At 64.0% G+C, this 46590-nt stretch carries 45 protein-coding genes; 11 read left to right on the forward strand and 34 right to left on the reverse strand.

Features of this window, described 5'->3' with window-relative positions; genetic code table 11:
* Window positions 1-336 precede the first annotated feature (336 nt).
* Window positions 337-606: a type II toxin-antitoxin system RelB/DinJ family antitoxin gene (locus DIC66_RS20585; protein ID WP_117180064.1), complete on the forward strand. Its 270-nt coding sequence runs from the start codon at window positions 337-339 to the stop codon at window positions 604-606.
* Window positions 607-707: 101 nt separating this feature from the next.
* Here DIC66_RS20585 and DIC66_RS20595 read toward each other — a convergent pair whose 3' ends face one another.
* From DIC66_RS20595 to DIC66_RS20610, 4 genes are read right to left on the reverse strand one after another with little or no spacing between them, the layout of a single operon-like run.
* Window positions 708-1064: a nuclear transport factor 2 family protein gene (locus DIC66_RS20595; protein WP_199534812.1), complete on the reverse strand. Its 357-nt coding sequence runs from the start codon at window positions 1062-1064 to the stop codon at window positions 708-710.
* Between the two features lie 26 nt (window positions 1065-1090).
* Window positions 1091-1864: an SDR family oxidoreductase gene (locus DIC66_RS20600; RefSeq protein WP_117180066.1), complete on the reverse strand. Its 774-nt coding sequence runs from the start codon at window positions 1862-1864 to the stop codon at window positions 1091-1093.
* A 47-nt stretch (window positions 1865-1911) separates the two neighbouring features.
* Window positions 1912-2844 carry an electron transfer flavoprotein subunit alpha/FixB family protein gene (locus DIC66_RS20605; protein ID WP_117180067.1) on the reverse strand — a complete coding sequence of 311 codons (933 nt, stop codon included), beginning with the start codon at window positions 2842-2844 and terminating at the stop codon, window positions 1912-1914.
* A gap of 2 nt (window positions 2845-2846) precedes the next feature.
* Window positions 2847-3596: an electron transfer flavoprotein subunit beta/FixA family protein gene (locus tag DIC66_RS20610; RefSeq protein ID WP_117180106.1), complete on the reverse strand. Its 750-nt coding sequence runs from the start codon at window positions 3594-3596 to the stop codon at window positions 2847-2849.
* 157 nt (window positions 3597-3753) lie between these two features.
* On the opposite strand from DIC66_RS20610, the gene DIC66_RS20615 reads away from it, so the two are divergent.
* On the forward strand, window positions 3754-5877 hold the full coding sequence (locus DIC66_RS20615; RefSeq protein WP_117180068.1) for an oxidoreductase: 2124 nt from the start codon (window positions 3754-3756) through the stop codon (window positions 5875-5877).
* 33 nt (window positions 5878-5910) lie between these two features.
* On the opposite strand, the gene DIC66_RS20620 is transcribed toward DIC66_RS20615, so the two are convergent.
* Window positions 5911-6609 (reverse strand): TetR/AcrR family transcriptional regulator, encoded by a 699-nt coding sequence (locus tag DIC66_RS20620; protein WP_117180069.1) that lies wholly within the window; start codon window positions 6607-6609, stop codon window positions 5911-5913.
* A gap of 221 nt (window positions 6610-6830) precedes the next feature.
* Between DIC66_RS20620 and DIC66_RS20625 the strand changes: the two genes are divergently transcribed.
* From DIC66_RS20625 to DIC66_RS20635, 3 genes are read left to right on the forward strand one after another with little or no spacing between them, the layout of a single operon-like run.
* Complete coding sequence (locus DIC66_RS20625) at window positions 6831-7670, forward strand: TauD/TfdA dioxygenase family protein (RefSeq protein WP_117180070.1); 840 nt, start codon at window positions 6831-6833, stop codon at window positions 7668-7670.
* Between the two features lie 42 nt (window positions 7671-7712).
* On the forward strand, window positions 7713-8483 hold the full coding sequence (locus tag DIC66_RS20630; RefSeq protein WP_117180071.1) for a class II aldolase/adducin family protein: 771 nt from the start codon (window positions 7713-7715) through the stop codon (window positions 8481-8483).
* A 4-nt stretch (window positions 8484-8487) separates the two neighbouring features.
* Window positions 8488-9423, forward strand: a complete 936-nt coding sequence (locus DIC66_RS20635; RefSeq protein WP_338052521.1) for a 2-hydroxyacid dehydrogenase — start codon at window positions 8488-8490, stop codon at window positions 9421-9423.
* A 13-nt stretch (window positions 9424-9436) separates the two neighbouring features.
* On the opposite strand, the gene DIC66_RS20640 is transcribed toward DIC66_RS20635, so the two are convergent.
* Together DIC66_RS20640 and DIC66_RS20645 are read right to left on the reverse strand one after the other, a co-directional pair.
* On the reverse strand, window positions 9437-10204 hold the full coding sequence (locus DIC66_RS20640; protein ID WP_117180073.1) for an SDR family NAD(P)-dependent oxidoreductase: 768 nt from the start codon (window positions 10202-10204) through the stop codon (window positions 9437-9439).
* Between the two features lie 62 nt (window positions 10205-10266).
* Window positions 10267-11703, reverse strand: coding sequence for an aldehyde dehydrogenase family protein (locus tag DIC66_RS20645; protein ID WP_117180074.1), 1437 nt, complete (start codon window positions 11701-11703; stop codon window positions 10267-10269).
* Between the two features lie 131 nt (window positions 11704-11834).
* On the opposite strand from DIC66_RS20645, the gene DIC66_RS20650 reads away from it, so the two are divergent.
* Complete coding sequence (locus DIC66_RS20650; protein ID WP_117180075.1) at window positions 11835-12671, forward strand: SDR family NAD(P)-dependent oxidoreductase; 837 nt, start codon at window positions 11835-11837, stop codon at window positions 12669-12671.
* Window positions 12672-13061: 390 nt separating this feature from the next.
* Window positions 13062-14177, forward strand: coding sequence for a 3-ketosteroid-9-alpha-monooxygenase, oxygenase component (locus DIC66_RS20655; RefSeq protein ID WP_117180076.1), 1116 nt, complete (start codon window positions 13062-13064; stop codon window positions 14175-14177).
* A gap of 120 nt (window positions 14178-14297) precedes the next feature.
* On the opposite strand, the gene DIC66_RS20660 is transcribed toward DIC66_RS20655, so the two are convergent.
* From DIC66_RS20660 to DIC66_RS20675, 4 genes are read right to left on the reverse strand one after another with little or no spacing between them, the layout of a single operon-like run.
* Entirely contained in the window at window positions 14298-14672 is a 375-nt protein-coding gene (locus DIC66_RS20660) for an HVO_A0114 family putative DNA-binding protein (RefSeq protein ID WP_117180077.1), read from the reverse strand.
* Window positions 14669-15067, reverse strand: a complete 399-nt coding sequence (locus tag DIC66_RS20665; protein ID WP_233506036.1) for a DUF6516 family protein — start codon at window positions 15065-15067, stop codon at window positions 14669-14671. Before DIC66_RS20665 ends, DIC66_RS20660 begins: the two co-directional genes overlap by 4 nt.
* Window positions 15068-15084: 17 nt before the next feature.
* Window positions 15085-15873, reverse strand: coding sequence for an EthD domain-containing protein (locus DIC66_RS20670; RefSeq protein WP_117180078.1), 789 nt, complete (start codon window positions 15871-15873; stop codon window positions 15085-15087).
* Window positions 15858-17189 (reverse strand): spinster family MFS transporter, encoded by a 1332-nt coding sequence (locus tag DIC66_RS20675; protein ID WP_117180079.1) that lies wholly within the window; start codon window positions 17187-17189, stop codon window positions 15858-15860. The genes DIC66_RS20670 and DIC66_RS20675 overlap by 16 nt, the downstream gene beginning before the upstream one ends.
* Window positions 17190-17333: 144 nt before the next feature.
* Here DIC66_RS20675 and DIC66_RS20680 point away from each other — a divergent pair, with 144 nt between their 5' ends.
* Entirely contained in the window at window positions 17334-18659 is a 1326-nt protein-coding gene (locus DIC66_RS20680; RefSeq protein WP_147321371.1) for a serine hydrolase domain-containing protein, read from the forward strand.
* Between the two features lie 30 nt (window positions 18660-18689).
* Here the strand turns inward: DIC66_RS20680 and DIC66_RS20685 are convergent, their stop codons facing one another.
* From DIC66_RS20685 to DIC66_RS20775, 20 genes are all read right to left on the reverse strand, one after another.
* On the reverse strand, window positions 18690-20027 hold the full coding sequence (locus DIC66_RS20685; protein ID WP_117180081.1) for a spinster family MFS transporter: 1338 nt from the start codon (window positions 20025-20027) through the stop codon (window positions 18690-18692).
* 6 nt (window positions 20028-20033) lie between these two features.
* Window positions 20034-20777, reverse strand: coding sequence for an SDR family NAD(P)-dependent oxidoreductase (locus DIC66_RS20690; protein WP_117180082.1), 744 nt, complete (start codon window positions 20775-20777; stop codon window positions 20034-20036).
* 158 nt (window positions 20778-20935) lie between these two features.
* Window positions 20936-22126, reverse strand: coding sequence for a helix-turn-helix transcriptional regulator (locus DIC66_RS20695; RefSeq protein ID WP_117180083.1), 1191 nt, complete (start codon window positions 22124-22126; stop codon window positions 20936-20938).
* A gap of 61 nt (window positions 22127-22187) precedes the next feature.
* Entirely contained in the window at window positions 22188-23396 is a 1209-nt protein-coding gene (locus DIC66_RS20700; protein ID WP_117180084.1) for an acetyl-CoA C-acyltransferase, read from the reverse strand.
* A 12-nt stretch (window positions 23397-23408) separates the two neighbouring features.
* A complete protein-coding gene (locus DIC66_RS20705; protein WP_117180085.1) occupies window positions 23409-23879 on the reverse strand; it encodes a MaoC family dehydratase in 471 nt (156 codons plus the stop codon).
* A 2-nt stretch (window positions 23880-23881) separates the two neighbouring features.
* Complete coding sequence (locus DIC66_RS20710; RefSeq protein WP_117180086.1) at window positions 23882-24667, reverse strand: SDR family oxidoreductase; 786 nt, start codon at window positions 24665-24667, stop codon at window positions 23882-23884.
* On the reverse strand, window positions 24651-24791 hold the full coding sequence (locus DIC66_RS23180) for a hypothetical protein (protein WP_158558968.1): 141 nt from the start codon (window positions 24789-24791) through the stop codon (window positions 24651-24653). The genes DIC66_RS20710 and DIC66_RS23180 overlap by 17 nt, the downstream gene beginning before the upstream one ends.
* A gap of 38 nt (window positions 24792-24829) precedes the next feature.
* Entirely contained in the window at window positions 24830-25993 is a 1164-nt protein-coding gene (locus DIC66_RS20715) for an acyl-CoA dehydrogenase family protein (protein WP_117180087.1), read from the reverse strand.
* Window positions 25990-27198: an acyl-CoA dehydrogenase family protein gene (locus DIC66_RS20720; RefSeq protein ID WP_117180088.1), complete on the reverse strand. Its 1209-nt coding sequence runs from the start codon at window positions 27196-27198 to the stop codon at window positions 25990-25992. The genes DIC66_RS20715 and DIC66_RS20720 overlap by 4 nt, the downstream gene beginning before the upstream one ends.
* Window positions 27199-27208: 10 nt before the next feature.
* The gene (locus tag DIC66_RS20725; RefSeq protein WP_117180089.1) at window positions 27209-28084 is read right to left on the reverse strand and encodes an SDR family oxidoreductase; all 876 of its coding nucleotides are present in this window, start codon (window positions 28082-28084) and stop codon (window positions 27209-27211) included.
* A gap of 2 nt (window positions 28085-28086) precedes the next feature.
* On the reverse strand, window positions 28087-29253 hold the full coding sequence (locus DIC66_RS20730; RefSeq protein ID WP_117180090.1) for an acetyl-CoA C-acetyltransferase: 1167 nt from the start codon (window positions 29251-29253) through the stop codon (window positions 28087-28089).
* 51 nt (window positions 29254-29304) lie between these two features.
* Window positions 29305-30390: an acyl-CoA dehydrogenase family protein gene (locus DIC66_RS20735; RefSeq protein ID WP_117180091.1), complete on the reverse strand. Its 1086-nt coding sequence runs from the start codon at window positions 30388-30390 to the stop codon at window positions 29305-29307.
* A gap of 12 nt (window positions 30391-30402) precedes the next feature.
* On the reverse strand, window positions 30403-31557 hold the full coding sequence (locus tag DIC66_RS20740) for an acyl-CoA dehydrogenase family protein (protein WP_117180092.1): 1155 nt from the start codon (window positions 31555-31557) through the stop codon (window positions 30403-30405).
* A gap of 14 nt (window positions 31558-31571) precedes the next feature.
* Window positions 31572-32333, reverse strand: a complete 762-nt coding sequence (locus tag DIC66_RS20745; protein WP_117180093.1) for an enoyl-CoA hydratase family protein — start codon at window positions 32331-32333, stop codon at window positions 31572-31574.
* Between the two features lie 11 nt (window positions 32334-32344).
* Window positions 32345-33427: an NAD(P)H-dependent flavin oxidoreductase gene (locus tag DIC66_RS20750; protein WP_117180094.1), complete on the reverse strand. Its 1083-nt coding sequence runs from the start codon at window positions 33425-33427 to the stop codon at window positions 32345-32347.
* Window positions 33428-33451: 24 nt separating this feature from the next.
* A complete protein-coding gene (locus tag DIC66_RS20755; RefSeq protein ID WP_117180095.1) occupies window positions 33452-34369 on the reverse strand; it encodes an enoyl-CoA hydratase in 918 nt (305 codons plus the stop codon).
* A gap of 6 nt (window positions 34370-34375) precedes the next feature.
* Window positions 34376-35140, reverse strand: coding sequence for a CoA-transferase subunit beta (locus tag DIC66_RS20760; protein ID WP_117180096.1), 765 nt, complete (start codon window positions 35138-35140; stop codon window positions 34376-34378).
* A gap of 11 nt (window positions 35141-35151) precedes the next feature.
* Window positions 35152-36030, reverse strand: coding sequence for a CoA transferase subunit A (locus tag DIC66_RS20765; protein WP_117180097.1), 879 nt, complete (start codon window positions 36028-36030; stop codon window positions 35152-35154).
* 5 nt (window positions 36031-36035) lie between these two features.
* Window positions 36036-36950, reverse strand: coding sequence for a VOC family protein (locus tag DIC66_RS20770; protein ID WP_117180098.1), 915 nt, complete (start codon window positions 36948-36950; stop codon window positions 36036-36038).
* Between the two features lie 179 nt (window positions 36951-37129).
* A complete protein-coding gene (locus DIC66_RS20775) occupies window positions 37130-38188 on the reverse strand; it encodes an alkene reductase (protein WP_117180099.1) in 1059 nt (352 codons plus the stop codon).
* A gap of 427 nt (window positions 38189-38615) precedes the next feature.
* Between DIC66_RS20775 and DIC66_RS20780 the strand changes: the two genes are divergently transcribed.
* Window positions 38616-38828, forward strand: a complete 213-nt coding sequence (locus DIC66_RS20780; protein WP_117180100.1) for a hypothetical protein — start codon at window positions 38616-38618, stop codon at window positions 38826-38828.
* 207 nt (window positions 38829-39035) lie between these two features.
* On the opposite strand, the gene DIC66_RS20785 is transcribed toward DIC66_RS20780, so the two are convergent.
* From DIC66_RS20785 to DIC66_RS20795, 3 genes are read right to left on the reverse strand one after another with little or no spacing between them, the layout of a single operon-like run.
* Window positions 39036-39671: a hypothetical protein gene (locus DIC66_RS20785; protein ID WP_117180101.1), complete on the reverse strand. Its 636-nt coding sequence runs from the start codon at window positions 39669-39671 to the stop codon at window positions 39036-39038.
* 3 nt (window positions 39672-39674) lie between these two features.
* On the reverse strand, window positions 39675-40937 hold the full coding sequence (locus DIC66_RS20790; RefSeq protein WP_117180102.1) for an MFS transporter: 1263 nt from the start codon (window positions 40935-40937) through the stop codon (window positions 39675-39677).
* 28 nt (window positions 40938-40965) lie between these two features.
* On the reverse strand, window positions 40966-41244 hold the full coding sequence (locus DIC66_RS20795) for a hypothetical protein (protein ID WP_147321372.1): 279 nt from the start codon (window positions 41242-41244) through the stop codon (window positions 40966-40968).
* 1093 nt (window positions 41245-42337) lie between these two features.
* On the opposite strand from DIC66_RS20795, the gene DIC66_RS20800 reads away from it, so the two are divergent.
* On the forward strand, window positions 42338-44386 hold the full coding sequence (locus tag DIC66_RS20800) for a hypothetical protein (RefSeq protein ID WP_117180104.1): 2049 nt from the start codon (window positions 42338-42340) through the stop codon (window positions 44384-44386).
* Window positions 44383-46224 carry a tyrosine-type recombinase/integrase gene (locus DIC66_RS20805; protein ID WP_117180105.1) on the forward strand — a complete coding sequence of 614 codons (1842 nt, stop codon included), beginning with the start codon at window positions 44383-44385 and terminating at the stop codon, window positions 46222-46224. Before DIC66_RS20800 ends, DIC66_RS20805 begins: the two co-directional genes overlap by 4 nt.
* The last annotated feature ends 366 nt before the right edge of the window (window positions 46225-46590 follow it).

Raw genomic sequence — 46590 nt, forward strand, 5'->3', positions numbered from 1 at the left:
TGGCAACAAAGTGACCTGGTGCCGGTCTTGACCCTCAACGAATCTGGACATACTCAATCCTCCACAAGGCTTGCTATGTCATAGCAAATTGCGCGCCAAATTCAAGGTGTTTCCACACAGCCTCGGCCCATTCCGCTCGTTAACCCGCACATTGCAGGCCACGCACGCAGCGAAGGCTTGGTGCTGGTGACGAAATACCTATCGGAATTCGTGCGCGTGCCTACGCTCGAAGTAGAGAACTGGGTCCAACCGGGCCTGTAAATAACGGGGCGTCGCCGTCATTTTGACAAAATCTCAAATGAGATGGTAATGGGCTGAAACTGAGGAGTGATCGCAATGGCAACACATACTTCCATGCTCCACATTCGGGTGGACAATGACATGAAGGAACAAGCGACAGAGGCGTTGACTGCGATCGGCCTGTCTGTGTCAGATGCGGTGCGCCTGTTTTTGCGCCGTGTCATTGTTGACCAGGCTTTTCCACTGGAACTCAAAGTGCCAAACGCCGAAACCCTTGCGGCCATGGAAGAGTCGCGTGCCATGATGTCAAAACGCCGCGCCGCTTGTGCGGCTCAAAGAGGCCATGATGCTGTTGATTGCCAATGATGCGCCTCTCGGCCCTGCATGGCTGGATCACCCATTGAAAGGGGAATGGGCCGTTTGGTTTGATTCTCCGGGACGATCTTGCCCATGCCAGGCGCGTAGCGCTACCCCGTACTGACGTTGTCCGCCCCAAAAAAGGCGCGCATTTGCACCACACGTCCGTCCGCATTGAACCGGAATACATCAATAGGGCGCACCGCCATGCGCTGGCCGTTCATGGGAAAGCTGACGCGAAAGGCAAAGGCCGCCTCGTCGGCCACCGCGCGCACCGGGCCTTCGAGTTCCACCTCCAGCTGCATGGCCACCGAGGCCGCGTAGAAGGCGCGGATCTCGGCCAGGCCCTTCTTGGGCGGGCTGCCCACCGGGTCTTCCACCACGGCATCGTCGGCAAACAGTGCGACGATGGCATCCAGATCGGCCGCATTGAGAGCGCGCACATAGCTGTGCACGACAGCGTGCATATGTTCTTGCGTTGGCATGCCTGGCCTTAAAACTGGGTGGGGCGCGTCATGGCGTCGATGCCGCCGTCGGCATAGAGCTGGATGCCGTGCACAAAGCTGGCGGCCGGGCTCATGAGAAAGGCCACGGTGGCTGCTATCTCGGACGGCTCGGCACGCCGCGCAATCGGCGCCACAAAGTTCTTGATGGCCTCGCTGAAGCGGGGGTCCTGCAGGCCGGCTTGCAGCAGCGGTGTCTCCGTGGCACCGGGCGCAACCGTGTTCAGGCGCACACCGGCGGCACCCCAGGGCTTGACGCGCTTGCGCACGGCCACGGTCAGGGCGTTCTTGGAGCCGGCATAGGCCAGGTTGCCACCTTGGGCCGCAGCAGCCGTGACGATGGCGTTGACCTGCGCCTCGTCACCGGCCTCGCAGGCCTGGGCCAGCGGGTTCTTGTCCCAGGGCAGGTGCACCGAGGCCACCGAAGAAATCACCACAGTGGCCGGATGCTGGCCTTTGCTGAGTGCGGGCAGCAGGGCATCGAGCAACTCCACCGCGCCAAAGTAGTTGACCGAGGCAATCAGCGAGGTGGGCACGGTTTGCCCGCCCAGCCCGGCACACAGCACCAGGCCGTCCAGGGTGCCGTTGCAGCGCTCCAGCGCCTGCGCGATAACGGCCTGGCGGCCCGCGGCGTTGGACAGGTCGCCCAGAATGTCGGCATTGCGCAGGTCCACGCCAATGACGGTGTGGCCTGCGGCTTGCAGGGCGGCAAGGGTGGCGGCACCAATACCGGAGGCGGAGCCGGTGACAAGGGTTACGGGCATGGGGAGAGTCCTTTGGGGTGAGGGGTTGTGCAGGGGATAAACGGGTTTCAGAGGGCCGCCGCGAGTTCGGGCACAGCAGCAAACAGGTCAGCCTCCAGGCCGTAGTCCGCCACGGAGAAGATGGGCGCTTCGGCATCCTTGTTGATGGCCACGATGACCTTGCTGTCCTTCATGCCGGCCAGGTGCTGAATGGCACCGCTGATGCCGCAAGCCACATACAACTGGGGGGCGACGATCTTGCCGGTCTGGCCCACTTGCCAGTCATTGGGCGCATAGCCCGCATCTACCGCGGCACGCGATGCACCCATGGCCGCACCGAGCTTGTCGGCCAGGGGGGTGATGATCTCGGTGAACTTCTCGGCACTGCCCAGAGCGCGGCCACCCGACACGATGACCTTGGCGCTGGTGAGTTCGGGGCGGTCGTTCTTGGCGATTTCAGAGCCCAGAAAGTTCACGCTGCTGGCGGCTGCCACAGCGGCAATGCTTTCCACGGCGGCGCTGCCACCAGTGGCTGCAGCCGGATCGAAGCCGGTGGTGCGCACGGTGAGCACCTTGGTGGCATCCAGCGCCTGCACGGTGGCCATGGCGTTGCCCGCGTAAATGGGGCGCTCAAAGGTGTCGGGGCCAATCACCTTGGTGATGTCCGATACCTGGCCCACATCGAGCTTGGCGGCCACGCGCGGGGCGATGTTCTTGCCCGAGGCGGTGGCAGCAAACACGATGTGGCTGTAGGCGGAGGCAATGGAGAGCACCTGCGCCGTGACGTTCTCGGCCAGACCGTGGGCCAGACCGGCTTCATCGGCATGAATCACTTTGGTCACACCGGCGATCTGTGCTGCAGCCGCAGCCGCAGCAGCGGCGTTGGAGCCAGCCACCAGCACATGCACATCGCCACCACACTGCAAGGCAGCCGTGATGGTGTTCAGGGTAGCGGGCTTGATGGAGGTGTTGTCGTGTTCGGCAATTACGAGAGAAGTCATGATCAGATTACCTTTGCTTCGTTCTTCAGTTTATCGACGAGTGCCGCCACATCCGCCACCTTGATCCCGGCACTGCGCACCGGCGGCTCCACCACCTTCAGGGTCTTGATGCGGGGCGATACATCCACACCCAGGTCTTCGGGCTTCACGGTTTCCAGCGGCTTCTTCTTGGCCTTCATGATGTTGGGCAGCGTCACATAGCGCGGCTCGTTCAGGCGCAAATCCGTGGTGATGATGGCGGGCAGGCTCATGGATAAGTTCTCCGAGCCGCCGTCCACTTCGCGGGTGGCCAGCAGCTTGCCGTCTTCCACAGATACCTTGCTGGCAAACGTGGCCTGTGGCCAGTCGCCCAGGGCTGCCAGCATCTGGCCGGTCTGGTTGCAGTCGTCATCAATGGCCTGCTTGCCCAGGATGACCAGGCTGGGTTGCTCCTTGTCCACCAGCGCCTTCAACAGCTTGGCAACCGCCAGGGGCTGCAGCTCGGCCGTGGTCTCCACCAGAACCGCACGGTCGGCGCCAATGGCCAGGGCGGTGCGCAGGGTCTCGACGCACTGGGCCGGGCCACAGGAGACGGCGATGACTTCACTGGCCAGGCCTTTTTCCTTCAGGCGCATGGCCTCTTCCACGGCGATTTCGTCAAACGGGTTCATGCTCATCTTGACGTTGGCGAGTTCGATGCCGGACTGGTCAGACTTGACACGCACCTTGACGTTGTAGTCGACCACGCGCTTGACCGCGACGAGTATTTTCATGGGGTTCTTCTCAAACAAATGGACTTGCTGCCACTATCGGGCAAGAGAAGGGTGCTGGCAGCGTCCAAACGGACGATGACTGCCAGCGCAGGAGCCACACAATGCAGGCAGTACACCCTGTCGCCAGAACCGCCCCTGAACGCTCCTTGACCGCTCCATGAACACTCCCTTCTCTCCCCTCTTCCAGAGCGGCCGCATCGGCACGCTGGCGCTTCGCAACCGCATTGTCATGGCGCCCATGGGCTCGAATTTTGCCGAGACCGATGGGCATTGTGGCGAGCGCATCCAGGCCTATTACGAGGCGCGTGCCCAGGGCGGCGCGGGGCTCTTGACCATGGGTGTGTGCGCAGTGGCCTACCCCCACGGCACCGGCGAGCCGTTTCAGGTGGGTGTGTCGCGGGACGACTTCATCCCCGGCCTGGCCGCGCTGGCCGCGCGGGTGCACCGCCACGGCGCCAAGATTGCCATGCAGCTGCAGCACAGCGGCAAGAACTCTGCGCAGGACCTGGCCCAGGGCCGCGAGGTGTGGCTGCCCTCGCAGCCCAAGGCGCCGCCGGTAAGCGACATGATGGCGGCCATCACCCGCCAAGAGCTGTCCACCTTTGTCGGCATTGGTCCGCACGAGCCGCGCATGCGGGTGATGGACCAGGCCGACATTGACCAGATGGTCGAGTGGTTTGCAGCCGCCGCCCTGCGCGCGCAGCAAGCCGGGTTTGACGCCGTGGAGTTGCACGGCGCGCACAACTACATCCTGGCGGGTTTTCTGTCGCCCTACTACAACCAGCGCGAGGACGCCTATGGCGGGCCGCTGGAGAACCGTGCGCGCATGCTGCTGCAGACGCTGGCGGCGGTGAAGGCGCGCGTGGGCGCGGACTTTCCGGTGTGGGTGCGCCTGGACGCCGAAGAGCTGCGCACACCCGGCGGCATCACGCTGGCCGATGCCATTGCCACGGCCAAGCTGTGCGAGGCCGCGGGGGCCGATGCCATCAGCGTCTCGGCCTATGCCATGCTGACCAGCGGCGTGGCGTTTACCGAGGCCCCGATCCCGCAGCAGCCCGGTGCCTTTTTGTCCAACGCGGCGGCGGTCAAGCAGGCGCTGACGATTCCGGTGATTGCCTCGGGCCGCATCGAGCCCGAGGTGGCCGCCCAGGCCATCACTGCGGGCCAGCTCGATTTTGTGGCCATGGGCCGCAAGCTGCTGGCAGACCCGGAGATCCCGATCAAGCTCGAGCGCAACGCGCCCGAGTCGGTGCGCCCCTGCATTTATTGCTATGCCTGTGTGAGCGAGATTTTTGTCAACCGCCGCGTCAAGTGCGCGGTCAACGCCCTCACCGGCCACGAGTTCGAAGCCGCTATTACGCCCGCGCCAACGCCCAAGCATGTGCTGGTGGTGGGTGGCGGCCCCTCCGGCATGGAGGCCGCGCGCGTGGCCGCCCTGCGCGGCCACCGCGTGACCCTGGCCGAGCGCTCGGACCGGCTGGGCGGCACGCTGTTTTTTGCCGCCCTGGCCTATCCGGAAAACGGCCGCCTGCTGGACTACCTGCAGCAGCAGGTGCGCGCCCTGCCGGTGGAGGTGCAGCTCAACACCGCGGTGGACGCCGCCTATGTGCAGCGCCTCAAGCCCGACGCCATACTGATTGGCAGCGGCGCACGCCGCGCAGCACCGGCCATTGCCGGGGCCGACCAAAGCCATGTGTGGAGCGGTGATGAACTGCGCCGCCTGATGACCGGCGACCGCGCCGACGAAATCGCCAAAGCCAAGCTCAACCTGGCCGAGCGTGCGATGTTCAAGGCTGGCGGCATGCTGCGCGTGACCGACAGCACGCAGGCCCTGCAAGCCCTCTCCAAACTCTGGATGCCGCTGGGCAAGCGCGTGGTGATTGTGGGCGGCGGCTTGGTGGGGCTGGAGCTGGCCGAGTTTTTGCTGGATCGGGGCCGCCAAGTCACGGTGCTGGAGCCGGGCGAGCGCGCCGGTGTGGAGCTGTCCATCGTGCGGCGCTGGCGCGTGCTCGACGCGGTCAAGTCGCACGGCACGCTGCAACTGCGCGCACAGGTGAGCGCCATCACCCGCAACGAAGTGCTGTGGACTGACAAGACCGGTGCTGAGCAACGCACCCCGGCCGACTCGGTGGTGCTGGCGATTGGCGCCGAGGCCGACGACGCCGTGGCCGTGGCGCTGGCCGACTGTGGTGTGCCCCTGCAGCGCATGGGTGACTGTGCCGGTGTGAACTACATCGAAGGCGCCATGCACGAGGGCCACCGCGCCGGGCGCGAGGTGTAGGGCAACGCCAAGGCCTGCCGTTGCCGCAGGCTTTCATGCCGCTTCTGGCTTACCAAGTGTTTGCTCCGGGCGCAGGCACCCGATGGCCATGGCCACCAGGCTGTCCAGAAAGGCGGGGGATTCCAGCTGCTCCGGCAGGTCCTGCAAGGCCGAGCGGATCACGCTGCGCAAGCCCTGCCCCAGCAAATAGGCCGCCAGTGCCGGGTGCGGCGTGCGGATCTCGTGTGCATACATTTGCAACAGCGGCAACCAGGTCGCATCCGTGAACTCCAGCGCGGTGCGGTAGGGGCCGCGCCACATGCCCAGATGCAGCGCTGCATGGTGGCGCAAATGGAAGTCCGCATTCAATTGGTACAGCCGCAACTCCACACGAACAATGTTGGCCAGGATTTCGCGCAGTGCCGTGGCCAGCGGCACACCTACCAGCCCTTCGCGCATCTGCAGCAGGTGCTCGGTCTCCTGGTCCAGCACACGCTCGTACAGCATGGCCACAATGGCGTCCTTGTTGGGAAAGTACTGGTAGATGGAGCCCACGCCGGCACCCGATACTTCCGCAATGCGGGCCACCGTCAGCGCCGCATCCCCCTCCTCGTCCAGGATGCGCAGGCAGGCCTCGGCCACCGCCTCGACCAGCGCACGCGAGCGCTGCTGGTGGGGGTGTTTGCGCGGCGTGGGAAGCTGCGCCGGAGCGGGCGCGCTCCCGGCCGGGGAAGGGGTGCGTTTCTTGTGCATGGAAATGCGAGTGTTCTTGCTGCGGGCTGGCGATGACCAAAAAAAATGCAATGCGATCAAGGACTTGCGATGCGTATGCGCCGCCGCAAAAAGCGACTTTCGCAGAGCAGGCAGGCTGCCTAAACTTTGTTGTGTCGACCGAAAAAAATCCGCTTACGCAGCCGTTGCCAGAGCAAGGATACCGGATACCGGCCGCCCAATTTCCCTACAGGAGACAAACCATGACATCCCTCTTTACTGTGCGCCCGCTCGGCCCCGCCATTGGTGCTGAAGTGCTTGCACTCGATCTCAGCGAAGCCCATCTGCAGGAAACCCTGGCGTCCATGGAGGCCGCACTGGTCCAGCATGAAACCCTGGTGCTGCATGTGCCGGAACTCACACCGGCGCAGCACCTGGCGATTGCGGAACACTTCGGCGAGCCCGAAGTGCACACCTTCTTCCCCAACCTCGGGCCGGGCTTCGAGCAGATCACCATCATCGACTCCAAGCTCGGTGACCGCGCCGACATGTGGCACCACGACGAGAGCTTTCTGCCCAGCCCGCCGATTGTCACCATGACGCAGGCCAAGATCCTGCCGCCCTGCGGTGGCGACACCTGCTGGATCAGCATGACCACCGCCTACGACGCGCTGTCCGGGCGCATGAAGCAGTACCTGGACGGCCTGCAGGCCTGGCACGACATGAACCGGCCCATCACCGCGGCCCTGCGCCAGAACGTGGTGAACCACGCGCGCTACCTGGAGATCGTGCAGATGAACCGGCGCCACCTGCACCCCATGGTCATCACCCATCCGGTCACAGGCCGCAAAGCGCTCTATGTCAGCCCGACCTACACCACCCACATCGAGGGCCTGTCCAATGCGGAGAGCGACGCCATCCTGGCCCAGTTGCATGCGCACTGCCAGCAGATCCAGTTTGGATTCCGCCACCGCTGGACCCTGGGCGACATGGTGCTGTGGGACAACCGCAGCGTGCTGCACAACGCCATCCTGGACTACCAGCCGCACCAGCGCCGCATGCAGCGCGCCTCGGTCTTTGCGCGTGGACCCTGGCATGCGTGAGGCGCAGCGCGCCCTATTTTTTTGAACACGAAGGAGACCGACATGGCAATCGATGGAGTGAACACCGAACTGCTGGCCCGTTACGCCCCCCGCCCGGGACGGCATGCGCTGCTGCCCGATCTGACGCCGCAACAGCAAGTGGCACTGCAGTGCCGCATGCTGCACCGCGAGGGCTACAACGACCACATCGCCGGCCACATCACGGTGCGCCAGGACGACGGAACCTACCTGGCCAACCCCTGGGAGCTGACCTGGGGCGAATTGACCGCCTCCGATATCCTGCGGCTGGACGCGCAGGGCCGCGTCATCGAAGGCGACTGGAACATCACGCCGGCCATCAACCTGCACATGGATGTGCATGCAGCGCGCCACGATGTCAGCGTGGTGATCCACAACCATCCCGAATGGGGTTCGGTGTGGTCGGCCGTGGGGCGTGTTCCGCCCATCTATGACCAGACCTCGGCCCTGGTTGATACCGACCCGGTGCGCTACGACGAGTACCGCGGCACGGTGGAGGACGGCACCCTGGGCCGTGCCGCAGCCGACGCCCTGGGCCCCCACAAGTGGGCGCTGCTGGCCAACCACGGCGTGCTCTTGGTGGCCAATGGCCTGCGCCAGGCGCACCTGCGGGCCATCACGCTGGAGTGGCGTTGCCGCATGGCTTGGCGCGTGGAGCTGCTGGGCGGCGGCACACCCCTGCCCGCAGCCGTGGCCACCGAGACCGGGCAGCGCACCGACGCCAATGGCTTTCCCTTCCTGTGGGAAGCCATGGCCCGCGAGGAAATCCGCCGCGACCCCAGCGTCCTGGAATAAAGGAGTGCGCAAGCCCGCTGTGTTGCTGATGGCCCGCCTGCCCGAGGCCTTGGGCGCGCGCCTGCGCGCACGCTTCGACTGCCATGTGGCGGCCGAGCTGGAGGGCGCCGCCCTGCAGGCACTGGCCCCCACGCTGCGTGGCATGGTGGCCACGGGCGAATCGGTGGTGAGCCGCGAACTGTTGGCCCGTCTGCCGGCGCTGGAGATCATTTCGGTGCTGGGGGTCGGCTACGACGGCATCGACATGCAGACTGCGCGAGCGCGCGGCATCTGTGTGGCCCACACACCGGGGATCTCAACCGACGACATTGCCGATTTCGCCATGGCCTTGCTGCTGGGTGCGGCACGCCAGGTGGTCAGCGCCGACCGCTTCGTACGGCGCGGGGACTGGACCACCGGACGCTTCCCGATGACGCAGCGCGTCTCAGGCAAGCGCCTGGGCATTGTGGGCCTGGGCCGCATCGGCAGCGCGGTGGCGGTGCGTGCACGCGCCTTTGGCATGGACATCGCCTACACCGGGCGTGCGCCCAAGGCCGATGTGGCCTACCGGTGGTGCAGCGATGCGCAGGGTCTGGCGGCCAGTGTCGACTACCTGGTGGTGTGCGCCAGCGGAGGCGAGGCCACGCGGGGAATGATTGACGCGGGCGTGCTGGCTGCGCTGGGCCCCAACGGGGTACTGGTCAACGTGGCGCGTGGCTCCCTCGTCGATGAAAACGCTCTGGTGCAGGCGCTGTGCGAACGCAAAATTCTGGCGGCCGGCCTGGACGTCTTTTGCCACGAGCCGCAGGTGCCTGAGGCCCTGCTGGCGCTGGACAACGTGGTGCTGACACCGCATATGGCCAGCACCACCGACGCCACGGTGCAGGCCATGCTGGAGCTGGTGTTTGCCAACCTGGCAGCGCATTTTGATGGGCTGCCCGTGCTGGCCCCGGTGGGGTAAGCCTTGCAGCAGACTAGAAGTTCGGCGCCTCCAGGCCGCCGTCCACACCCAGCACCTTGCCGGTGATCCAGCCCGCAGCGGGTGAGGCCAGGAACAGCACGGTCGCGGCAATGTCCTCGGGCTGGCCCAGGCGGCCCAGGGGCGTGGTTTTTTCCATGCGCTCGCGCCGCTCGGTGGTGAGGAAGGGCGCCAGCGCGTCGGTCAGGATGGTGCCGGGCTCAATGGCGTTGATGCGCACCAGCGGGCCAAAGTCCTGTGCCAGGTTGCGCGTGAGCTGGTTGAGCGCGGCCTTGGCCGCACCATAGGCGCTGAAGTTTTTTTGCGCATAGCGCGCCGCCACCGAGCTGATGTTGACCACCGCACCGCCACCGGCCTCGCGCATGGCTGGCACGGTCTTCTGGATCAGGGTGTAGGCCGGCACCACGTTCCAGGCCAGCACCTCGGCGAGTGCCGCGCCATCCATCTTCAGCGGGTTGTTGGGCCCGGCGCCACCGGCGTTGTTGACCAGAATGGTGATGCGCCCCAGCTCAGCCAGGGTGCGCGCCACCACCGCGTCTTGCGCGGCGGCTTCGCTGATGTCACCGGCCACCGTGATGGCACGCCGGCCCAGGGCACGAATCTCCTGGGCCACGCGGTCCAGGTCGGCCTGGGTGCGTGCGCACAGCGCCACATCGGCACCGGCCTGGGCCAGCATCAGCGCGCAGGCGCGGCCTATGCCCTTGCCGGCACCGGTGACGATGGCCACCTGGCCTTGGAGAGAAAAAAGGGGGCTTGTGTTCATGGGATCGGTGCTTGGTGGCAATGGGATTTAGGCGGCGCGGTCAGGGCATGAGGGCGTCAGGCTCAGGGCGTGACGGCGCCACGGATCATCTGCACAAAGTTGTCGTTATAGGGCGGCAACATGCCCCACTCGCGGCGCGGGTCGTGGCCACCGGCGCTGTAGACGGCGCGTGCGTGGCTGAACTCCAGAAAGCCCTCGTGTCCGTGGTAGTGGCCCATGCCGGAGGCGCCCACACCGCCAAAGGGCGCGTCGTGCAGGGCCGGGTGCATGGTCACGTCGTTGATGGAGACACCGCCCGAGAGCGTGTGGTCCAGCACCCACTGCTGCTCGGTGGCATCGTTGCCAAAGTAGTAGAGGGCCAGCGGGCGCTCGCCGGCGTTGAGCTCGGTCACCGCGTCAGCCAGGGCGCCATAGCTGCGCACCACCAGAGCCGGGCCAAAGATTTCGTGGCTGGCGATCTGGCTGTCCGCTGGGGGGTTCACCACCAGGCGCAGGGACATGCGGCGCTGCGCTGCGCCCTCTGCGGTGGGCCAGTCACCGGCCATCAGCACGCGGGCACCGCGCGCCCCGGCATCGGCCACATAGGATTCCACGCGCGCGAAATGCTGCGCGTTCACCACCGGTGTGACGTCGGCGTTGCCGGCAATGGCGGGGTACTGGTCGGCGTAAAAAGCCTGCAGCCCGGCCAGCAACGCTTCGAGTTGCGTGGCATGCACCCACACCACATCCGGCGACACGCACAGCTGCCCCGAGTTGAGCGCCTTGCCCACGGCAATGCGCTCGGCCACGCTGCGGATGTCGGCGCTCTGCCCCACCAGCACCGGCGATTTGCCGCCCAGCTCCAGGGTGACCGGCACCAGGTTGTGGGCGGCAGCCTGCATCACCCGTTTGCCCACGGCGGTGGAGCCGGTAAACACCAGATGGTTCCAGGCCTGCTGCGAGAAATCGGCCGCCACCTCGGGGCCGCCGGTGACCACAGCCAGCTCTTCGGGAGCGAAGGATTCGGCCACGGCCGCGGCCAGCACGGCAGCGGTCAGCGGCGCAATCTCCGAGGGTTTGAGCACCGCCCGGTTGCCTGCCGCCAGCACACTGGCCAGCGGTGAGAGCAGGGTGAACAGCGGCGCATTCCAGGTGCCTATGATGCCGACCACACCCTTGGGCTGGTACTTGACCCAGGCCGTGGCGCCAAAGTTGTCAAAGGGGGAGACGCTGGGGCGGGCTTGGTCGGGCATCCAGGCTTCGAGCTTGTCGCGCGCGTGCTTAAGCGAGGCCAGCGAGCCCACCACATCGTTCATCATGGAGAACACCACCGGGCGGCCACCGAAGTCGGCACCCATGGCTTCGCACAGCGCATCGTTGTGCTTGACCAGCAAATCAATCACGCGCTGCAGGCGGTCCTTGCGCACCGCCGCGCTGACCGGGCCCTCGCTGCGAAAGGCGGCTTGCTGGGCCGCGAGCAGCGTGCTTGCGGAAGAAGAGGTGGCGGCAGGGGTGGACATGAAGGCTCCTGAATAACGGGTGGGTATGCGGGACGACATCGTACCCACGCCACCACGGTAGCAGAGGAGCCAAGGGCGCACTTCGTCCAAAGGGACGATGGCAGCGCCCAGGCACGCCTGCACCATGGCGCATGAACCCTGCACACCCTGTTGTATTGATTACCGGCGCCAGCCGTGGAATAGGCGCCGCTGCCGCCGTGGCCTTTGGCCGGGCACGCTGGCGTGTGGCCATCACCGCGCGCAGCGTGCGTGATGGCGCAGAGCATGCCCACCAGTTGCGCCGCCCCGATGGCAGCCTGCTCGCGGGCAGCCTGGAGCGCACCGTGCGGGCCGTGCAGGCCACCGGCAGCCCGGTGTTTGCGCATGCCATGGACCTGATGGACACGGCCTCCCTGGACCGCGCGCTGGACGCCACCCTGGCGCACTATGGCCGCATCGACCTGCTGATCAACAACGCGGTCTACCAGGACCGCGAGATGAACGCGCTGCTGCTGGACCTGGACGATGGCGCCCTGCAGCGCACCTTGCAGGGCAACGTGCTGGCACCGATGCACCTGACGCGCCGCCTGCTGCCCACCCTCATCGCGCAAGGCGGCGGCCACATCATCAATGTCTGCTCAGGTGCCGGCAAGAATGATCCCCCGGTGCCGGCCGACCAGGGCGGCTGGGGCTTTGCCTACGGCGCCTCCAAAGCGGCCCTGGCCCGCATGGCCGGTTGCATCAACCGCGAGCTGGGCGCCCAGGGCGTGCGCGCCTGCAGCGTCAACCCCGGACTGGTGAGCACCGAGGCCGTCAAGACCACGCTGGGCGACGACGGCGTGCTGGCCCAACGCTATGGCGCCATGCCACCCGAGGCCATTGCGCAAGCACTGCTGTGGCTGGCCAGCGATGCGCGCGCGCCAGACCTGGCCCGGGGCCCGGGTATGGTGGATTTGCAGGCGCTGGTGAAGCAGTACGCGCTGGCTTAGGGTAGAAACCGCTGAACCCGGAACCGGAGTGCTGCAGCTGCCGGCATTGTGGCAAGTCTGCGCTGAAAGCGTGTGTTTAGAACGCTGGCCTTTGGGTGGGTGCGCAGGAGGGGTATGCAGGGCGCCGATTTGCGGTACCCCGCCATGAGGTGCCCGGCATACCCCCTCCCCGCGCAGCGAGTGGAAAAGCCTTATGACTGCAAACGCGGCACAAGAGTCCGGCATACGCTGCCGTCCTGCCGACTTCTTCAAAGCCGCCTGTTAGGGCAACCTGACCGCGAGCCCACACCGCGCCCGCGCCGGCCGCCTGCCCTAGTCCAAACAGGGGATGTTTGAAGTGCCGCGCTGCAGGAATATCCCTGCACAAATCACTTTCAAACAGGAGCACACATGGCCACTACCAAAGAATACCGCCTCGGTGAATTCACCTATCCCCGCGGCTGGTTCATGATCGCCGAATCGACCGAACTCGATACCCACAAGCCGCTGGCCGTGCGGTTTTTCGGCAAGGACTTTGCGCTGTACCGCGGCCGCGCCACCGGCAAGGTGGTGCTGCTCGACGCCTACTGCCCGCACATGAAAACCCACTTGGCAGCACCCAACACCACCAGCTATGTGATCCTGGACGGCATGGGCACCAATGTCGAAGGCGACGGCATCCGCTGCCCCTACCACGCCTGGCGCTTTGGCGCGGACGGCAAGTGCGACGACATCCCCTACCACCAGGGCGAAATTCCGGCTGCAGCCTGCGTCAAGAGCTGGACCGTGCTGGAGAGCCTGGGCGCGGTGTGGGTGTGGCATGACCCCGAAGGTGGCGAGCCCGAGTGGGAGCACCCCAGCATTGCGCAGTGGGACAACCCGCAATGGGTGCAACCCAAGTGGGACCACCTGGGCATCGTCAACCAGCATCCGCAGGAACTGGTGGACAACATCTGCGACTACGGCCACCTGAGCCCCATCCACGGCTCCACCGTGGCGCGTTTCGAGAACGAGTTTGCGGGCCACAAGGCCACCCAGCGCCAGTGCGGCGGACACCGCACGCTGGTCAGCCCCGACGGCGTGAGCGTGGACCTGCACACCATCACCACCTACAACGGCCCCGGCGTTCTGATCTCGGACCTGACCGGCATGTACGAAGCCATCATGGTCATCACCCACACGCCGGTGGACGACGGCAATGCCAAGGTGTGGCACAGCCTGCTGGTGCGCGCCACCACCGACAAGCCCGTGGCCAGCAAGACCGACGCCATCGGCGCAGCGCAATTCCAGGCCATGGCACTGACCGCGTTCCTGCAGGACATCGAGGTGTGGAACTTCAAGGCGCCTTGCCTCAACGGCCTGTTCATCCCCAGTGACGGCGCCTTCATGAAGGCACGCATCTGGTACAAGCAGTTTTACAACCCGCGCGCCAAGAAGCAGGAGTACCTGGACCAGTGCGAGGGTATCTATGTGCCACGCGGTATTCCGGCCTACACGCAAGAGGCACAGGAAGCTGCCACGGCCTGATCACCACAGGCCCATGAAAAAGACCGGCACTGCCGGTCTTTTTTTTGCCCCCAAGGAAGTGACTGCGCTGATTGAATGGGACTGCGAGCGCGATACTTCAAGAGGAACGTCTGGCGCTCTTCACATCACGATCGCTTCGAGGCGGAAAATGCCTGCAGATGCCCGAATCTCTTTCATGTGACCATGGCCTGGAAGCGTCTTGGTCTCTATCGTCACCAGACCGACTTTTGCCAACTGGTCAACATCCCGTTTGACGGCGCTGCGATCGCGATGCAGCCGCCCGGCGATGACTGTGATCGAACCTGGTTCACCCTTGACACTGCGAAACACGTCAAGCCGGCTGGCAGTCAGCAGGCGCAGAAGATCGGCAGGGTCCTCAAAGCTGACCGTGCGCTCCTCTGACACAGTTTGGCCAGCGTCAGCCAATCGTGCCAAGGCCTTCCCCCGGCGAAAGAACTCCTGTTCGTTGCCTGCTTTAAGGGTGATATTTTTCATGGTGTGCTCCTGAGTGCAGTCCAGTCGGCCTGGAACTGATCTTCAATGTCCTCAAAACCAGTGAACTCAACCGCAGCCACAACGCCGAAATAGTGCCGGTGGTGATAGCCATGTTGGTTGTCATAACCAACCACGCGTCCGTTGTCGCCAGCGTGCAAGGCGTAGTTGACATATGCAAGGTTGTAACGCGTCACCTGACCTTGCGCATCAACCCAAATTTCACGTCGAAGCTGACCATTCCCCCGCTTGTGCGTGATGTGGTGCGTATCGTCAACAATTTTTCGATCAGCCATGATGAATATTATCACGGCTGACACCATGGCATGGTTGGATTTGTCGGACTGGTTGGTCGGCTGCAGGGCCCATGACACGGGACCCAAAATCAGCTCCGTCACGTGACTATGGGCGCCGCTCAGGGGCGGCGGTGGCTGACCCCGGTGGCCATGAAGACGGTGTCCTGCATCGCGCACACGGCATGCAAGTACGCCGCTGCTCCGGTCTGCAGAGGTGCTGCCGCGCCTGCCTGCAGGTCTGCTGCAGCGCCAGCCCGCAGGGGCTGGGTTTGCAGGGCCAAGCGCAGCGCGTCGGCGCTGGCAAACCACCATTCCACAATGGCGTCGAAGTCGTAGCCCGGCGGCCGCGCGGCTTCCACGGTGTTGAGCACCACGCACCTTGCATCGGCCCAGGCGGACGCTGATTGCGCCAGCGCCTGCTGGAAATCGGCCGGACTTACGGCGGCTTGGCGGCGCACAAACGCTACCAGCACAGCATCGCCTCGCGGCCCTTCATGTAGCCCCCCATGAAGCCCTGCATGTGCCCCTGCATTTGGCCCTTCATGTGGCCCCTTCAGTGGCGCCGCACGTAGCACCTGCTCGCTGGCCACCAGCGTGAAGTCGCGCACATAGCGGTCAAACACGCGGGGCTCGTCGGGGCGCATGATGGCCAGGGTTTCGGCGTCACTCCAGATGTCGTTGGCAGCCTGGCGGTCGCGCAGGCCCAGCAGGTTCACGCCATCAAAGTCGGTGCTGCAACCCGCTGGCACCGCGTCCAGCAGGCGGGCACACTGCGTCACCGACAGCACCTTGTCCTGCACATTGCGGCACTGACGGCCCAGGGCCGAGTGCTCGCGCCAGGCTTGGGCAAAGTCTTCGGGGGCCAGGGCCGGGTTGCGGCGCGCCAGGTAAATCATTTTCCAGTGCATGGGGTGGTCTCAGGGGTTGGAGGCGGGGTGGGCATGCGGTTGGCATCCAGTGCGGGCAGGTAGGCGCGGCGCGCCCGGGCAAAGGCCAGCAGGGCGGGCAGCAGCATGGCCAGCATCAGGGACAGGGCCCAGGCCAGCGAGGCCGTGCCGGCCACGGGCGCCAGCCGGTCGCTGAGCCAGCCGGTGAGGATGGCGCCCAGTCCGTTGCCGATGATGGAGCCCGCCAACAGCAGCATGGCACTGGCCGTGGCACGCCGCTCGGGCGCCACCACCAGACTCAGTGCTGCGTAGGTGGGTGCCACCCACCAGGTCAGAAAGAAGGCATAGAGCACCACCAGCAGCGTGGCTGCCTGCACACTGCCTGCGGGCAGCATCAGATAGGCCAGCCCGGTCGGCAGGGCCGCCGCCACCCCCAGCATGGGCACGCCTATCTGCCAGCGCGGATCGCGCCGCGTCAGCACGTCGGCAAGGGCGCCGGAGACCAGTCCGCCCACCATCGAAGAAAGGGCTGCTGCCCCCGAAATCCAACCCGCAGCGCGCAGGCTCAGGCCGTGGTGGCGCACCAGCAAGGCGGTGTTCCAGCTGCCAAAGGAATAGCCCGCCAGCAGCACACAGGCCGCCGCCACAATCAGCCAGCGCGTGACCGGGGCGCTCCAGATTTCGCGCACCGCGCCAAGCGAAGACTGACGCGCATCCAGCGGGTTGCCGCTGGCACTGCGCCGGGGTTCCTGCACCGTCAACCAAAACAGGCATGTCAACAGCAAGGACACACAACCCACAGACGCCAATGCCACACGCCAGCCGTAGGCCTGCGCCACCCAGGAGCCGCCCACCAGTGCCATCAGCGCACCCAGACTGCCACCACTGGCAAACACGCTCATGGCCCGCGCGCGCTGCTCTGGCGGATACAGATCGGCCACCATGGACAGAGAGGCCGGGTTGCCGCCCGCATCGCTGACGGCGCCGCCGCTGCGGGATAACAGCAGCATCCAGAAGCCCGAAGCCGTAGCACCCAGGGCCGCCAGCGCACCACCCGCGCCGCGGCACACCATGATCAGGCGCCGGCGTTCATGCTGGTCAGCCCAGCGTCCCAGGGGCACGCCCAGCAGGCCGAAGGTCAGGGCAAAACCCAGGCCGGTGATCAAGCCGATCTGCAGATCCGTCAGCCCAAACTCAAGTTTGACCGGCTGGGTCAACACCGCCAGGATTTGGCGGTCCATAAAACTGAAGGCGGACAACACGGTGAGCAAGGCCAGGGTGTAGCGCGGTCTGTGCAGGCCGGTCTCGTACGCGTCGGCCGGCGGGGAAACATGCATGGTGGTCCAGTCAGGTAAGCAGAGGTTCTATTTTTGGCGCAAGCCGATGCGGCTACATCGTCCGCGCAGACGATGCCAAGACCGAGGCAGCGCGTAGAGTCGCGCGCAGGCCCCAGCACATACAAACCCCATGGAGAGCAACGGATGCACTATCACAATTCAAAGCAAAGCACATGGCAGCGCCCAACGCCTTTGCGTCTGATCGCGGCCCTGACTCTGGCCCTGGCCGGCGCCACCCACGCCCAGACCAGCCCGGCCCAGCCCAGCCCGGCACTCGACCCGGCCCTGCTGATGCAGGGCTTTCCACCGCCACCGGCCTACCAGATCCACATCGGCAACTGGCAGCACTACCCACAGAAGATCTGGTCGTTCCAGCACATGCGCGAGCTGTTTCCTACCCGCCCCTTGCAGGCCGTGGGCCCGGTGCGTGCGCTGCCCGTGGCGCTGCAGGCGCTGGACACTTTGCAGGTGGGCACCGCCGAGGCGCCCCAGACCTGGCCGCAGATGCTGGCCGCCACCCATGTGGATGCGGCGCTGGTGCTGCACCACGGGCGCATTGTGGAGGAGCGCTACTTCAACGGCATGAAGCCGTCCACACCCCACCTGCTGTTCTCGGCCACCAAGTCGATGGCCGGCCTGATGGCCGCAGTGGCTGTGGCCGAAGGCCGGCTGGATGCCAACGCGCGCGTGGACAGCGTGCTGCCCGAACTGGCCGACAGCGCCTGGGCTGCGGCCACGGTGCGCCAGGTGCTGGACATGACCGATGGCGTGCAGTTCAGCGAGGTGTACACCGACCCGCGCTCCGACATCTTCAGCTACATCGGCGCCATGGGCTGGGCCCCGGACCTGCAGGACCCAAAAAAACCGCGCGGCATCCAGGCCATGCTGGGCACGCTCAAGAACGTGCACCCGGAGCCACGCGGCAGCGCCTTTCGCTACCACTCGCCGGCCACCGATGTGACAGCCTGGCTGGCTGCGCGCGCCACCGGCATGTCACTCACCGCATGGATGCAGCAGCGGCTGTGGAGCCAGCTGGGCATGGAGCACGATGGCAATGTGCTGCTGGACCCGGCGGGCACCGAGGTGTCGTTTGCGGGCCTGAGTGCCAGCACCCGTGACTTTGCGCGCATCGGTCAGATGCTGCTGCAAAAAGGCCGCGTCGGCACTGCACAGGTCATTCCGGCCGCGGTGGTGGACGAGCTCACCCAGGGCGGCGACCCCAAGGCCTTTGAGACTGCGGGCATGCCGCTGCGCAAGGGCTGGTCGTACCGCAGCCAGTGGTGGGTCAACCCCAATGCGCCGCGCTCCTTTGCCGCCATGGGCGCCTTTGGCCAGCGACTGTTTGTGCTGCCCGATGACGACATGGTGGTGGTGCTGGTGGGCAGCCACCCGCAGCCGGTGGCCTCGCTGGTGGATGCTCCGCAGTTTCGCGCCATCCAGATGCTGACGGCCCACCTCAAAGGCAAATAAGCCGCTTGCCGGGCTGCCTTGCAGCCCGGTTCAGGCGCCAGGTGCCACCCGCTCCCGGGCATAGGCCTGCATGGCCAGGAAGAAAAACAGCACCCCCAGCGCATAGCAGCTGCCAGTGGTGAAGGCCAGCGCATAACGCAGCGACTCGGCTCCGAAGTACGGCACCAGGCTGTCACTCAAGAACCCCACCAGCAAGGGCCCCAGGCCGCCGCCCACCATGGTCATGCCCAGGTTGAAGAAGGCCACCGTGGTGGCGCGGCGGTGCGGCGCCACCAGGTCGGCCAGCACGGTATAAACCGGCGCGGTCCACCAGACAGCCGTCAGGCCAAACAGCACATACCAGCCCACCGCGTGCGGCACCACCATGCTGCCGACGTGCCAGACCTCGCCGGCCGGCATCAGATAAAACGCCAACCCGGTGGGCACCGACAGCACGCAGCCCAGGAGCGGCACGCCCACGCGCCAGCGGGCGTCTCGCCGGGCCAGCCGGTCGCACAGCCAGCCACTGGCCAAGGCACCCACGGCCGCAGCCACACCGCCCAGCAAGCCCATCACGGCACCCGCGCCCTGCAGTGTCATGCCGTGGGAGCGCACCAGGAAGGCCGGCGTCCAGATGCCGATGCCGTAACCGGCAAAGCCCATCATCAGGCCGGCCAGCGTGATGCGCACAAAGGCCCGGGAGGCGCGCAGGTGGCGCACCAGGGTGCCCAGGGATTCCACAGACGCTGCCGCGTCCGCACCGGCCTCCCAGCGGCCACGCGCGGGCTCCACGCCGCTAAAGCGCAGCAACACAGCGGCCACCACACCGGGAATGGCCATCCAGACAAAGGCGGCGCGCCAACCGTGGTGCTGCGCAATCCAGCCGCCCAGCGTCAGCCCGAACAGAATGCCCAGCTGCGGCCCCAGCCAGTACACGCCCATGGCGCGCCCGCGCTGTTGGGGCGGGTAGTGGTCGGCCACCATGGAGAGAGAAGGCGCCGTGCCACCGGCCTCGCCGATAGCCACACCGACGCGCGCCAGGGCCAGCGTCCAGTAGCCCGTCACCATGCCGCACAGCGCCGTCATGCCGCTCCAGGCAGCGCAGCAATAGGCCACAAAGTTGCGCCGGTTGGCGCGGTCGGCGTAGCGGCCAAAGGGAATGGCCAGCACGCTGTAGAACAGCGCAAAGGTCAGGCCACCGAGCACGCCCATGGCGGTGTCCGAGACCTGGAACTCCTGCTTGATCGGCTGCATCAGGATGCCCATGATCTGCCGGTCAATAAAGCTCATGGTGTAGACAAACAGCAGCAGCACCAGGGTGTAGTGGCTGCGCCAACCGTAGGCGGCCCGGGCTGTGGCAGGGGCGTTGGAAGGTGTTGTGGTTTTCATGGGAGCCTATGCGGTGCAGGAGCCACCGTTGAGGGGCAGCACCTGCCCGCTCATCCAGCTCGCTTCGTTGGACACCAGGTAAGCCACGGCAGCGCCCACGTCTTCAGGTGTTCCGGCCCGGCCCACGGCGGTGGTGCGCTTGGCGATCTCGTCGTAGCCAAAGTTGTTCATCGCGCCCAGCGACACCGCATTGGCGTTCACGCCCGAGCGGCCCACCTCGTGCGCCAGGTGGCGCATAAAGCCCAGGGCGGCCGACTTGGCCGCCGCATAGTTGGACAGGCCCATGGGCATGCCCAAACGCCAGGACTCGGAAGTGATGATGACGATGCGGCCAAAGCCGCGCTCGCACATGCCGCCCACCACATGCCGGGTCAGGCCCAGAATGGCGCGCAGGTTGAGGTCGAGCTGGCGCTCAAAGTCTTCATCGCCCAGGTCCTTGAACGGACGCAACGAATTGGGCATGCCCGGGGGCACACCGGCGTTGTTGACCAGGATGTCGATCTCGCCAAACGCACTGCGGGCCGTGGCCACCAGTTGCTCGCGCACCGCGGCCAGCGTGATGTCGCCGGGTGCGGCGCAGACCGTGAAGCCGTCGGCCTGCAAGGCGGCCACCGCTGCTTCGGCGCGCTCCGGGTAGTAGTCGTTGATGACCACACGGGCCCCCTGCTGGCACAGTGCGCGCACCACACCCAGGCCCATGCCCTGGCCGGAACCGGTGACCAAGGCCACGCGGCCGTCTAGTTGAAACATGCTGTCTCCTGTATTGCTTGAATACAGGCAAGCATGCCGCTTGACCCCTGCGCGCGAATACTGCAAACGGACGAGTTCGCAGCAACAAAGCCACCGATAGGTGCGGGGAAAAATCAGCGCCGCGCAGGGCGGCTTGGCAGCAAAAAAATGCGCGCGGGCTAGTCGCGTGTGCCCAGCCAGGCCACGCTGTTGAGGAAGATGCGCACCAGCTCGGTCTGGCGGCGCACACCGGTCTTGGAGAAGATGGAGCGCAGATGGGCCCGCGCCGTGTTGCGCTTGATGCCCAGCAGGTCGGAGGCCTCGTCCAGCGACAGGCCGTTGGCCAGTTCAATGGCCAGCGTGGTCTCGGCCGGGGTCAGTTGAAACAGCTGCTGCGTCAGGCGTACCGGCGGGTGGGCCTGGCCCTCGGCATCGCGCACAAACACCGCCACACTGGGGCGCTGCTTGCCCTCGGTCCATTGGTCAGAGGCAATGCTTTGCACCACCACGCCCCAGCTGTGTCCGCCCGAGGGGCGGCTGATGGCCAGCGCATCGGTGAGCGACATCTTGGCGGCCTTGGGGTGAATCAACGCATCGCGGATCAGGCGCTGCAGCACCCGGTTCTCATTGGGGTAGCTGGCATCGAGCTGACCGCCGGCAATGCGCAGGCCATCGGCCATGTCCAGAATGGCGGTGGCCGCCGGGTTGCACTCAATGACATTGCGGTCCTGGTCCAGCACGATCACCCCCACCATCAGCTGCGCCATGGCATGGCTGTACAGCGAGATGACCTTGCGGTCCTGGTGGATGGACAGGTGCAGGTTGAGCGCGCGCTTGATGTGCGGCAGCAGGCGCCTGCCCAGCGCCAGGTCCTGCGGCGAGAACGGCGGCGCGCTTTCGGGCCGGGTGATGCGAAAACCGTACACCGCACCGCTGCTGACCTCGATATCGGCCGCCATCACGTGGTAAACGCCCAGCGACTTGCACCAGTCCTGGTAGTAGGCCGAGGCCTTCCACTCCGCCTCGGGCAGCACGTCCGCAATGGTGACCAGCCGGTCCGTGGGCATGCCCGTGAACGGGCTCATCATGATGTAGGGGTTGCCCAGGGCGATGCTGCGGTTTTCCTGGGAGTTGGAGACGATCAGGCCAATGTCATCGGCCGAGCCCGGACGCACAATCAGGGACGCAAAATTGCCCTGCAGTTCGTTGCGTATCAGGTCCAGGCAGTTGGTCCAGCCGTTGGGGTCCAGGGCGGCCTCGTACACTGCATCGAGCATGCGGCCAAACTGGTCCAGCGACACCGATGCATCCGCAGGTGCAATGGCTTGCGACCGTGGTGGCCCCTTGGCGTCGGTGGGCGGATTTTTCATGACGGAAGCACGGGCAAGATGGGGAGGTCAGGCAGGATAGCAGACTTGCGGCACGCCGCCATCAATTCAATTCGAACAACCCTGCCGCCCCCATGCCACCACCAATGCACATGCTCACCACCGCATAGCGCACACCCCGGCGGCGCCCCTCCAGCAGGGCGTGGCCCACTAAGCGCGCACCCGACATGCCAAAGGGATGGCCAATGGAGATGGCACCGCCATTCACATTCAAACGTTCATCCGGGATGCCCAGCGTGTCGCGGCAATGGAGGACCTGGCAGGCAAAGGCCTCGTTGATTTCCCACAGGCCAATGTCCTGCACCGTGAGGCCATGGCGCTGCAACAGCTTGGGGATCGCATGGACCGGGCCTATGCCCATCTCATCGGCCGCACATCCGGCCACGGCCACACCGCGGTAGGTGCCCAGCACCGGCAGGCCGCGCCGCTGGGCTTCAGCGGCCGACATCAGCACCGAGGCCGACGCACCGTCCGACAACTGCGAGGCATTGCCTGCGGTGATGAAGGCACCCTCGGCCACCCATTGCCCGTTCTTCCACACCGGTTTGAGTTTGGCCAGGCTCTCGGCCGAGGTGTCGGCGCGGTTGCCTTCGTCCTGCATCAGGGTGACGGTCTCGTTGCCGGTGACGTTGCCCTCTTTGTCAAACAGCTGCTTGCTGGTGGCCAGCGGCACGATCTCCTCGGCAAACCGGCCTGCAGCCTGCGCGGCGGCCACACGCTGCTGGCTCTGCAAGGCGTAGGCGTCTTGCGCCGCCCGCGTGATGCCGTAGCGCTGGCTGACGATTTCGGCCGTCTCAATCATCTGGATGTAGGCCGTGGGGCAGGCCTGCAGCACCGAGGCGGACTGGGCGCGGTAGCTGTTCTTGTGCTTGTTTTGCACCAGCGAGATCGACTCCAGGCCACCGGCCACGGCGATGGTCAGCTCGCCCGCCATGATGCCCTTGGCCGCCGTGGCAATGGCCATGAGGCCGGAGGCGCACATGCGGTCAATCACCATGCCGCCCACGCTCTCGGGCAGGCCCGCGGTGTAGGTGCACAAGCGCCCCAGGTTGTAGCCCTGGTTGCCCTGCTGCGCGGCAATTCCCAGGACGACGTCATCCACCTCGTGTCCGGCAACACCGGCTTTGGCCAACGCGGCGCGGATCACATGGCCACCGAGCACGGGGGCTTCGGTGTCGTTAAAGGCACCGCGATAGGCCTTGCCAATGGGCGTGCGGGCGGTGGAGACAATGACGGCGTCTTGCGGGTTCATGGGGTTTTCATTTCATTCAAAGTAAAGGCGGCTGATGGTGTCCACCACACAGCCGGGTTTGTCGCTGCCTTCGATCTGCACGGTGATGCGCACCACCAGCTGCACACCGCCGTTGGGCAGTGCCTCGGCCGCAGTGATCTGGCCCTGCCCGCGTATGCGCGCATTCACCACAACCGGCGCCGGAAAGCGCACTTTTTCGCAGCCATAGTTCAGGCCCATCTTCAGGCGCTGGAACTGCACCAGCTGCGGCAGGAACAGATTGGCCAGCGACAGCGTCAGGTAGCCATGCGCCACGCACGCACCAAAGGGTCCGCTGGCCGCGCGCTCGGGGTCCACATGGATCCACTGGTGGTCGCCGGTGGCATCGGCAAAAGTGTTGATGCGCGCCTGGCTGACGGTGAGCCAATCGGTCACACCCAGGTCGCGGCCCACGGCACCCAGCAGGGCCGCAGCGGAGTCAAAAGCCTGTGCTGTGCCAGCCATGCTCAGGCCCTTTGCGAGCTGACCGAGACCACCTCACCGGTCATGTAGGAGGAATAGTCGCTGGCCAGAAAGACCATGACGTTGGCAATCTCCCAGGGCTCGGCGCCGCGGCCAAAGGCTTCCTTCTCCGACAACTGCTGCAGCAGTTCCTCAGAAGCAGATTTTTTGAGGAAGGCATGGATGGCAATGGAGGGCGCCACCGCGTTGATGCGCACGCCAAACTCGGCCGCCTCCAGCGCCGCGCAGCGCGTGAGCGCCATCACGCCGGCCTTGGCTGCGGCGTAGTGCGCCTGCTGCTCCTGCGCGCGCCAGCCCAGCACCGAGGCGTTGTTGACAATAACGCCGTGCCCGCGCGGCTGCATCACCTGGAGCGCAGCGCGCGTCATGCGGAAGGTGCCGGTCAGCGTGACATCCAGCACCTTGTGCCACTCGTCGTCTTGCATATCGACAATGCGTTTGCTGGTGCCCAGGCCGGCGTTGTTGACCAGCACATCGATGCCGCCCAGGCGCTCTTCGGCGGCCTGCACCAGCGCATCCACCTGGTCCTGGCGGCTGACATCGCAGAGCTGGCCGTACACCGCCTGCAAGCCGGTGTCCTTCTGGATGGCCGCTACGGCTTCCTGCAGGCGGCGCTCATGCACATCGGACACAAACAGCGCGCGGCAGCCTTCTTCGGCGGCGCGCTTGGCCACGGCAAAGCCGATGCCGGCACCGGCAGCAGCGGTTACCAAAACCGATTTGCCGCGCAGCAGGCCGTGGGCGGGAACGTAGTCAGGGGCGGGTTTCATCGGCGTCGTCTTCAGTCGTTGTAGAGCCACGATGATGGCGCTCGTGCTGCGGCGCCACATCGTCTGCATGGACGATGGGCGCGCGCCGCACACCGTGCGCACGCACTGCGAGGCGGGTCGACAAAGTGCGCGATGAATTGCGCGCGCCGCCTGGCACGCCGCTTAGCGCGGCATGCCCAGTGCGCGCTCGGCCATCAGGTTGAGCTGGATCTCGTTGGTGCCGGCATAAATGGTGTCGGCCCGGCTGGACAGCCAGAGCTGCTGCAGCGACTCGCACACCGCATCGTCCGGCCCCGCCTCGCAGGCACCACCCAGCACGTCCATGGCCAGCTCGCCCAGGTTGCGCCGCCAGTTGGACCAGGCATATTTGGCAATGCTGGCAGCGCGCGCATCGCCCGGTGCGCCGCTCACGCGCAGCGCATGGTCGCGCAGCGTCTGCAGGCCCAGCGCGGCCTGGGCCAGGCGCTGGCGCAGCAGCGGGTCACGCGCCGCGCCATTCGCGCGGGCCACATCCAGCACATCGTCGAGCTCGGCGCGAAAGTGCGCCTGCTGGCCCAGGGTGGAGGCACCGCGTTCGCAGCCCAGCAGGTACATGGCCACGGCCCAGCCCTGGCCGGGCGCGCCCAGGTGCAAGCTGCCCTCGGTGCGGGCGCCGTCAAAAAACACTTCGTTGAATTCGCTGCCGCCGGTGATCTGTTTGATCGGGCGCAGGCTCACGCCGCATTGGCGCAGCGGCACCAGCAGCAGCACCAGGCCCTTGTGGCGCACCGAGTCGGGCTCGCAGCGCGCCAGCACAAAAATCCAGTCCGACTCATGGGCCCAGGAGGTCCAGACCTTCTGGCCATCAATCACCCAGTCGCCACTGTCAGGGTCCAGGCGCGCGCGGGTGCGCACGGCGGCCAGGTCGGAGCCGGCGCCCGGCTCGGAATAGCCCTGCGCCCAGTAACTGGTGCCCGCCAGAATGCCGGGCAAAAAACGCTGCTGCTGCGCAGGCGTGCCGTGGGCAATCAGGGTGGGCGCCAGCAGGGTTTCACCAATATGGCCCAACCGCCCGGGGCCGCCGCAGCGCACATACTCTTCATGGAAAACGATTTGCTGGCCCAGCGGCAGGTCGCGCCCGCCATGGGCTTGCGGCCAGCCCAGGCCGGTCCAGCGGCCCACTGCCAGCTGCTGCTCCCAGCGCTTGGCCAGCGCGGCATCGTAGCCCGGCGCGCCCAGACCGGCGGCACCCCGCAGCGCTGCAAATTCTCCGCACAGGTGCTCTGCCATCCAGGCCTGCACCTCGGCGCGAAAGCCCTGTTCGGCAGCCGTCTCTTGCACGTTCATGGGTGGGCCTCCGCCAGGGGTTTTTCATCCAGCAATTGCACTGCGACCTGCTCGCACCACCAGCTCACGGGCCCCAGGCGCTGGCTGGCCAGCTGCGCGCGGCGCAGGAACAAATGGGGATCAAATTCCCAGGTGAAGCCCATGCCGCCATGTAGCTGTATGGCCTCACGCGAGCAGTACAGGGCGGCCTGTGTGGCCTCCATGCGGGCCTGGGCCGCATGCAGCAGCAGCACTGCAGCGGCGGGCTCGGTGTCGGCCACGGCCGCAGCACCATAGACGGCGGAGCGGGCCTGCTCCAGGGCCACCAGCATCTGCGCACAGCGGTGCTTGACGGCCTGGAAGCCGGCAATGGATTTGCCAAACTGCACGCGCTGCGCGGTGTAGGCCAAGGTGAGGTCCAGGCAAGCCTGCGCCACGCCCACTTGCTCGGCGGCCAGTGCAATCGCGCCCAGGCAACGGGCGCGCTGCCAGGCCTGGTCCAGCGCGGGGCCACGGGCCAGGCAAGCGGTGGCGGGAAGTTGCACATCGGTGGCGCGCACGTTGGCACTGCGGCGCGTGGCGTCCACTGCCTGCAGCGGCTGCAGGCTCAAGCCTTGTGCATCGGCCGGCATGGCGAACAACAGACACTCCCCCAGCGCGGTGTGTGCGGGCAGCAGCAGGACATCGGCCAGATGCGCCGAGCCCACGGCGGGCCAGTAGCCGCTGAGTAGCCAGCCTGCGCCATTGGCGATGGCGCGTGCACTCGCACTCGCACTCGCACTCGGAATGGCGTTGGCGTTGGCGTTAGCACTTGCACACGCCGCCCACTGGAGGTCGGCATCCGGTTGCGCCATGGCCACTGCCAACATCTGCTCGCCACTGGCCAGGCTGCCCAGCAGTGCCGCGGTCTGCGCGCTGCCGGGCAGGCTGCGCAGCAGGCTGGCAGCCAGGGCTACGCTGTCAAAGAAAGGGATGCAGGCCAGGTGGCGGCCCAGTTGCTCTTGCAGCAGGGCCAGCTCTACCAGGCCCAGCCCCAGGCCGCCAGCGTCTTCGGGCAGGTGCACACCGCACCAGCCCATGGCGGCCACTTCCTGCCACAGGGCGCGGTCACAACCGTCACCCGTTTCACTGGCTACGCGCACCTTCGCCAACGTGCTGGAGCTTGCCAGAAAAGCCACTGCGCTATCGACGATGAGTTGCTGCTCGTCGCTCAGTGCCAGGTCCATGGTCCGTCCTTCAGGTTCCGTATACTTTTTGCGCTGGTACGCCCTGCTGCACCAAATGGTCCACCACCGCAGTCAGCTCAGACGGGTTCCAGCGTGCGCCCTTGTCGCGGATGCTGCCGGTGCGCCAGCCATCGGCCAGGGACAGCTCGCCTCCCTTGGCTTCAAAACAGCGCCCGCTCACATGGCCGGACAGTGTGCTGCCCAACCAGACCACAATGGAGGCCACATTCATCGGGTCCCACACGTCAAAGCCATCCAGGGGCTTTTTCACCATGTCGGGCATACCGGCTTCGGTCATGGCGGTGCGCGCGGCCGGTGCCAGGCAATTCACGGTGATGCCGTAGCGCCCCAGCTCGGCCGCCTGCACCAGGGTCAGGCCGGCAATGCCGGCTTTGGCAGCGGCATAGTTGCTTTGGCCGATGGAGCCCTGCAGGCCCGCGCCGGAGCTGGTGTTGATGATGCGGGCGTCCACCGGGTTGCCGGCCTTGGCCAGGTCGCGCCAGCGCCGCCCCAGCACGTTGGCCAGGCAGAAGTGGCCCTTGAGGTGCACGCGTATCACAGCGTCCCAGTCGCCTTCGGTTAGCGACAGGAACATGCGGTCGCGCAGGATGCCGGCGTTGTTGACCAGCACATGCACTTCGCCAAACGCGGCCAGTGCCGCATTGACGATGTCCTGCGCCCCGGCCACGCTGGTGATGTCACCGCCATTGGCCAGTGCCCGGCCACCCAGTGCTGTAACTTCATCGGCCACGGCCTGCGCGGCCTCCAGGCGAACATCGTTGACGACGATGTTGGCGCCCTCGGCCGCAAAGGCCAGCGCATAGGCGCGCCCCAGGCCGCCGCCGGCACCGGTGATGAGAACGGTGCGTTGTGTGCAAATACCCATGTTTACAGTCTTTCAATAATGGTGACGTTGGCCTGGCCGCCGCCTTCGCACATGGTCTGCAGGCCGTAGCGCCCGCCAGTGCGTTCGAGTTCATGCAGCAGCGTGGTCATCAGCTTGGCGCCCGAGGCGCCCAGCGGGTGGCCCAGCGCGATGGCGCCGCCATTGACGTTGGTGCGCGCGGGGTCGCAGCCGGTTTCTTGGAGCCAGGCCATGACCACTGAGGCAAAGGCTTCGTTGATTTCCACCCTGTCTATATCGCCGATCTGCATGCCGACTTTTTTGAGCGCACGGGCGGTGGCGGCAATGGGGGCGGTGAGGTGCCAGATGGGGTCGTCCCCCAGCACGCTGAGGTGGTGTATGCGGGCGCGCGGTGTGAGGCCGTAGCGCTTGAGCGCGGCTTCGGACACCACCAGCACGGCGGCTGAGGCGTCACAGGTGGAGCTGGACACGGCCGCGGTGATGCCGGGGTAGGCGGCATCGACAGGCGCCAGCGTGGCCATTTTTTCCAGCGTGCTGGCGCGTGCGGTTTCGTCCATGGTGAACAGGGTTCCATCGGGCAGCGTGTAGGGCACCACCTCGCGGTCGAAGCGGCCTTCTGCGATGGCATGCAGGGCGCGGTCGTGGCTTTGCTTGGCAAACACTTCCATGTCGGCGCGCGACAGTTTCCAGTGGTCGGCAATGCGTTGCGCGGCATAAAACTGGTTGACCGGCGCGTTGCCAAAGCGGGCCTGCCAGCCCAGGCTTTCGGCAAAGGGGGTGCTAAAGCCCAGCGGCTGCCCGGCCAGCATGGCCGAAGAAATGGGGATGGCGCTCATGGTCTGCACGCCACCGGCCAGCACCACGTCCTGGGTGCCGCTCATCACCGCCTGCGCTGCAAAGTGCACCGCCTGCTGCGAGGAGCCGCACTGCCGGTCAATGGTGGTGCCCGGCACGGTCAGCGGCATGCCTGCGGCCAGCCAGGAGGTGCGGGCAATGTCGCCGGCCAGCGCGCCAATGGTGTCCACGCAGCCAAAGATCACGTCGTCGTATTCATCGGCGGGGATGGTGTTGCGCCCGACGATGGCGCGTATCACATGGGCGCCGAGGTCGGCGCCGTGCACGGCTGCCAGGGAGCCCTTGCGCTTGCCGGTGGGCGAGCGCAGGGCGTCGACGATAAAAGCTTCTGCCATAAGAGGTGGGGTCCGGGTTGGTTCTGACGGGGGCCAGTTAAAGAGGGGCCGCTATTGGGGGGCCAGGGGCGTGGACTGAAAAGTGGCGCCAGGCCCCAGCAGGTGCGGAGACAGCAGCAGAGCGGCCAGGCGTGTCTGGTGGAAGGCGCGGTCGCCCCAGGCGGCATCGAGCGCCCAGGCGCGCTTCATGAACATCTGCAAATCAACCTCCCAGGTGTAGCCCATGGCGCCGTGCACCTGGATGCCCTTGCGCGCGGCGATCCAGGCCGCGTCACTGCAGGCCAGCTTGGCGTGCGCTACGCGCACTTCCAGGTCTTTGCTGGCCGCGTCCAGCGCGGCCACGGCGCGGTACAGCACCGGCTTGGCAAATTCAATTTTGGTGACCACATCGGCCAGGTGGTGCTTGACCGCCTGGAAGGAGCCAATAGGCTTGCCGAACTGCTTGCGCTGCGCGGCATAGTCCACCGACAAATCCAGCATGCGCTGGGCCAGGCCCACCATCTGCCCGGCCACGCACAGGGCGCCGCGCGCCAGTGCCAAGTCCCACAGGGCTTGTCCGCTGGCGCCATCGGCGGCGAGCGTGTCCGCCGAGGGCTGACACTGCACGGTGGCCAGGCGGCGTGAGGCATCAATGCTGCGCAGCGGCGTGATCTGCACCGCACTGCCGGGCACGGCGTGCAGCTCCAGACCCTGCGCGCTGGCATGGGGCAGCAGCAGCAGGTCGGCCAGGTGGGCATCGGCCACCCAGGGGTTGACCGGGTGGCCCACGGCGATGCGGCAGCTGCCCTCCACAATGCGCGGCAGCCAGGTGCTGCGCAGTGCGTGGCCAAGCGGCAGGCCGGTGAGCATGCCCGCGGCAATACAGGCGGTGTCGGCCAACGAGTCGGGGATGGCGTAGTAACCCAGTTCCTGCGTCATCAGGGCCCAATCCATATCGCCCAGGCCCAGGCCGCCTTCAGCCTCGGGCACCGACAGGCCGGTGAGGCCCTGCTCGGCAATCTGGCGGCGCAACTCGGGCGAACGCCCGGCATCGGTCTCCCAGACCTCGCGCAGGGTTTCCGGCGCGGCCTCGGTCATCAGGAGGCGGCTGACCGAATCGCGCAGTGCGATCTGCTCATCGCTGAGGGTGAAGTCCATGGTGTGCTCCGCTTAGGATTTGGGCAGGCCAAGCACGCGCTCGGCAATGATGTTGCGCTGGATCTCGTTGCTGCCGGCATAGATGGGGCCGGCCTGCGCGAACAAAAATCCTTCCAGCCAGTCGTGCACCTCGGGGTCGTCCACCAGCTCGGCGCGCGGGCCCAGGATGCGCATGGCGGTTTCGTGCAGCTGCAGGTCCAGCTCGGACCAGAAGATCTTGTTGGTGCTGGACTCGGCGCCAATGGTGGCACCCCGGTTGAGCCGGCCCACCGTGTGGTAGCTCGACAAGGTGTAGGCCTCGGCCCCCATCCAGGCGCGCAGCACGGCGTCGCGGATGGAGGGGTCGCGGTCGGCGCTGGCCTGGTGCTTGCGGTAGAGCTGCACCAGTTTTTGCGCGCTGCGCTGAAAGCGCGCGGGTGAGCGCAGCAGCAGGCCGCGCTCAAAACCGGCGGTGGCCATGGCCACGTTCCAGCCCTGGCCTTCCTCGCCCAGCAAATGGTCCAGCGGCACTTTGACGTCGTCAAAAAACACCTCGGCAAAGGCCTGCTTGCCGTTGAGGGCGCGTATGGGGCGCACCGTGATGCCGGGCGCATCCAGCGGCACCAGCATGTAGGACAGGCCGTGGTGGCGGCTGGACGCCGGGTCGCTGCGGAACAGGCCAAACAGCCAGTTGGCAAACAGGGCGCGGGTGGACCAGGTCTTCTGGCCATTGAGCACGTAGTGGTCGCCCTCGCGGATGGCGCGGCTGCTGATGGCGGCCATGTCGGAGCCGGCGTTGGGCTCGCTCCAGCCCTGCGCCCACATGTGCTCGCAGCGCGCCATGCGGGGCAGAAAGCGCGCCTTCTGTTCGGGCGTGCCAAATTCCATCAGCGTGGGGCCCAGCAGCAGGATGCCGTTCTGGTTGACGCGCTGGGGCGCATCCAGCGCCCAGTATTCTTCTTCAAAGATCAGCCACTCGATCAGGCCGCAACCGCGCCCGCCCAGCTCCTTGGGCCAGGTGATGCTGCTCCAACCGCCTTCGGCCAGTGTGGCCTCCCACAGGCGGTGCTGCTCAAAGCCCTCGCGGGTGTCGTAGCTGGCAAAGGCCTGGCGTGGCACGTGGGTGTGCAGCCAGTCACGCACTTCCTGGCGAAAGGCCTGTTGTGCCGGGGTGTAGTTCAGGTCCATGCTTGTGCTTCCGTCTAAAACTTGGCTTCGCGCTTGTCGACAAAGGCAGCGCGCGTGGCCGCCGAATCCGGGCTCATGTAGGCCTGCAGGGTGAAGCCCTGCTCCCAGCGGTACTGGTCTTCCAGGTTGGCGGGCTCGATGCCGGTGAGGGCCTCCTTGGCGATGCGGATCATGGCCGGGCTCTTGGCGGCAATGCGCTCGGCAATGGCCATGGCCGTCTCGCGCAGCTGCGCGCGTGGCACCACGCGCTCGACTGCGCCCAGGCGATGGGCTTCCTGCGCGCCAATCATCTCGCCGGTAAAAAACAGGTAGCGCGTTTTCTGCACGCCAAACATGCGCTGCAGATGGGCCGCACCGCCCATGGCGCCACGGTCCACTTCGGGCAGGCCGAAGCTGGCGTCGTCGGCGGCAATGACGATGTCGGCCGCGCCGCAGATGCCAATGCCCCCGCCCAGCACAAAGCCGTGCACGGCGGCAATCACCGGTACCTTGTTCAGGTGCACGGCCTTGAAGGTGGCGTAGTTGCCGGCGTTGACCGAAACGATGAGCTTGTCATTGGCGGCCAGCTCCTTGATGTCCACCCCGGCGCAAAAGCCGCGGTTCTCGGCACGGATGACGATCACGCGCACAGCTTCGCGCTCGCCCAGGCTGGCGATCTCGGCGGCCAGGCCGTGCCAACCGGCGGCGTTGAGGGCGTTGACCGGGGCGCGGTCAATCACGACCTCGGCCACGCCGTTGCTGTGCAGGGTGGAGTGAAATTGGGATGGGGATGTCATGGTGGGATCTTTCAGGCGGCCTGGACGGCGAGCTGGTTCAAAGCCAGGCGGCGCGCGCGCGCCTGGGTGACGATGCCCTGGATCACCTGCTCGCAGCTGTCCAGGCGCCCTATCAATGCGGCCACCTGGCCGGCCGACATCACGCCCTCGGCGGGCAAACCGTCGACCATGGAGCGCTGCAGCAGCATGGGGGCGTTGGAGGCCATCACGGTCTGGGCCACGCTGGCCGGGTCTTCGCGCAGGGCTTGCCACAGCACGCCCCAGGCGTGCTGCAGGGTCATGCCCGTCTGGGCCTTGTATTGCAGGGCCAGTCCCACGGCCAGACGCAGGCGCTTGAGGGGCGAGGCCTTCTCCAGCATGGCCAGGTATTCGTTAGGAATCATGCGCTGGGGCATGCCGTCCACCAGGTGCGAGATCTGGATTTTTTCCGCATCCCGCACGGCCAGGTAGCGCGCCAGCGTGGCACCGGGGATGCCGGAGTCGTTGGTCATCAAAAAGCGCGTGCCCATGGCAATGCCCTGGGCCCCATAGGCCAGTGCCGCCAGCAGGCCGCGGCCATCGTAAAAACCACCGGCGGCAATCACCGGCACCTGCACCGCATCCACCACCTGGGGCAACAGCACGGTGGTGGGCACCGAGCCGGTGTGGCCACCGCCCTCGCCGCCCTGCACGGTGATGGCGTTGGCCCCCATCTCGATGGCTTTTTGCGCATGCTTGAGCGCGCCCACGGTGGGCATGCAGACAATGCCGGCATCGCGCAGACGCCCGATGACCTTTTTGTCCGGCCCGCGCCCGTAGCTCACGGCGCGCAGGCGGTGCTTCACAGCCAGGTCCAACAGCTGCTGCGCGTTGGGCTGGAACATGTGGAAATTGAGGCCAAAGGGGCGGTCGTCGGTGATGGTGCGCACACGCAGGATCTCGGCCTCGATCTGGTCGGCCGCAATGGTGGCGCCAGCCAGAAAGCCAAAGCCCCCGGCCTGCGTGGTGGCAGCCACCAGCGAGGAGCCGGCCACCCAGCCCATGGCGGTCTGGATGATGGGGTACTGGCAGCCCAGCAGTTCGCACAGCGGGGTTCTGAAATCGGTGTCGCTCATCGGGTGTCGCTCATGGAGTCTGGTTCAAGGGGTGTCGTTCTTTTTGTTGGCTGCCACCATGGAGCGCGCATCGTGCCCACCCAGCGTGCCCGCACCCAGCACCTGGCTTTGGGCGTGGGCAAACTGGTGGTAGCCAAAGGCCATGTCCATGCTGCTGCGCAGGCCCTGCAGCTCCTCGATGCGGTTGATCACGGTCTTGGTGAGAGCCAGCCCCAGGCGGGGCTGCTGCGCCATGCGGGTGGCGATGGCATCGGTCTGCGCCTGCAGCTCAGTGCGCGGCACCACGCGGTTGACCATGCCCATCTGGTAGGCGCGCTCGGCCGTCATGCGCTCCCCCAGAAACAGGAACTCCTTGGCAATGCGCGGATTGAGTTCGTGCACATGGGCAAAGTACTCCACGCCGGGAATGCCCATGCGCACCACCGGGTCCTGGAAGAAGGCGTCATCGCTGGCAATGATCAGGTCGCAAATCCAGGCCAGCATCAGGCCCCCGGCAATGCAGCCGCCCTGCACCATGGCAATGGTGGGCTTGGGGATGTCGTGCCAGCGGCGGCACATGCCCAGGTAGACCTCCTGCTCGCGTGCAAACAGCTGCTCGGCGCCGGGCTTGTTGGTGTGGTCCCACCACAGGCTGCTGCGCTCAAAGGGCTTGTTGATGTCGCGCCCCGGCGTGCCGATGTCATGGCCGGCGCTGAAGTGCTTGCCCTCGCCGCGCAGCACGATGACCTTGACACTGTCGTCATCGGTGGCGCGGCGGAAGGCCGCATCCAGCGCGTAGGTCATCTGCGAGTTTTGCGCGTTGTGGAAGGCGGGCCGGTTCATGGTCAGCGTGGCCACGCCGTCCTGGCTGGTGTAGAGCACCGGCTCGGCGGTCTCGTACACCGACTGATCTTCCCGCTGTACAAAGCCGTCGGTGTTGGGGTCCGTGCTGTCGTTTGCCATGCTGAGCTAGCCCAGTGCCGAGGCACGCAGGTTGTGGGGGTCCAGGCGCGCCAACAGGGCCAATTGCGCGGGCGTGGGGTCGGGCGTTTGGGGGATGTGGTCGGGCAGATGCAGCGGGAAGCCAGTGGCCTCCTGCACCTGCGCGGCGGTGACGCCCGGGTGCAGCGAGACCAGGCGCGCCTGGTGTGCGGGCCCACCAAAATCCAGCACGCACAGGTTGGTGAAGATGCAGCGGATGTCGATCTCGTCCAGGCTCCAGCCGCGCGCCAGGCGCGCCGGGTTGTAGCCCACCGAGGCCACCATGTCCACCTCGCCAGACACCAGCACCTTGGTGCTGTGGTTGGGCACAAAGAAGGAGTTGGCGTGGTTGATGGAGTTGCCCGGAAAGCCGCGCACGCCCAGCATCATGGATTTGGGCTTGTCGTAGTCCGCACCCACCATGGAGATGTTGGCCTGGCCAAAGCGGTCGATCTGCGTAGGGCCCACCATGGCGTGGCGCTTGCCACCCCAGACGTTGTCAAAAATGCGCGAGAAGCCCATCCAGGTTTCGCGCTGCGGCACATAGCCTTTGCGCGGCCCCACGGGCACCGGCTCGCTGACCAGCCAGGCCTCGGAGTCGGTCATCATCAGGTCGGTATTGATGGACACCATGCACAGCGATGCGGCCAGCCGGGCCACCACACCAATGCCGGTGGCCAGCACCTCGCCATCGTCCTTCCAGGCCTGCGCGGCTGCGCAGATGACCCGGTCTACCAGGGTTGTTTCAGTCATACCGTACCCGTTCAAAATACCGGCAGTGGCAACTTGCGCACTGCGTCTGTTCCACCCACCCGCTCCAGGTAGTCCTGCTCGCTGCAGTCCACATAGCGCTCGGCATATTTCTGCCAGCCACCGGGCTCCTTGGCGCTGGCGGCGTATTCCTTGAAGTGCTGCACGTCAAAGCCGTACAGCGGGTCGCAGGAGCTGGGGTGCGCGCCGCAGGGCAGGTGCACCACGCCGGTGGTCTCGGAGCGTTCCCAGTAGACGTGGCGGGCCTCGTCGCCCTGGGCGAAGTAGCTGCTGTCCACCAGCTCATCGCAGCTCACAAAGGTGTTGCGGGAGGCACGGGCAAACAGGTCGTCCATGTACATGTCCGGGCCCTTGATCTGGCAGACGCCGCGCGCATCGGCCCGGTCCACGTGCAGCAAGGCCACATCCAGCGGCAGGGCCGGCATGGCCACCCAGTCCTTGCGGTCGTAGGGCGAGGCCACCAGCGCAATGCCAGGGTTGCGTTTGAGCACATCGGTGCCCAGGCCCACGCGGGTGGGGATGTAGGGCACGCGCATGCCAGCAGCCTTGAGGCCCAGCATGAACAGGCCCTCGTCAATTTCCATGACCTCGATGGCGCCGCTCTGGCGCGCCATGCGGAAGTAGGGCTCCAGGGGAATGAAGTCCAGCGACACAAAGGCAAAAATCAGTTTTTTGACCTTGCCGGCCGCGCACAGCATGCCCACATCGGCACCACCGTAGGACACCACGGTGAGGTCTTTGAGGGGAGAGCGCAGGATCTCGCGCACCAGGGCCATGGGCTTGCGCCGCGGGCCCCAGCCGCCAATGCCCACGGTCATGCCGTCCTTCATCTGCGCGACCACATCGGCCGCACGCATTTGCTTGTTGGACATGGGGCTCAGGCCTTCTCTTCCGTGAGCGACTTGGCAGAGACACTGAAGTCGTGGCCCCAGAGGCTTACGCGGGTGAACTCGTGGGCAATGTGCTCTTGCCAATCGATGACAGCGCCACCGTAGCCAAACTCCACATCAAAGTTGGAGGGCGCGCGCATGTAGAAGGAGGTGACCTTGTCATTGGTGTGCTGGCCCAGCGTGGCGGTTTGCGGCACCTTGTGCGCAAACATGCGGTCGATGGCACGGCCGACTTCGGGCATGTTCTCCACCTCCACCATCACGTGCACGCAGCCGCTGTCCACCGGAAAGCCAGCCAGGGCCAGGCTGTGGTGGCGCCCGTTGTTGCAGTGGAAAAAGTGGATGGGCAGGCTGGGGCCGGCGTCGCCTGCGGGCTTGAAGTTGAACAGGTCGGCCAGGCCAAAGCCCATCACGTCCTTGAAGAAGGCCACCGTCTTCTCAAACTCTGCGGCTGGCAGCACGGTGTGGCCCATGCCAATGTTGCCGGTGACAAAGCGTGACACGCCAGCGGGCGAGGCAAAGTGCGCAAAGTCGGACTGAAAGCCCCACACCACTTCATGGCGGTTGCCCGACGGGTCCTGAAAAATGGCGACCTGCTGCACGCAGCGCTGCTTGCACAGGGCGGCATCACCCAGCGTGTACGCAACGCCGGCAGCCTGCAGCACGGCCAGTGCCGCTTCAAACGCGGGCTGCCCGGCCACTTCCCAGCCGGAGGCCACATAGGCGTCGCGTGCGCCGCTTTGCACGGCAAAGCGGAATTGGCGTTCGTCCATGCGCACATACAAACCGCCATCGGGTGCGGGCGCGGTCATCATGCCCAACACGCCTTCGGCGAAGTTTTTCCAACGCGGCAGGTCGGTGCTTTCTGCGACTACGTAAGCCAGTCCACGGATGTCCATCATGTTGAGTTCCTTTGGCCCCGTGAGTCAGGGCTTATGCAGTTGATTGTGCGAAGACGGGGGCTGTGCAACATCGTCCATTGAGACTAACGCTCGGGCTTCTTTTGCACCCCTGTGGCGGGCGCAAACCGACCACCGTTGCAGGGGCGGCGTCACGCTGCCAGGAGCCAGCTTGCGCGGCGTCACGCCATGGCGTAATCGGTATAGCCCGCAGCGCCCGGCGTGTAGAGCGTTTTACGGTCAAAGCGGGCCAGGGGCTGGCCGCTTCGCAATCGCTCCACCAGATCGGGGTTGCCAATGAAGTGGCGCGCAAACGAGAGTGCCGCGCCGGGGTGCGCCTGCAGGCTCTGCGCTGCGTTGTCCGGGCCAAAGCCGTCGTTGAGGATCAGGCGCTCACCGAAGTGCGTGCGGGCCAGGGCGAAGGCGTCGATATCGGGCACCGGTGCACGCATCACGTGCAGATAGGCGAGGTCCAGCGCGGCGGCCTGGCGCATGAGCTCTGCATGGGTGGCGGCAGAGTCTTCGTCGCTGGTGTCGTTGTAGGTGTTGCCCGGGTTCAGGCGCAGGCCCACCCGAGCTGACCCTATGGCCTGTGCCATGGCCTGCAGACATTCGATGGCAAAGCGCGCGCGCTGCGCAGCACCGCCGCCGTAATGGTCGGTGCGCAGGTTGGTGCCCGAGCTGAGGAACTGCATGGGCAGGTAGCCGCTGGTGCCATGCAACTCCACGCCGTCGAAGCCGGCCGCACGGGCATGCAGTGCGGCCTGGCCGTAGCCGTGCACCACCGCGCGCACGGCATCCGTGCTCAGGGCCTGTGGCATGTCATAGGGCTGCATGCCGGCGCTGTCGGTGACGATCTCACCGGCGGCCTGCAAGGCGCTGGGCGCCACGGTGGCCACACCCGCGGCCTTGATGTGATGGCTGCCAATGCGCCCACCATGCATGATTTGCAGCACGATGCGGCCGCCGCGCGCATGCACGGCATCGGTGACCCGCTTCCATCCTGCCACCTGTGCAGCCGTGGCGATGCCCGGCTGGCGGCAGTAGGACTGGCCTTCGGCGCTGGGCCAGGTGCCCTCTGCCACGATCAGCCCGGCTGCGGCGCGCTGCGCATAGTGCTCCGCCATCAGGGGGCCGGGCACGCCATCAGCGCCGGCACGGTTGCGCGTCATGGGTGCCATGACGATGCGGTTGGCGAGGTGCAGGTCCCCTAGCGCAAGGGGTTCAAACAGCGGGTTCATGGCTGCGTACCCACGCCGCCCGGGCCTGCACCGGGGCGGCTTGCCCCAACGCGGTTTTGCTTGTGCCTCTTCTCTTGCTTCTGCTTCATGTCATGCTCCTGCCAAAGGCCCCCAGCGGGCCCGCTGCAGGCAGCGTAGGCCCGGGGCCTGGTGGGGGCATCGTCCGACAAGACTAAAGAGCGCGTGCCGGGGCGGGCCTCGCAGCGCAGGCTGCGCAACTTGCAGGACCAGAGCTTGCTGCTGGCAGCGCGGGCTGCGGGGCCCGGCCGGGCACCTGCCGCGACCTAGGGTTCGCACCTAGTCCAAAAGGACGCATCCCGCTGGTGCGGCCAGTGTCAAGCTCGTGCCCAGGTCTTGACCTACACGCACTGGGATTCCCAGCGGCAGCACCCTGCACCCCTTGAGCCCGTTCACCCCGGGAGCACTTATGAACGTCGATCGCATCACCCACATTGCAGCAACACTGGTGCTGGTCCTGCTGCTGTCGGGCCATCTGGAAACCGTCTGGGAGGGCTGGCGCACCTCCGGCGAGGCGCCGGCGCAGCCAGTGCCAGAGGTGACACAGGAAAGCGGTGGAGGCAGTGCCCATTGGCCTGCTTCCATGTCGCTTGCCACGCTGATGGGCGCAGCCTTTCCCTGATTCCTTTTCCGCAGCCATGCAGGGCCATCTGCCTGCTGGAGCAGATACCTACCACAGGCCCCGGGGCGCCTCCATCCACAGAAGCTGTGCGCTGAGTTGGGGATAACTTGTCGGGAAACCTGCCAAACCCGCATGCCTGCTTGCTTTACACAGTCTGCCTAAAAACCATGCAGACAGTTTTTGGCTGGGGTTTTTGTACAAATATTTTTAGCGCTTCCACTTTTTCTTGGCGGAAGTGTTGAGCGGAAGCTCTCCACGCAGGCGTCGCAGGTCCTCTTCTGTGAGGTCTTCGCTTTCGTCGTCACCGTAGGCGTTGCTGCTTTCTTGTTCCTGGCCCTGCCCGGGCGCACGGGCAGGTTTTTCGAATGGGCGCACACTGTTCTTGCTTGCGCGCGCAGGGCTTTTTTTCTCGGGCCTTGGCGCGCTCTCCTTGGGCTTGAGCGGCTCGGCGCTGACAAAAGGCTGCAGATGCGGCAACGTGGGATCTACCTCCAGCCGATAGTAGTGACCCGAGGCCAGCTTGATCTTGATGGTGTTGCCGTCCAGCGTGGCGTGGCCCGAGGCGATGTAGCCGCCGGTGTTGGTGGCGTGTCCGAACAGCATCACGGTGCGGCCCCACTGCTCACGCGGGACGCAGTCAAAGACGTTGGCAGCCTCCACATCGGGCATTTTTTCAACCAGCGTGAACTTGCCTTCAGTGGGTTCAAAGAAAAGCGCTGCGCTGCCCTTTTTGAGGGTGATGGCACCCACGACTTCACTGCGCTGCACCCTGCCATCGAGTTCTGCAAGATAAAAGCTCTGGAAGGCCTCGATGGCCGCGGGTGTGACGGTTACAGCTTGCATGGCTCAGGCCTTTCTTCGGTGCACGCGCATCAGGCGGGCGAAATTCTGGGAAACAAGGGTTACGCCAAGGGCGCCCAGCAGAATGACTCCGCTGGTACCGGTGACGGGAATCAGGGCGCCGCTCAGGGCTACCCCTGCGGACTGGCCCATGAAGTAGGAAGCCGCAAATGCTGCAACTGCCGCCCCTCGGCGTTCGGGGGCCATTTGGGTGGCGTTGATCTGCAGGGTGTTGTGCAGCATGTAAAAACCCAGGCCCGCGCAGAAGCAGGCGGGGATGGCCCACCACCAGGTGGGGGACAGGGCAACAACGGCATAGGAAGCGGCCACCAGCAGGCCGCCCCAACGGCACAAGCCCACCTCGCCCAGGCGATGGGCCAGGTAGTAGGCACTGACTGCGAACAACAAGCCGCCCAGCCCGAAGAGCATGACTACCTGCCCGGCCATGGACAGCGGTATGGCATGCATCTGGTGCAGGTGGGTGACCAGGAAAGCGAGCGAACCGAAGATGGCAGCACCTTCAGCGAACACGGTGAGGAGCACGACACGCGCCCACGGAACGGCCAGGACCTGCCCGAACTCGGAGACCATGCGTTTGGTGGCGGAGCCCTGGGGGGGTGAGGTCTTCCTGGCTGCTGCAGGCAGACGTGCGTTGAGCCACAGCAGGTAGGCGCCGCCCAAAGCGAAGTAGACGGCTATGGCTTCAAAGGGCGTTCTCCAGTGCAAGTGGTCGGCTGCGTAGCCACCGAGCAGCACGCCAGCAGATACGCCCAGCACCTGGCCGATCATGAACTTGGCCAGGATGGGCTGGCGTCGCTCGTACGATGTGACATCGCCAATCCAGGCCATCGCCAGCGGGATGATGGTGGCCGCTGAGACACCTGCCAGGGCTCTGGCAACCAGCAGCAGCTCGAAGGTAGGGGCCATGGCACACACGCCCGTGGTCAGCGCACAAGAGACTGTGCCCCAGGCGATGACGCGGTATTTGCCGAAGCGATCCCCCAGCGGGCCAAAGATCAATTGGGATGCACCATAGGCGATGGCGAAGACGGTGATGACCAGTGCCGCATGGCCCAGGGTCAGAGAGAACTCACTTGCCAGTCCTGGCAACAGCGGATCGGACACCCGCATGGAAATACCGCTGCCAAATGCCGAGATGGACAGAGCCAGGATGGCACCGGTGGGCAGTTGGACATCTGCGGGGGCAGTGGGGAGAGCTGCACCGCCAGTAGCCTTGAGGCCCGTTTGAATGGAGGTGGTCTGGCTCATCCGGCTTGCCACCCCGTGATGGGAGTGGTCAATTCAGTCGTTGCCCCTGGGATTTGAGTTGTTCCATCAGGGCATCGGGCGCGCCGCCTTCTGCCAAATGGGTTTTGTACCAGACCGTCAGGATGCTGGTGATCACCGGCCCCGGGTTTTGCAGAACTTTATCGAAGCTCAAGCCGTTGATCTTGCAGACCAGCTTGACCAGGTCCATGTCCAGATCAATGGCGTCATCGTCACAGCGGCGGACTTTGAGGTCGGAGAAGGAGTAGCCTTCGGGCAGCTTCAAGGTAAGGACTGAATCGGTTGTCATAGTCGATTGGTCATGCAACATGGCTAGAGGCAGATACAAAAAAGGCCCACTGTTGTGAGCCTTTTTTGCTGCGTTTTACTGCATGCTTTTTTGGTTGCGCGAGAAGGATTTGAACCTCCGACCTGGGTTATGAGTCTAAAAGAATCGCTGGCTTTCTACAGCGATCAGTTTATCCCAAAAGGCTTAAAAAGGCGATTTACAGCCTTAAACACATCAAATTCTGTGACACGCAAGCCCCGCCTTACCTCTATCTAAAACATACGATGTCACAGCCAACCTCCAAATCGACATTGCTACACGTCCACAAATTGAGACCCTTAGGTTGAGCTGGAACCAAAATAGCCCGACAACCTAGCCAAATAAAAACAACAGTCACGATGCATAACTAATGCGCCTCGCGGGCTGAAGCATTAGGCCTGAGACAGCTCAAAGCAAACTAATCGTAAATATTTTTTAAAAAAGCATCTGACTTTATGCGCACAAGCATAAATCCGGCTCAAAACGATTTGAGCCAGGTTGCTCGGCATTGAAAATATCAGTAAACTAATTCTCAGTAACTCGCAAGCCATGTAAGTTACTACAGAGCAAGCGGCGTAAAGCCTTTGCTCTTCCGGTTCTTCGGAACTCAGGGCCGTTTGTTTTACGAACTCAGCCCTTTCCTTTGTGCAGCTTTTTTCTGTACATATAGATTGCACCTTTGCCTTTGAGCAAAGTGATCTCGGGATTTCCATCCCTAGTCAGCAAACATTCAAAGTTTGCGTTGCTGCCATGAGGTATAGCCACGACCTCCAATTCATGCGATCGCTTTAGCTATGCAAACGATCGCCATGTATCCAATCGCACCCTCAAGTCCCACTTAACTTGAGCGAATTGCTCACCCAAAAACCGCGTACTTTGGCGCACGCGTAGGCAAAACTTTGCCATCAGCCAACGATGCCTTCCTGTAGTGGGGAGGAGGCATGCAATCCCCTTAACCCTTTTGAAGGAATTTCTATGTCTTTGCTTAACTACGTCCAAATCTTTGCGCTGCCTCATGCTGGGGAGGATTACCTCTGCCCGTCTCTTTTTCAATTCATATCAAGGGAGGTGTGAAATGGAAATGGAAAAACCCTCTGTCAATATCCTGAAGCACAGTCGTATCCTGGATAACCTGGTTACCCATTCGGATTCGCGGGTGCGCATCGCGGCTGCGGACTTTATCGCGGCCTTTCAACCACCGGCAGACGCCCCTTACATAAAGTTGGTCTTAAGCCGACTGCAACTCGGCTTAGCTTTGCTCAATACTGATTTGAAGTTAGACCAAGCTTTTGGATACCCAATTTCATCAATTTCAACGTTGGCAAACGCTGCACAGGCTATGGAAGATGATGAGCCGCGTGCTGAAGAAATTCCCACATCCAAGTGGCTCAAAAAATTCGCAGCGTACGGAGCCATTGTTGAATTAGCTGAAGACGACACCCATTCACTCAAAGCACTTGCCGCTGCATTTGCCCTCAGTCAGCTCAATCAGAAATCTATAGACAAGAAGTTTGCAGATCAAATCCGGCTCCAGACAAGATCCCCTGCATCAGAAACCGTCAAAAAAGAGCGCACTTGGGAAGTTAGGCATCAGTCAAATCTCAAGAGTATCAAGTCGCTTTCAGGATGCACGCCCTTTTCGTCTGATGTTGAGTTTCAAGAGGCTGCATTGAGCCACTACATTGCTGACACAAAGTATGCAACTCTCGCGGAACGCCGTGGTCTTTCTGATGATCGCGCCCTTACACCAAATGCCTTCAAGGATGCAGCAGCTGAGGTGAGGCTAGGCCTCTTTGAATTCAATGCTGTCTCAACTGCCATCGCTGTCGGATTTTTCTCCGGCCTGACCTGGCCTCTTGCAAAGCGGACACCACTGACGGCGCCTGTGGGTGACAACTGGGTAATCTGGCTTGATATCCCGAATGGCTGCTATCACGTCAATCTCAACCCGGTCGTCCGTGGAGCGGCAGAAAACCGGGGGGACGAAAAATACGTTCCCGCGACTCGCATCTTCCGTCGCTATTTGCCCCAGCTTCTCGTGAAATCGCTTCAGTTTTTGAGTCTGAAACGCCCTCACCTACTTAGCCTTGAAGCACTGTGCGATTGCATTGATATTCCCAGCGAGTTTGACATTTGTCGCACTGACGACCGGCGGATCAAGAGTTCGATCGCGAGACTCTATAACAGCAGGACCGTGATCTCCAACATGCTCTGCATCTCCAGTGTGTCTGCAAACCTGACATTGGGACTTCTGCAGCGTATTCCCCACTCAAGGCTGTTTTACAACGCCACAAATCCCCAGAAGTTTAATGAAGCAACGGTGAAGCTAGCTGCCTTGCTTGACTGGGGAGACATACAAGTCCAAGACGACGATGGCCCGTCCATTGGCTCATCCGTCAATCCTGAGCTCCAGGCATTAAAGAACATTGCAACTCAACTCGCCAGTGCGGTGCAGGACTCCATGCCACCCAAAAACTATCGTTGGCGGCATCTTAGGAAATTCCATAACTCCTTTGTGGACTATGTGATTTTCTTGCTGAGTTTGAGTGCCATGGGTCGTGATACCGAGGCACTCTTGGTCCAGTCGATCACAACAATTGCTGCAACTGGCATGACCGGTCTGCACGACAAGATCACACGCAACAGTCTGGGTGCATCACCTATTGTGCTTTCCAGCATCGTTAGAGCGCAGGTCAAGGCCTACATGCTGCACATGAAATGTCTGCTGGCACGATTGGCGACGCTCGATCATGGCGATACGCCTGCCCATGCACGCATCTCGGATATTTTGAATGACGATGAGGTTGACGCGTTTTTCCATATGCCCGACGAACCCGAGAAGGCGCTGATTGTCCGCGGAGCAGCATCTCTGTACCGCGATCTTGAGGGCTGGTTAGAAATTAAGCCTGATGCGGGCCGGCACTTCTGGGAGTCCATGTTGACCCAAAACGATACCCCGGAAGATTACGTCGATGCACAGGCTCGGCACACCGTCAGACATTCACGCTACTGGAGTGCGAACAGTACTCTGGCAATAGACCAAATGCAAGAAGTACTTGCCCCCATTCAAGACAGGATCTTGCGGCAAATGGGTATTGATCTGATCTGGGGGTTACGCAAATGAGGAAGATATTTGACATCAACCTGCCATCATTCGAGCGCCACCCATTGCCAGGGGATATTGAATACCGCAGTACCGCGACGACGTTTTTGCGTGCCAAGGAGTTCTCTGATTGGCAGCAAAGCTTCTTGAAGTCGTTTTCAAAGTTTCCCATGGAAAAACTTTGGTGTGCCTCAATCATGTTGTTTGAGGCGATTTGTACACAAGAGTCCTTCCTAGCAATTCAAACCAACGGTACTGTCTATCGCTCACAAAATGTTGCGCGTCTTGAGTGGACACTACCAAACGGGCGCACGGATGCCAGAGTTTTATCCTCGATTTCGGTGATTGCTTTAGATCTTATTGGCGGGGACCCCCAATGTGGAGGTAATTTGGTAGCAGAGATGGAGGCAACGATTCCCCTAATTGCCACTGATCTGCCCAAACTGGTCAACCCTGCACAGTGCTTCGACGCGTGCGCACAAGCTTGGGTATTTACAGTCCTTCCTCAGTTTCTCTTTGCGCACGTGATTGGTGATGCGCCAATGGCAGCTCTGCATCAAACCGTGCTGGCAAGGAGGGACAGTGGCTTAGCGTTAAACGCATTTTCAGAGGCAAATTTCATGCAGGTAGATGAGGACTCTGCTCTGGAGGGCTACTTCCACGCTGAAGTAAACAACGAGAGCAACGCAGTAATTAGCAAACTAATGGCGTGTCTCACGATGTCAAATCCTGAGGGTCTCGATGACAAGCAACTCCAAATCCGCATTGCAAAGAACCTGCGCGCACTGTCTGCAGATGCAGAGGGTGCCGGCCCGATGAGCTGTCTTATCTTGTCGCATTGCATCAAAATGCTTGCATCAGGTACACATGCGCTGAGATCCTCGCTTGGATACATCAAATATGGCGCGCCCGCAGTATTTCAGGGTTTGGTTGGCCTAGACATTGAAGCACTGTCATCACAAGAAATCTCCAAGGCATACGCCAGGGGTCTCAACTCTCTGGCTGGCGAAAACCTTCGTAAAGCGCGCGCCTATGCTGGGCACTTTCATCAATACATCAGCGAGTGGATTGACGTTGCGCCTCTTAGCTACTCTGCATTGCCTGATGTCGCTGCGACGCCTATTGATGCGAATGTGGTGTGGATCCATGAGCGAGAGCTTCTACAACGCTGTATCAAGCAACAGACACCTCTGGACGCACGACTTTCCTTACAGACTTCGCTTGTGGTTGACCTGGTCTACGCTTGCAAGGCCCGTGGCAAAGAAATCTTTCTGTTGCAGACCCGCAATATCCGCGTTTCGGCCGGTGTTGTGGAGGTGGAAATTGTCTCTTGGGGACGGCTGCACGGAGTCAAAACCGAGGCTTCCCAACGTGTCCTCACCATTGCTGATCAAGCGCTGGCTTCGCGCGTGCTTGAATGGAAGAACATGCGCTCCTTGGAGGGCGCTGAAAGCCATAACCTCTTGTTTGGGACGAGGGGTGAGCCTACGCGATGCTATCGGCTGGGGCTGATGTACCCATGGCTAAACCAAACGTTGAAATTTGTCACCGGAGATGTACAAAGCTCACTTCACCATCTGCGCCATGCCGCCGCTGATGATGTCTTTGTGACGCTGGAGTTCGATAACGAATTTCACCAAGCTATGGATCAGCTCTGCATGGATATGGGACATGCATCGCTCAGGTCAACCCGCAGCTATTTGCACAGCTATCCCGCGCTGATTCGCATGCGGCTGAACGTCCACCTTCATAGACTCACCCTCTCAAGCTTCACAGTTGATGCACTGACACATGTTAAGAATGCTACTGTCCGTCGGCGCAATGCACGTGCTCGAATCAAAGGAGACGCAAATGCCTGATGAAAAAATGCAGCTGTCAGATGTTAATCGGAACCAAGGCTATTGGACGGGAGTAATGGAGCACTCGAATTCCATCCTCATTCCGGTTTCAACAACTGCTGTTTCACTCTGTTGTCCACTGATTTGTCCTCCGATATCGGTCGCGCACCCGTTCACCCTAATAGATTTCTCCTGGGTCTTGCAAGACATTCAAGCGGGCTACTCCCCCGAGCAGGCATCCAAGCAACGCGGTGTGGACCGGTAATCCCCCCGATAAACCAAAGGTCCGAGAAGTAGAATTTTCCAAGAAGGAAGTTCTACGTGAAGAAGTCAAGATTTACCGACAGCCAGATCATGGCTGCCTTGAAGCGTGTTGAAGCCGGTCTG

The organism is Rhodoferax lacus (assembly GCF_003415675.1).
In the GTDB taxonomy this organism is placed as follows: domain Bacteria; phylum Pseudomonadota; class Gammaproteobacteria; order Burkholderiales; family Burkholderiaceae_C; genus Allorhodoferax; species Allorhodoferax lacus.

What these genes read in the sequence shown, in the direction of transcription:
- DIC66_RS20585 (WP_117180064.1), top strand. Translation starts at nt 337, where the DNA reads ATGGCAACACATACTTCCATGCTCCACATTCGGGTGGACAATGACATG.
- DIC66_RS20595 (WP_199534812.1), bottom strand. Translation starts at nt 1,064, where the DNA reads ATGCACGCTGTCGTGCACAGCTATGTGCGCGCTCTCAATGCGGCCGAT.
- DIC66_RS20600 (WP_117180066.1), bottom strand. Translation starts at nt 1,864, where the DNA reads ATGCCCGTAACCCTTGTCACCGGCTCCGCCTCCGGTATTGGTGCCGCC.
- DIC66_RS20605 (WP_117180067.1), bottom strand. Translation starts at nt 2,844, where the DNA reads ATGACTTCTCTCGTAATTGCCGAACACGACAACACCTCCATCAAGCCC.
- DIC66_RS20610 (WP_117180106.1), bottom strand. Translation starts at nt 3,596, where the DNA reads ATGAAAATACTCGTCGCGGTCAAGCGCGTGGTCGACTACAACGTCAAG.
- DIC66_RS20615 (WP_117180068.1), top strand. Translation starts at nt 3,754, where the DNA reads ATGAACACTCCCTTCTCTCCCCTCTTCCAGAGCGGCCGCATCGGCACG.
- DIC66_RS20620 (WP_117180069.1), bottom strand. Translation starts at nt 6,609, where the DNA reads ATGCACAAGAAACGCACCCCTTCCCCGGCCGGGAGCGCGCCCGCTCCG.
- DIC66_RS20625 (WP_117180070.1), top strand. Translation starts at nt 6,831, where the DNA reads ATGACATCCCTCTTTACTGTGCGCCCGCTCGGCCCCGCCATTGGTGCT.
- DIC66_RS20630 (WP_117180071.1), top strand. Translation starts at nt 7,713, where the DNA reads ATGGCAATCGATGGAGTGAACACCGAACTGCTGGCCCGTTACGCCCCC.
- DIC66_RS20640 (WP_117180073.1), bottom strand. Translation starts at nt 10,204, where the DNA reads ATGAACACAAGCCCCCTTTTTTCTCTCCAAGGCCAGGTGGCCATCGTC.
- DIC66_RS20645 (WP_117180074.1), bottom strand. Translation starts at nt 11,703, where the DNA reads ATGTCCACCCCTGCCGCCACCTCTTCTTCCGCAAGCACGCTGCTCGCG.
- DIC66_RS20650 (WP_117180075.1), top strand. Translation starts at nt 11,835, where the DNA reads ATGAACCCTGCACACCCTGTTGTATTGATTACCGGCGCCAGCCGTGGA.
- DIC66_RS20655 (WP_117180076.1), top strand. Translation starts at nt 13,062, where the DNA reads ATGGCCACTACCAAAGAATACCGCCTCGGTGAATTCACCTATCCCCGC.
- DIC66_RS20660 (WP_117180077.1), bottom strand. Translation starts at nt 14,672, where the DNA reads ATGAAAAATATCACCCTTAAAGCAGGCAACGAACAGGAGTTCTTTCGC.
- DIC66_RS20670 (WP_117180078.1), bottom strand. Translation starts at nt 15,873, where the DNA reads ATGCACTGGAAAATGATTTACCTGGCGCGCCGCAACCCGGCCCTGGCC.
- DIC66_RS20675 (WP_117180079.1), bottom strand. Translation starts at nt 17,189, where the DNA reads ATGCATGTTTCCCCGCCGGCCGACGCGTACGAGACCGGCCTGCACAGA.
- DIC66_RS20680 (WP_147321371.1), top strand. Translation starts at nt 17,334, where the DNA reads ATGCACTATCACAATTCAAAGCAAAGCACATGGCAGCGCCCAACGCCT.
- DIC66_RS20685 (WP_117180081.1), bottom strand. Translation starts at nt 20,027, where the DNA reads ATGAAAACCACAACACCTTCCAACGCCCCTGCCACAGCCCGGGCCGCC.
- DIC66_RS20690 (WP_117180082.1), bottom strand. Translation starts at nt 20,777, where the DNA reads ATGTTTCAACTAGACGGCCGCGTGGCCTTGGTCACCGGTTCCGGCCAG.
- DIC66_RS20695 (WP_117180083.1), bottom strand. Translation starts at nt 22,126, where the DNA reads ATGAAAAATCCGCCCACCGACGCCAAGGGGCCACCACGGTCGCAAGCC.
- DIC66_RS20700 (WP_117180084.1), bottom strand. Translation starts at nt 23,396, where the DNA reads ATGAACCCGCAAGACGCCGTCATTGTCTCCACCGCCCGCACGCCCATT.
- DIC66_RS20705 (WP_117180085.1), bottom strand. Translation starts at nt 23,879, where the DNA reads ATGGCTGGCACAGCACAGGCTTTTGACTCCGCTGCGGCCCTGCTGGGT.
- DIC66_RS20710 (WP_117180086.1), bottom strand. Translation starts at nt 24,667, where the DNA reads ATGAAACCCGCCCCTGACTACGTTCCCGCCCACGGCCTGCTGCGCGGC.
- DIC66_RS20715 (WP_117180087.1), bottom strand. Translation starts at nt 25,993, where the DNA reads ATGAACGTGCAAGAGACGGCTGCCGAACAGGGCTTTCGCGCCGAGGTG.
- DIC66_RS20720 (WP_117180088.1), bottom strand. Translation starts at nt 27,198, where the DNA reads ATGGACCTGGCACTGAGCGACGAGCAGCAACTCATCGTCGATAGCGCA.
- DIC66_RS20725 (WP_117180089.1), bottom strand. Translation starts at nt 28,084, where the DNA reads ATGGGTATTTGCACACAACGCACCGTTCTCATCACCGGTGCCGGCGGC.
- DIC66_RS20730 (WP_117180090.1), bottom strand. Translation starts at nt 29,253, where the DNA reads ATGGCAGAAGCTTTTATCGTCGACGCCCTGCGCTCGCCCACCGGCAAG.
- DIC66_RS20735 (WP_117180091.1), bottom strand. Translation starts at nt 30,390, where the DNA reads ATGGACTTCACCCTCAGCGATGAGCAGATCGCACTGCGCGATTCGGTC.
- DIC66_RS20740 (WP_117180092.1), bottom strand. Translation starts at nt 31,557, where the DNA reads ATGGACCTGAACTACACCCCGGCACAACAGGCCTTTCGCCAGGAAGTG.
- DIC66_RS20745 (WP_117180093.1), bottom strand. Translation starts at nt 32,333, where the DNA reads ATGACATCCCCATCCCAATTTCACTCCACCCTGCACAGCAACGGCGTG.
- DIC66_RS20750 (WP_117180094.1), bottom strand. Translation starts at nt 33,427, where the DNA reads ATGAGCGACACCGATTTCAGAACCCCGCTGTGCGAACTGCTGGGCTGC.
- DIC66_RS20755 (WP_117180095.1), bottom strand. Translation starts at nt 34,369, where the DNA reads ATGGCAAACGACAGCACGGACCCCAACACCGACGGCTTTGTACAGCGG.
- DIC66_RS20760 (WP_117180096.1), bottom strand. Translation starts at nt 35,140, where the DNA reads ATGACTGAAACAACCCTGGTAGACCGGGTCATCTGCGCAGCCGCGCAG.
- DIC66_RS20765 (WP_117180097.1), bottom strand. Translation starts at nt 36,030, where the DNA reads ATGTCCAACAAGCAAATGCGTGCGGCCGATGTGGTCGCGCAGATGAAG.
- DIC66_RS20770 (WP_117180098.1), bottom strand. Translation starts at nt 36,950, where the DNA reads ATGATGGACATCCGTGGACTGGCTTACGTAGTCGCAGAAAGCACCGAC.
- DIC66_RS20775 (WP_117180099.1), bottom strand. Translation starts at nt 38,188, where the DNA reads ATGAACCCGCTGTTTGAACCCCTTGCGCTAGGGGACCTGCACCTCGCC.
- DIC66_RS20780 (WP_117180100.1), top strand. Translation starts at nt 38,616, where the DNA reads ATGAACGTCGATCGCATCACCCACATTGCAGCAACACTGGTGCTGGTC.
- DIC66_RS20785 (WP_117180101.1), bottom strand. Translation starts at nt 39,671, where the DNA reads ATGCAAGCTGTAACCGTCACACCCGCGGCCATCGAGGCCTTCCAGAGC.
- DIC66_RS20790 (WP_117180102.1), bottom strand. Translation starts at nt 40,937, where the DNA reads ATGAGCCAGACCACCTCCATTCAAACGGGCCTCAAGGCTACTGGCGGT.
- DIC66_RS20795 (WP_147321372.1), bottom strand. Translation starts at nt 41,244, where the DNA reads ATGACAACCGATTCAGTCCTTACCTTGAAGCTGCCCGAAGGCTACTCC.
- DIC66_RS20800 (WP_117180104.1), top strand. Translation starts at nt 42,338, where the DNA reads ATGGAAATGGAAAAACCCTCTGTCAATATCCTGAAGCACAGTCGTATC.
- DIC66_RS20805 (WP_117180105.1), top strand. Translation starts at nt 44,383, where the DNA reads ATGAGGAAGATATTTGACATCAACCTGCCATCATTCGAGCGCCACCCA.